Here is a 57,523-nt window from a genome sequence, read left to right on the forward strand (position 1 = left end):
GTCGATAACCCGCACATCGAGCCGCTGCCCGATGGCCGTTACGTGGTGGACGGCGCGGCATCGATTCGCGAATTGAACAAAAGCCTGGGCTGGCAACTGCCGTGCGACGGGCCCAAAACCCTGAACGGACTGGTCACCGAGGCCCTGGAAACCATCCCGGAAACCACGGTATGCCTGAAAATTGGCCGCTACCGACTGGAAATCCTCGACACCGAAGATAACCGTGTCAGCCGCGTGCTGATCTGGCACAACAGCGTCAAGCCCGCGGCCTGATGGCCGCGACGGGCCTTGTTCGATTCCGGCAGGGCTTCCTATAATCACTCCCGCTTACCCAAGCCCCGCCAACAGGCGTGCTACCCGCGCGCCGCGTCCCCGGCGGGTTGTTGTTCGCAGTACCTGCGTGCGTTCCCATCCCGAACGGCGCTTGCACCCTGATATCCCTCGGGGCCAACGACCATAACAATCGCTCAGCCTCGCCTCGCTCCCCGCGCAGGCCAGCCATGAGCACATAACTGTCAGGGATATGCACATGACCTCCAGCACCACTTACAGCGAAGCCTCATCCGAAAAACCGGCCAACTCAGCCGCCCGCGTGGCCACCGCCAGCTTTATCGGAACCGCCATCGAGTTTTACGACTTTTATGTGTACGCGACGGCCGCCGCGCTCGTCATCGGGCCGGTGTTCTTTCCGCAGACATCCGGCACCGCACAAATGCTCTCGGCTTTTCTGACCTTCGGCATCGCCTTTCTCGCACGCCCGCTGGGTTCATTTCTGTTTGGCCATTACGGTGACCGCATCGGCCGCAAGTCGACACTGGTGGCCTCGCTGCTGCTGATGGGCGTATGCACCACGCTGATTGGCGTGCTGCCGGGTTATGCCACGATCGGTGCCTGGGCGCCCATCCTGTTGTGTGTGCTACGTTTTGGCCAAGGCCTGGGTCTGGGCGGGGAATGGGGTGGCGCTGCCCTGCTGGCCACTGAAAATGCGCCAAAAGGCAAACGCGCCTGGTTCGGCATGTTCCCGCAGTTGGGCCCCTCAATTGGCTTTCTGGCGGCCAATGGTTTGTTTTTGACGCTGGCCATGACCCTGAGCGATGAGCAGTTCCGCGCCTGGGGCTGGCGAATTCCATTCCTGCTGAGCGCGGCGCTGGTGATGGTGGGGCTGTATGTGCGCCTCAAACTTGAAGAAACCCCCGTATTCGCCAAAGCCGTGGCGCAACACGAACGGGTGAAGATGCCAATCATCGAGCTTTTGAGCCAGTACTGGGCGCCGATGCTGTTGGGCGCAGCGTCGATGGTGGTGTGTTACGCGCTGTTTTACATCTCGACGGTGTTCTCCCTGAGTTACGGGGTGTCGACCCTGGGCTACACCCGCGAAACCTTCCTCGGCCTGCTGTGCTTTGCCGTGCTGTTCATGGCGGCCGCCACGCCGCTCGCGGCCTGGGCCAGCGACCGCTGGGGACGCAAACCGGTGCTCATCGTCGGTGGCGTACTGGCGTTGCTGTCAGGTTTTTTGATGGAGCCATTGCTCACCCACGGCACCACGTGGGGCGTGGCGCTGTTTTTGTGTATTGAACTGTTTTTGATGGGCGTGACCTTTGCGCCGATGGGCGCCCTGCTGCCCGAGCTGTTCCCGACCCGCGTGCGCTATACCGGCGCGTCGGCCGCGTACAACCTGGGCGGGATTGTCGGCGCGTCTGCCGCACCGTTCTTCGCGCAAAAGCTGGTCAGCATGGGTGGTTTGAGCTGGGTTGGCGGGTACGTATCAGGTGCGGCGCTGCTCAGCCTGATCGCCGTGCTGTGCCTGAAGGAAACGAGGGAAGCTGACCTGAACAAGGTCGCGTGAAGCGGCTTGGGAGCTTGGGGTCGCTGCCGCCCGGTGCGGCAGCGACCCCAACGATTTACAGCTCGACGACCACGGCCTTGGCGGCACGTGTGGCTTTGGCGCGTGCGGCCTCGATCGATTCGTCACGGGCCAGGGCTACGCCCATACGGCGCTGACCGTTGACTTCTGGCTTGCCGAACAGGCGCAACGCGGTATCAGGCTCGCTCAGGGCGGCGCCCAGGTTGGCAAAAGCCGTCTGGGTGGATTGCCCTTCCACCAGAATCACAGCCGACGCTGACGGCCCGAACTGACGAATCAGTGGAATCGGCAGACCGAGGATGGCGCGCGCGTGCAGCGCAAACTGCGACAGGTCCTGAGAAATCAGCGTGACCAGCCCTGTGTCATGCGGGCGCGGCGACACTTCGCTGAACCAGACCTGATCGCCCTTGATGAACAGCTCGACGCCGAACAAGCCGCGTCCGCCCAGCGCCTCTGTCACCGCTTTGGCCACACGCTCGGATTCAGCCAGCGCAATCGGGCTCATGGCCTGTGGCTGCCACGACTCCTGATAATCGCCGTTCTCCTGACGATGCCCCACTGGCGCACAGAATGTGGTGCCGCCGACGTGGCGCACGGTGAGCAAGGTGATTTCGTAATCAAAGTCGATAAAGCCTTCGATAATGACCCGACCTTTCCCCGCGCGGCCGCCTTCCTGCGCGTAATCCCAGGCTTTTTGCACATCATCCGCACTGCGTAGCAGGCTCTGGCCTTTGCCCGACGAACTCATGACCGGCTTGACCACACACGGGAAGCCGAGGTCTTGCACGGCACGGCTGTAGTCTTCAAATGTGTCTGCAAAGTGATAAGGCGAGGTCGGCAGGTCCAGTTCTTCAGCGGCCAGACGCCGGATGCCTTCACGGTTCATGGTCAACGCCGTGGCGCGGGCAGTCGGGATGACGGTAAAGCCTTGCGCTTCCAGCTCGACCAACGTGGCGGTCGCGATGGCTTCGATTTCCGGCACGATGAAGTGCGGCCTCTCTGCTTCGATCACGGCCCGCAAGGCTGCACCATCGAGCATGTTGACCACGTGACTGCGATGCGCCACCTGCATGGCCGGGGCATGGGCGTAGCGATCAACGGCAATCACTTCGACACCCAAACGCTGCAATTCGATGACGACTTCTTTACCCAGCTCGCCGCAGCCACACAGCAATACGCGGGTCGCGGTCGGCGACAGTGGAGTTCCGATACGGGTCATTTCAGGTCCTCAAGGAAACAAATCATCGAAGGCGCTCGCCAGGCCAGCGCCTGCTGGGGGAGAAAGGCCGGCATTTTACATGATCCGGGCCGCGTGACCTTATCGGGCCGCTGCTTTGCGCATTCGCCAAGCCATGGCCAGCCACACGCAGGTCACGCCCGCGAACTTGGAGCCCATGGCGGTCAGGATCACGCCGGGGGTAAACGCATCGATCATGCCGAAGAAAATGAAGGTATCGATCGGGATACTCAGCGCGGAGCTGATCCATAGCCGGTCGTGCAACGGGCGCCTGGTGAGGCTGAACACCAGCCAGTCAATGCACTCGGACACGGCAAACGCGGTGGCGCTGGCCAGGGCAATGGAAGGGTCTGAAGTGACGTACGACAGCACCAGTGCCGCCAGCATGGCCGCAATGGCGCCATGACCAAAGCGGGTTTGCACCATGTCGCGCAGGACAAATACCAGCCCGCCCCAGGCCGACCAGATGATGTCCAGGTGCGGCGCCGTGGAAAACGCGTAGTTGATGAGCACAACGCTGGCGATATAAGCGACGAGAAACAACATGGTAACGGGAGACACCTGTGGGCAAGGCGCACAGGGTACTTGAGTCATGCCTGTATTTGTAGTCGCTGGCGCAGCGACTACGCCGCTCAGACCGGGCCGTTCAGCATCCACATCACGCCACGGGAGGTGGCCCGCTCATGGCACAACACCAGCACGTCGCGACGCTCAGCGTTGGTCATGCGGCTCCAACGGGTGATTTCAGCCACGGTGCGCTGGCAGCCCGTGCACACGTCATCGTCGTCCAGTGCGCAAATGTTCACGCAGGGAGACGCCACCGGGCGCTGTGGATCATTCACGATGACTGCTCTTCAAGGTCGCGGGCGTACCGCTGGCCATTTTTCACATAATGGGCCGCACTGGCTTGCAGCAACGCTTTCTGCTCGTCAGTGAGGTCGCGGACCACTTTGCCGGGCGACCCCATGACCAGCGAACCGTCGGGTATGACCTTGCCTTCGCCAATCAGGGAATTGGCTCCGATGATGCAGTGCTTACCAATCTTGGCGCCGTTGAGGATCACGGCGTTGATCCCGATCAGGCTGTAGTCGCCGACCGTGCAGCCATGCAGCATGGCGTTATGACCAATGGTCACGCCCGTGCCCAGGGTCAGCGGGTAGCCCATGTCGGTGTGCATCACGGCGCCGTCCTGCACGTTGCTGTCCTTGCCGATGAGAATCAGCTCGTTATCGCCGCGTAAAACGGCGTTGAACCACACGCTGGCGCCCTCTTCGAGCCGGACGCGACCGATCAACGTGGCAGTGGGCGCGGTCCAGCTGTCAGGGTGAGTGTCGACGCACGCGTCGCCCAAACGGTATTTCATGGCAAAGTCCTCAAGGCAGGCATGACCCTGTGAGCAGGGTTCTAGAAGGTGATAAAGCGCTCTGGCGGGGTGTGCAGGTTGATATTCACGTCGTCATAGAGCAGGTTCATTAACTCAACGATCATGATCGCGGTCAGCCCCCAGATTTTGTACACACCGAAGCGGTAACTCGGCACATACCAACTGCGGCCCTGATAGTCGATACGGTGCGTGTGTTCGCGCGGGTCCTGGCGAAAGAAATCCAGGGGCACGCTGAACACGGCCGCGATTTCCGCATCGTTGGCCAGGTATTCCACATAGTCCGGCACAACCCCGACGAAGGGCGTCACTCGAATGCCGTGCAGGGAGATCAACGGGCTCAGCGGACCAATGACTTCGACCAGCCCCGGCGGCAGGCCGATTTCTTCTTCAGCTTCGCGCAGGGCCGTGAACACAAGGTCCGGATCCTCGGGGTCACGTCGACCTCCGGGGAATGCCACCTCGCCACCATGGGTTGAGAGGCCGCTGGCGCGCAGGGTCAAAATCAATTCAGGCTCATCACTGCGGGTCACGGGCAGCAACACCGCAGCCTCGGGGAAATTGCGCTCTGTCACCAGCGTTCGCGGGGTATAGCGGCTCACGCGGCCAAGCAGCTCGTCCAGCATAGGTCATCTCGATCCGTCACTTATCGGGCATCATGCACCAAATCACCCAAAGCACCCAAGCCCCACACTGTCGCAGCACGCCATGCGGCACTTGCCCAAGGCCCGCCAGAACCGCCAAGATAGGCGCCACACCAGAGAGCTCAGCATGAAATTTTGCAGCCAGTGCGGCCATTCCGTCAGCCAACATATCCCGCAGGGTGATTCGCGCCTGCGCTACGTGTGCGACCACTGCCAGACCATTCATTACCAAAACCCGAACATCGTTGCCGGGTGCGTTCCGACGTGGGGCACTCAAGTCTTGCTGTGCAGGCGTGCGATCGAACCGCGCAAAGGGTTCTGGACGCTGCCCGCCGGTTTTATGGAAAACGGAGAAACCGTTGAGCAGGCCGCGCAACGCGAAACCCGCGAAGAAGCCTGTGCCGAAGTCGCGAACCTGAGCATCTATACCTTGATCGATGTACCGCACATCAATCAGGTGCATATTTTCTACCGTGCCGAACTGCTCAACCGCGACTTTGCGGCCGGTGAAGAGAGCCTTGAAGTGCGCCTGTTCGACGAAGCCGACATCCCTTGGTCAGAGCTGGCTTTTCGCACGGTCAGCCGTACCTTAGAATGCTTTTTCGCTGACCGGCCGGGGCAGGTCTATCCGGTGCGCAGCGAAGCCGTGCCGCCCTTGGCAGGCCTGATCAAACCTCAACAATAAATACAGTGCCCGTCACCCCCACTGCACCTCTAGGGATACCGCTCCATGCGTTGGTTGTTTACCGCACTCTGCCTGTCATTTGCTGTTACGTGCCAAGCCGCCGTTGTCGTCACCATCAACGGCAAACCCGTCGATAAAAATGAAGTGATCCAGCCCCATCGTTCGTCGCAGCCCGCCCGCGCGTCTGCCCCGGTGGAAAAAATCCTGGTGCTCAAGTCGGCTCGCCAGCTGCAGTTGATCAGCAACGGCAAACCGATTCGCACGTACCGCATTTCATTGGGCAAGCAACCCAAGGGGCCGAAAACCCGTGAAGGTGACAAGCGCACCCCGGAAGGCCTGTATTGGGTCGACTGGCGCAAGAAAAGCGAGAAGTTCAACCTCGCCATGCACATCTCCTACCCCAACATCAGCGATGCCGCACAGGCCCGCCGCGAAGGGGTGAGCCCGGGGTCAATGATCATGATTCACGGCACGCCCGACACCGAAGAAAACCCGGAGAACCTGTTTCATACGCTGGACTGGACCGATGGCTGCATCGCCATGAAGAACTATGAAATGCGTGAAGTGTGGAACCTGACCAAAGACGGCACGATGGTCGAAATTCGCCCCTAAGCACCAGGCTCTACGCAACAAAAAGCCCGCTGACCGTTACCGGTTCAGCGGGCTTTTTGTTGCAGTGCCAAGCTAGATGTCCGCCAGGCGCCACACTTCATAGGCAGGCGTTTCGTACGGGTGGCTGAGCTTGAGCGCAGCCACCACCGCCTTGATCAGATCATCGGCCACTACCAGCTCAACCTTCCATTCCCCGACATACTCGACCGCGCCGGTTTGCCCGATGAACGGCTGACTGCCGTCCAGCGCACGAAACTGGCCCTGGCCCATGGTCTGCCAGGCGCAGTGGTCGTAGTTGCCGATGCGACCGCCACCGGCAGCGAACACGGCATCCTTGACCCCATCCACATGGCTGGGAGGCACGAAAAAGCTGAGCTTGTACATCGCGCTTAATCCACCCAGACGCGAGCGTTACGGAACATGCGCAACCAAGGCGCATCTTCGTTCCACTCTTCAGGGCGCCACGAGTTTTGTACGGCGCGGAATACACGCTCCGGGTGCGGCATCATGATAGTCACACGACCGTCACGGCTGGTCAGACCGGTAATCCCGCGCGGCGAACCGTTCGGGTTGGCCGGGTAGCTTTCAGTGACTTTACCGTGGTTATCGACGAAACGCAGTGCCACGGCACCAGACAGGTCCGCTTGCAACATGGCTTCTTCGCTGGCGAATTCAGCATGACCTTCGCCGTGGGCAATGGCGATTGGCATGCGCGATCCGGCCATGCCTTGCAGGAAGATCGAGTTCGACTCCTGCACCTGCACCATGGCGACACGGGCTTCGAACTGCTCGGAGCGGTTGCGCACAAAGTGCGGCCACAACTCGCTGCCCGGGATCAGTTCGCTGAGGTTGGACATCATCTGGCAACCGTTGCACACGCCCAGCGAGAAGCTGTCGGAACGCTCGAAGAAGCTCTGGAACGCATCCCGCGCACGGGTGTTGAACAGTGCCGACTTGGCCCAGCCTTCACCGGCGCCCAGTACGTCACCGTAAGAGAAGCCACCGCAAGCCACCATGCCTTTGAATTCGTTCAGGTCGACACGGCCGGCCAGAATGTCGCTCATGTGCACGTCAATGGCGTTGAAACCGGCACGGTCAAACGCTGCGGCCATTTCAACCTGGCCGTTGACGCCCTGCTCACGCAGTACCGCCACTTGCGGGCGAATGCCCTTCTTGATGTAAGGCGCGCTGATGTTGTGGTTGACGTCAAAGCCGAGCTTGACCGTCAGGCCCGGATTGTCTTCTTCCAACAGCACGTCGAATTCCTGATCGGCGCACTCGGCGTTATCACGCAGGCGCTGGATCTGGTAGCTGGTTTGTGCCCACTGACGCTGCAGGGAACCGCGCTGACCTTCGAACACCGTCTCGCCCTTAAGGCTGATGGTGACTTCGCTGTTGTTCAGCGGCTGGCCGATCACGGCCACGCACTCACCCAGGCCTGCAACGCTGAACTGAGCCAGCACTTCGGCCGTCGCATCCTGACGCACCTGAATCACCGCGCCCAATTCTTCGTTGAACAGGATGGCCGGGATTTCACTGGCGTTTTGCGTCAGGCAATCGAGGGTCAGGTTCAAGCCGCAATGACCGGCGAAGGCCATTTCCAGCACGCTGGTCATCAGGCCACCGTCGGAACGGTCGTGGTAAGCCAGCAAATGGCCGTCGGCATTGAGGCCCTGGATCACAGCGAAGAAGGCTTTGAGGTCTTCGGCGTCGTCGACGTCTGGCGCCTGCTTGCCCAGCTTGCCGTAGGTTTGCGCCAGGATGGACGCCCCCATGCGGTTCTGGCCACGGCCCAGGTCGATCAGGATCAGGTCCGTCAGGCCTTTGTCCATGCGCAATTCGGGGGTCAGGGTCTGGCGAATATCCACCACCGGAGCAAAACCGGTGACCACCAGCGACAGCGGCGAGGTCACGCTCTTCTCGGTCCCCTCTTCGTTCCAGCGGGTTTGCATCGACATCGAGTCTTTGCCGACCGGGATGGTAATCCCCAGCTCAGGGCACAACTCCATGCCGACCGCTTTCACGGTGTCGAACAGACGGGCGTCTTCACCCGGATGACCGGCAGCGGACATCCAGTTGGCCGACATTTTGATGTCGGACAGCTTGCCAATGCGCGACGCTGCAATGTTGGTCAGGGTCTCGCCGATGGCCATGCGGCCCGAGGCCGGCGCATCCAGCAGGGCCAGCGGTGTACGCTCGCCCATGGCCATGGCTTCGCCGGTGTAGACGTCAAAACTGGTGGCGGTGACGGCCACGTCAGCCACCGGCACTTGCCAAGGGCCAACCATTTGATCGCGCGCGACCAGACCGGTAATGGTGCGGTCGCCAATGGTGATCAGGAAACTTTTGCTGGCCACCGCCGGGTGATGCAGAACGCGCTCGACGCACTCGCCAATGCTCAAGGTCGCCGGGTCGAAATCATCGCCCAGTTCCTGCTCGCGCACGGCAGAACGGTGCATGCGGGGCGCCTTGCCGAGCAGTACTTCCAGCGGCATGTCCACCGGGTTGTTACCGAAGTGGCTGTCGGTGACGGTCAGTTGCGGCTCGGCCGTGGCCTCACCGACCACAGCAAACGGGCAACGCTCGCGTTCACAGATGGCCTGGAAACGCTCGAAGTCCTCAACGCCCACAGCCAGTACGTAACGTTCCTGAGACTCGTTGCTCCAGATTTCGTGCGGGGCCATGCCCGGCTCGTCGTTCGGAATGTTGCGCAGTTCGAAACGGCCACCCCGGTCGCCATCGTTCACCAGCTCGGGGAACGCATTGGACAGGCCGCCCGCACCCACGTCATGGATGAAACTGATCGGGTTCTTGTCACCCAGCTGCCAGCAGCGGTCGATCACTTCTTGGCAACGGCGTTCCATTTCCGGGTTTTCGCGCTGCACCGATGCGAAGTCCAGGTCCGCCGAGCTTGCGCCGGTGGCCATAGAAGACGCAGCACCGCCGCCCAGACCGATAAGCATGGCCGGGCCGCCCAGCACGATCAGTTTGGAACCGACCGTGATTTCGCCTTTTTGAACGTGTTCGGCGCGGATGTTGCCCATGCCGCCCGCCAGCATGATCGGCTTGTGATAACCGCGTACTTCGTCGCCATGGGGCGTGCTGATCGATTGCTCGAACGTGCGGAAGTAGCCGGTCAGTGCCGGACGGCCGAATTCGTTGTTGAACGCGGCGCCGCCCAATGGGCCTTCAATCATGATGTCCAGCGCGTTGACGATGCGCTCCGGCTTGCCGTACGGCACTTCCCACGGCTGTTCAAAGCCCGGGATTTGCAGGTTGGATACGGTGAAACCGGTGAGCCCGGCCTTTGGCTTGGCGCCACGACCGGTGGCACCTTCGTCGCGAATTTCGCCGCCCGAGCCGGTGGCCGCCCCGGGGAACGGTGCAATGGCGGTCGGGTGGTTGTGGGTCTCGACTTTCATCAAGATGTGCACCGGCTCCTGCACCGCACCGTACTGGCGGGTATCAGGGTTCGGGAAGAAGCGGCCAGCCACGCTGCCGACAATGACCGACGCGTTGTCTTTATAAGCCGACAGAACACCTTCGCTGTGCATCACGTAGGTGTTTTTGATCATGCCAAACAGGCTTTTTTCCTGATTTTGGCCGTCGATGTCCCAACTGGCGTTGAAAATCTTGTGGCGGCAATGCTCGGAGTTGGCCTGGGCAAACATCATCAGTTCGATGTCATGCGGGTTGCGGCCCAGACCGTTGAAGGCATTGACCAGATAGTCGATTTCGTCTTCTGCCAGCGCCAGGCCCAGCTCGACGTTGGCTTTCTCCAGCGCAGCACGCCCGCCACCCAGCACGTCAATCGCCGTCAGCGGCTTGGGTTCGGCATGGCTGAACAGACCGGCAGCCTGCTCCAGGTTGCCCAACACGATTTGCGTCATGCGGTCATGCAAGGCGTCGGCAATCAGTTGCGCCTGGGCGTCACTGAATTGACCGGCCACATAGAAAGCAATGCCGCGTTCCAGGCGCTGGATCTTGGCCAGGCCACAGTTACGGGCAATGTCGCTGGCCTTGCTCGACCAGGGCGAGATGGTGCCAAACCGCGGCAACACCAGGAACAGTCGGCCACTCGGCTCTTGAACCGGCACACTTGGACCGTACTTGAGGAGACGAGCCAGTACCAGTTGCTCGTCGCTGGTCAATTCGCCTTTAACATCGGCGAAGTGGGCGAATTCAGCGTACAAACCGCTGACAGCTGGAACCTTTTGGCTCAGTTGTGCGAGAAGTTTGTTGTGGCGAAAGGCAGAAAGGGCAGGAGCGCCGCGCAGGATCAACATCTTCGGGACAGCCTCGGGAGGGGTGTGCTTTGAGGCCCGGCATTCTAACGTAAACCGTTGGCCTCGGCACCCGAAACGGCACACCAAGCGCACGCCAAACGTCGTTAATCGATCAGGGCCTTATTCTTTGTGGCTATCAGCGCGCGTGCGGCTGGTCGATTCAGCTCTTTAAAGCCCCCTCAACCCCCCATTTCACAGGGGTTTGAGCGGTTTTGAGGGTTGTTATCAGAATGGCTACATATTGTCGAGATATGGCACCCGCCCTGCTTTGCGTATACTGCGCGCATGTTTTCTCTATCAGCAATCCGCCCGCGCTGCGCCAAATGGCTCCTCGCAACCGGACTCTTCCTGATGCTCGGTGCCTGCGTTGAAAAACCCAGCACTCTGGAGCGTGTAAAGGAGGACGGGGTACTGCGGGTCATTACTCGTAACAGCCCGGCCACTTACTTTGAAGACCGCAACGGTGAAACCGGCTTCGAATACGAGCTGGTCAAACGCTTTGCCGATGACTTGGGTGTCGAACTCAAAATCGAGACCGCTGACAACCTGGATGACATGTTTACCCAGTTGGGCCAGCCTGACGGCCCTGTGCTGGCTGCTGCCGGACTGGTCAGCAGCGAGAATCGACTCAAACAAGCCAAGTTTTCCCACCCTTACCTCGAAGTCACGCCCCAGATCATCTACCGCAATGGGCAGTCGCGCCCTACCTCTGCCGCTGATCTGGTAGGCAAACGTATTACCGTCCTTAAAGGCAGTTCCCACGCAGAACAGCTTGCCGAACTGAAGAAACAATACCCTGGCATTGAATACGACGAATCCGACGCCGTGGAAGTGGTCGACCTGTTGCGCATGGTCGATGAGGGGCAAATCGACCTGACCCTGGTGGACTCCAACGAAGTGGCCATGAACCAGGTGTATTTTCCCAATGTGCGCGTAGCGTTTGATCTGGGTGACGCCCGCAGCCAGCGCTGGGCGGTGATGGCAGGCGAAGACAACAGCCTGCTGAACGAGATCAATGCTTATCTGGACAAGGTCGAAAAGAACGGCACGCTGCAGCGCCTCAAGGACCGTTACTACGGCCACGTGGACGTACTGGGTTATGTGGGCGCCTACACCTTCGCCCAGCACTTGCAGCAGCGCTTGCCCAAGTACGAAAAATTCTTCAAGGATGCCGCCAAGAAAGAAGGCATCGACTGGCGCCTGCTGGCGGCGATGGGCTACCAGGAGTCGCTGTGGCAACCGACTGTCACCTCAAAAACCGGTGTTCGCGGGCTGATGATGCTGACGCAGAATACGGCGCAGGCCATGGGTGTGGCCAATCGGCTGGATGCCAAGCAAAGCATTCAGGGCGGCGCTAAGTACCTGGCGCTGATCAAAAGCGAGCTGGACGACGACATCCAGGAGCCGGATCGTACCTGGTTTGCCCTGGCAGCCTACAACGTCGGCGGCGGGCATCTGGAAGACGCACGCAAACTGGCCAAGAAAGAAGGCCTGAACCCGAACAAGTGGCTGGACGTCAAAAAGATGCTGCCCCGCCTTGCGCAGAAGCAGTGGTACAGCAAAACCCGTTATGGCTACGCCCGCGGCGGCGAGCCTGTGCATTTTGTGGCCAACATCCGTCGTTACTACGACATCCTGACATGGGCCACGCAGCCGCAGCTTGAAGGCGACCAGGCGGCTGACAGCAAGCTGCACATTCCCGGCATCGACAAGACCAAGCCCAAAGAAGAACCCCAGCTGTAGCTGCGGCTCTTCATTGCTGCTGCGGTTCGAGGCGGCTTATCCGGCGATCAAGTGCCTGTCGCACCCGCACCGCGCGGTTTGCGCTGCTTGAAAGCGTAAATGCCCTCAGTGCCTGGCGGCTGCCACAATCAACGCTTTCATTTCCGAGACGGCCGACTTGAAGCCTACGAACAGGGCATGTGCCACCAACGCATGACCGATGTTCAGCTCATTGATGCCTTTGATGGCGGCCACAGCCTCAACGTTGTGGTAATGCAGGCCATGCCCGGCATTGACGATCAGCCCTTGAGCCAGACCACAGGCCACGCCTTGCGCTACCCGTTGCAGTTCTTGCGCCACCTCGGCGGGGGTTTGCGCATCGGCATACCGACCGGTGTGCAATTCAATCGCCGGCGCACCGACTCGCTTCGATGCCTCGATCTGACGCTCATCGGCATCGATGAACAGCGACACTTCACAGCCAATCCGGCTCAAGCGCTCAACCGCTGCTTTAATCCGGGCTTCCTGCCCCGCCACGTCCAATCCACCCTCCGTGGTCAGTTCCTGACGGGTTTCAGGCACCAGACAGATGTGCGCCGGACGAATGCGCTCGGCAAACGCCATCATTTCTTCGGTCACGCCCATCTCGAAATTCATGCGGGTTTGCAGCACATCCTTGAGCAACAACACGTCGCGCTCTTGAATGTGACGGCGGTCTTCACGCAAGTGCACGGTGATGCCATCGGCGCCCGCCTCTTCAGCGTCCAGCGCGGCCTTGACCGGATCAGGGTAACGCGTGCCCCGAGCCTGACGCAGCGTGGCTACGTGGTCGATATTCACGCCGAGAAGGATGCGATTGCTTTGGGTCACGAGGGCTCTCCTGAAGAGTTGAAGATTCGGCGCACAGCATACCGGTCTATTCAGGGCTTGCGAAACAACTCACGACTGGCCAGGGGCTTGCCCGCCAAGTGAACCGCCAATGCCTGGCGCATCAAACGCTTGGCCGCCGACAACGCACCCGCTGTGGTCCAGTCAGCCTCGGCCATGGCCTGTAGCTCAGCGCCGTGAAACAACCCCGGCTGTACCAGATAAATGCGCTCCAGCCCGGCATCCACCTGCAAACGGTACATGCCGTCACTGGCTATCGGCTCACCCTGAATGTCCCGAGAAAGCGAAAACCCGTACCCCAAATCATCCAGCAAGCGCCATTCGAAGGCCCGTAGCAGAGGTTCCAGCGGTCGACCTTCGGCCAACGCCAGGAGGGTGGCTGCGTAGTGATCAAAGACCGCAGGGTGCGGGTCTTCAGCCGGTAGCAAGCGCACTAACAATTCATTGAGATAAAGACCGCTGAATAACGCTTCGCCATTGAGCCAGGTGGACACCCCGGCGCTCTCCATGCGCCCGACGTTTTTCAGCTCGCCGCGCCCGCGAAACTCGATTTCCAGAGGGACAAAAGGCCGCGCCAGCGAACCGGCCTTGCCCCGCGCACTGCGCAGCACTGCCCGCAAACGCCCCTGCGGCGTGATGAAATCCACCAGCGCACTGGTTTCACGGTAGGGGCGGCTGTGCAGGACGTAGGCAAGTTGCGCGGTGGGGGGGGAACTGGACATGGCAGGCACGCCTCTGTGAAAACGAAAAGCGCCCTCACCTTGCCTCTTGAGCAAGAGGGACTGGAAGTAAAAGCACATCTGCGCAGCACTGCTGCTCCCCCCCGTTCCTGCAGGAACGGGGGGAATGAAAAGCTGCCGTTACAGGTCGCCGTAGCCCAACGAACGCAGGGCGCGCTCGTCGTCGGACCAGCCACCCTTCACCTTCACCCACAGGTTAAGCATGATTTTGGAGTCGAACAGCAGCTCCATGTCCTTGCGCGCTTCAGTGCCAATACGCTTGATGCGCTCACCTTTGTCGCCAATGATGATTTTTTTCTGGCCGTCACGCTCCACCAGAATCAAGGCATGGATATGCAGGGTTTTGCCCTGCTGCTTGAACTCTTCGATCTCGACGGTGATCTGGTACGGCAGTTCTGCACCCATCTGGCGCATGATCTTTTCGCGGACCAGCTCGGCGGCCAAGAAGCGGCTGCTGCGGTCGGTGATTTGGTCTTCAGGGAAGAAATGCTCGTTTTCCGGCAGGTGATCGGCAATCACACGCTCAAGCGCGTCCAGGTTATGGCCGTGCTGAGCCGAGATCGGGATGATCTGCGCGTTCGGCAGTTGCGCCTGCAGCCAGCTCAGGTGCGGCATCATCTCGGCTTTGTCTTCGATGCGATCGGTCTTGTTCAACGCCACGATCAGCGGGCCGGTCACGTACTGCACGCGCTCCAGTACCATCTGGTCTTCGTCGGTCCATTTGGTGCGGTCCACGACAAAGATCACCACGTCGACGTCTTTCAACGCTGCCGAAGCGGTTTTGTTCATGTAGCGGTTCAGGGCTTTCTCGCCACCCTTGTGCATGCCCGGGGTGTCGACGTAAACCGCCTGCACACTGCCTTCGGTTTTAATGCCGAGCATGTTGTGACGAGTGGTTTGCGGCTTGCGCGAAGTGATCGCCAGCTTTTGACCGAGGATATGGTTCAGCAGCGTGGACTTACCCACGTTTGGTCGGCCAACAATGGCGACATAGCCACAGCGTGTTGCAGTTGAATCAGTCATGGCCATTCTCCACGCCAAGGGCAATCAGTGCTGCAGCGGCCGCTACCTGTTCGGCAATGCGACGGCTCACACCCTGACCCCGGCTTTTTTCATTCAATAAGGCAATTTCGCACTCTACAAAGAAGGTGCGGCAATGCGGTTCGCCCTGGATATCCACCACTTCATAACGCGGCAGCTCACAGGCACGCGACTGCAGGAACTCTTGCAGTCGGGTTTTCGGATCTTTGTTGGTGTCGACCAGGGTCAACGTCTCGAACTCGCTGGCCAGCCAGGCCAGTACGCGGTCGCGGGCCACTTCCATGCCCGCATCCAGGTAGATGGCGCCGATCAGCGCTTCAAGGGCATCGGCCAGAATCGACTCGCGACGGAACCCGCCGCTTTTCAGCTCGCCCGAGCCCAGGCGCAGGTACTCGCCCAACTCGAAACCACGGGCCAGTACGGCGAGGGTTTCCCCCTTGACCAGACGGGCACGTAAACGCGACAGCTGGCCTTCGCGAGCCAGCGGGAAGCGATCAAACAGCGCTTCACCGGCTACAAAATTGAGGATCGCATCACCGAGAAACTCAAGACGCTCATTATTGCGCCCCGCGAAGCTGCGGTGTGTGAGGGCCAGAACCATCAGTTCCTGGTCCTTGAAGGTGTAACCGAGCTGCTGCTCTAAACGACTTAATGAAAAACTCACGATTTACCCACGTTGAGTTCGTGGCCGAATGTCACCACCGGACCGATATTAGGGATCAGTGATGCTCGTTTATCGCATAGCAAATGGACGGGGAACAGGCTGTTCGCCGCCGTCGCACTTAACGCTTTGTTCAAATCCACATCCTGAATACTGTTGCCGCCGTGCCTGACGCTGCACGGCGGTTGTAAGAACCGTCAGGCCGCCGATTTATACGGCCACCTGAAAAGCATTCGGCGCTGTTATTAACAGCGCCGTTTTGGCTACTTGATCAGACCCACTCGCGAGAAGTTCGGCAAATGGCTCATTTTCGGTTCGGGCCAGCTCATCCAAACAGCGAAGGCCTTGCCGACGATATTCTTGTCGGGGACCATGCCCAGCTCGTCTTTGGGAATGTTCGGATCATCCCAATAACGGCTGTCGTTCGAATTGTCGCGGTTGTCACCCATCATGAAGTAATGCCCGGCCGGAACCGTCCATTCATGATCAGGCGGTGTGCGGTAGCGGCTCATTTCCTTGCGGATCATGTGCTCCACTTCGCCCAGCTTTTCTTTGTACAGTTGGGCGCTGCCCAGCGTGCCGGGCTCGGCCCCCACCAGCGTCTCGGCAACCAATTGATCGTTGACGTAGAGCTTCTTGTCGCTGGTGTAACGGATTTTGTCGCCCGGCAGGCCCACTACACGCTTGATGTAGTTGACGGTCGGATCGCTCGGGTAGCGGAACACCATCACATCGCCCCGCTGCGGATCACCCACTTCGATGACTTTCTTGTCGATCACCGGCAGGCGGATCCCGTAAGAAAACTTGTTCACCAAAATGAAGTCGCCTACGTCCAGCGTCGGCTTCATCGAGCCGGACGGAATCTGGAACGGCTCAACCAGAAACGAACGCAGCACCAGCACGATGAACAACACCGGGAAAAACGACTTGCCGTATTCAACCAGCAGCGGTTCCTTGTTGAGCTTCTCGACCACCTGCATATCGGCCGGCTGGACGCTGGCCTGATAGTTGGCAACAGCCTTGCGCCGGCGAGGCGCCAGGAAGACCAGATCGAGCAGCGCCAGCAAACCGCAGACGGCTACAGCAATGACCAGCAACAGCGGGAAATTTAGTGACATAGGACCTAACTATCCAACCTGAGCACTGCAAGGAAGGCTTCTTGTGGAATTTCCACGTTACCCACTTGCTTCATGCGTTTTTTACCGGCCTTTTGCTTTTCCAACAGCTTGCGCTTACGGCTAACGTCACCACCGTAGCATTTGGCCAGTACGTTCTTTCTGAGTGCCTTGACAGTGGTTCGCGCCACAATCTGCCCGCCAATGGCGGCCTGAATGGCGACATCGAACATCTGACGCGGAATCAGTTCTTTCATTTTTTCGGTCAGTGCACGCCCTTTGTAGTGAGCGTTGTCACGGTGAACGATCAAGGCCAGTGCATCGACCTTCTCACCGTTGATCAGCACGTCGAGCTTCACCAGGTTGGCAGACTGGTAACGGTCAAAGTGGTAATCGAGCGAAGCATAGCCGCGACTGGTGGATTTGAGACGGTCGAAGAAGTCCAGAACCACTTCGTTCATCGGCAAATCGTAGGTCACTTGTACCTGTGTGCCCAGGAACAGCATGTCGTGTTGAACGCCACGCTTCTCAATGCACAGGGTAATGACGTTGCCCAGGTGCTCTTGAGGCACAAGAATGTTGGCACGCACGATAGGCTCGCGCATGTCTTCAATCATGGAAAGGTCCGGCAGCTTGGACGGGTTGTCGACGTAAATCGTTTCACCGGTCTTGAGCAGCAACTCGAAAATAACGGTTGGCGCGGTGGTGATCAGGTCCAGGTCGTACTCGCGCTCCAGGCGCTCCTGAATGATCTCCATGTGCAGCATGCCGAGGAAGCCGCAACGGAAGCCGAAGCCCAGTGCGTCGGAGCTTTCCGGGGTGTATTGCAGCGACGAGTCGTTCAGCGTGAGCTTTTGCAGTGCATCGCGGAAGTCTTCGAAGTCGTCGGAGCTGACCGGGAACAGACCGGCGTACACCTGCGGCTGAATGCGTTTGAAGCCGGGCAGGACGTCCACATCCGGGGTGGAACTCAAGGTCAGGGTGTCGCCCACTGGCGCGCCGTGAATGTCCTTGATACCCGCGATGATGAAACCTACTTCACCGGCTTTGAGGTCGGCGGTCGCCGTGTGCTTGGGGTTGAATACACCGACGCTGTCCACCAGGTGGATCTTGCCGGTGGACTTGACCAGAATCTTGTCGCCCTTTTTCACACGGCCGTGGCGCACGCGAACCAGGGACACAACGCCCAGGTAGTTGTCGAACCAGGAGTCGATGATCAACGCTTGCAGCGGATCTTCGATGTTGCCGGTCGGTGCAGGAATGGTGTGCACCAGACGCTCGAGCACTTCATCGACGCCCAGGCCGGTCTTGGCGCTGCACGTTACGGCGTCGGTGGCATCGATACCGATGATCTTCTCGATTTCTTCCTTCACCCGATCAGGATCGGCTTGCGGCAGGTCGATCTTGTTCAGAACCGGCATGACCTCAAGGCCCTGCTCGATAGCGGTGTAGCAGTTGGCGACGGACTGGGCCTCTACGCCCTGCCCCGCATCGACCACCAGCAAGGCACCTTCACAGGCCGCCAGCGAACGGCTGACTTCATAGGTGAAGTCAACGTGGCCGGGGGTATCAATGAAGTTCAACTGGTAGGTATTACCGTCTTGCGCCTTGTAATACAGAGTAACGCTGTGGGCCTTGATGGTGATCCCGCGCTCACGCTCGAGGTCCATGGAGTCCAGCACCTGGGCTTCCATTTCACGGGCAGTCAGGCCGCCGCACATCTGGATGAAACGATCGGCCAGCGTCGACTTGCCATGGTCAATGTGGGCGATGATGGAGAAATTGCGGATATGACTCAAATCACTCACGGGTCAACACTCAAAAAAGTCGCAGGCAGACTGCCCGCCGAAAAATAGCCGGGAATTGTACCTGTGATCGCGACGAGCGTCACGTTTACAGGCCAATGCTCCCCCACAAAAAAGCCCCTGTCGCGGGACAGAGGCTTTTGGTTCGAGCTTTACAGGTCGATCAACCCGCCCGTCGCAACAGCCAGACGCCCGCCAGGGCGCAAATGAGGGCTGGCAATATCACCGCAAACAGCGGGGAGAAGCCAAACACCAGACTGGACGGCCCCAGCAGGTCTTGCGCGATCTTGAACGTGAAGCCCACCAGCACGCCGGTAAACACCCGCTGCCCCAGGGTCACCGAGCGCAACGGGCCGAAAATGAAGGAGATCGCCATCAACACCAGCGCGGCAGTGACCAGCGGCTGCAACACCTTGACCCAAAATGCCAGCCAGTAACGACCGTTGTTCAAACCCTGGTCTTTCAGGTAATGGATGTAATTCCACAGACCGCTGATTGACAGCGACTCAGGGGCCATCACCACGGTGTTGAGCAACTGCGGGCTCAAGGCCACGTCCCAACGCTCGACCGGTGCGCTGACCACTTCAGTGCTGCGGTCGTGGAACAGCGTGGTACTCACATCCGTGAGCTGCCAGTGATCTTGGTCAAACTCTGCTTTTTTGGCAAAGCTCGACGACAGCATGTGGCGCTCTTCATCAAAGCGGTAGCGGGTTACGCCAAACAGCGTACCGTTCGGCTGAACGGCGTTGATGTGGATGAACTCTTCACCCTGACGGTGCCACAAACCGTGCTTGGAGCTTTGCGCATCACCGCTGCCCAGCGCCAGCGCCCGATTGGCCTGCGCCATGGTTTCAGTGGCAGGCGCCACGTACTCGCCTACCAGCACACCGGCAACCATCAGCACCAGCATGGGCTTCATGACCGACCACACGATACGGCCGATGGACACCCCGGCCGCACGCATGATGGTCAGCTCGCTGTTGCTGGCCAGACTGCCCAGCCCGATCAGGCAGCCGATCAGCGCCGCCATTGGCAACATGTCATACATACGCCGCGGTGCTGTCAGCAGTACATAGCTGAGAACATCCATCACGGTATAGCTGTCGCTGATGCTGCCCGTCTCGTCGATGAACGCGAACAGCGACGCCAACCCCAAAATAATGCCCAGCACAGCCAGGATCGCCAAAAAGACGCTGCTACCGATGTAGCGGTCGAGCTTACCCACGCGTCATCTCCTTCACGCTACGGCGACTAGCCAGCTTCAAGCGCAGCGGCTCCCAGTACAGCAACAACAGGCCAATGGCCAGGAACAGCGCATGCACCCACCACAACCCCAGGGTGGGCGACAGCTTGCCTTTTTCCAGGGCGCCGCGGGCCGAAATCAGAATGGTCAGGTAACCCATATAAAGAAGAATCGCCGGCAACAGCTTGAGGAAGCGGCCCTGACGCGGGTTGACGCGTGACAGCGGCACGGCAATGAGGGTCACGATAAACACCAGCAGTGGCAATGAAATACGCCATTGCAACTCGGCAATGGCCCGCGGCTCGGGGTTGCCAATCAGGTCGAGGGTCGGGATGGCGTCGCGGTCGGTCACTTCATCACTGGCATCGGGCTTGGGCAACAGCACGCCATAGGTGTCGTACTTGATCGCGCGGTAATCGGCCAGACCCGGGTTACCGTCATAGCGGTAGCCGTTATTGAGAATCAGCCAGCGACTGCCATCGGGACGGACTTCCTGATGGCCTGTTTCGGCCACCAGCACCGAGATGCTACGGTCCTTGGCGTCCTGACCCAGGCTTTTTTGCGAGATGAACACGCCCGAAAGGTTGGTCCGGTCGTTGGTCAGCTCTTCGGTGTAGGTCACGCGCGAACCGTCGCTCAACGCCTGGAAGCGGCCAGGCACCAGCGTGTCGAACTCGGTCAGTGCATCTTGCTTGTTCAGCAACAGCTGAAACTGGTTCGCACCCTGCGGCGCCAGGCTCAGGCTCAGCCAGGCCACGATCAGGGCCACGAACGCCGCCGGAATCATGGTCAGGCCCAGCAGGCGCTGCTGGCTCATGCCCGTGGCCGAAAGCACGGTCATTTCGCTTTCGAGGTACAGACGGCCATAGGCCAGCAAAATACCGAGAAACAGCCCCAACGGCAGAATCAGCTGCATGAAGCCCGGCAGACGGAAGCCCATGATCAGGAACAGGGAACCCGGGTCCAGAGCGCCAGAGGCAGCCTGTGCCAGGTACTTGATGAAGCGACCGCTCATGATGATGACCAGCAGCACAGCGCTGACAGCGCTCAATGTAAGCAGGACTTCGCGGGACAAATAACGGAAGACGATCAAACCAGACACTCCAGGGTCGTCAGGCTAAGGCGGCCAAACAAGCGGCGTTACCAGTGGGTCAGGCATTCATCATAGATGAGCCGGGCCGACTAAAAAGATGGCGCATTATCCTGTGAATGACCTCGCCTGTCACTGCGCTTGCTTACCCAAGGTTACAAAGCAGCCATTGCAGGCCACGCAAGGGTTGTCAGCCGCGACCGACGGGGTTCAAACTGCCCGACTAGACGCAGCCCAGCTTAGGCAGGTGAAGCGTTTCATCCATAAGCACTCAAACCCACGCGTTTGTGCGCACGTTGACCATTTGATTCAGGGACCCGGACATGGAACTGGTTGTAAAAAGCGTTAGCCCAGAAACGTTGAAAACGGCCACTCTCGTGGTCGCCGTCGGCGAAGGCCGCAAGCTCGGCCCGACCGCCAAGGCCCTCGACGAACTCACCGGCGGCGCGATCAGCGCAGTCCTCAAGCGCGGCGACCTCGCCGGTAAGACCGGCCAAAGCCTGTTGCTGCATACCCTGCCCAACATCAAAGCCGAGCGCGTGTTGCTAGTGGGCACGGGTAAAGACGAAGAATTGGGCGACCGCCCGTTCCGGAAAATCATCAGCGGCGCCCTGAGCGTCCTTAAAGGCCTGGGTGGCAGCGAGGCGGTCTTTGCCCTCGACGAACTGGTGGTCAAGGGCCGCGACAGCTACGGCAAAACGCGCCTGCTGGCCGAAACCCTGGCAGACGGCGACTACACGTTCGACCGATTCAAAAGCCAGAAAGCTGAACCCCGCGCCTTGAAAAAAATCACCCTGCTGACCATCAAGGCCGCGCAGGCTGAAGTGCAACTGGCCGTGACCCACGCCCAAGCCATTGCTGCTGGCATGTCCTTCACCCGCGACCTGGGCAACCTGCCGCCGAACATCTGCCACCCGACGTTCCTGGCCGAACAGGCCAAAACCTTGGGCAAGACGTTCAAGGGCCTGAAGGTCGAGATTCTCGACGAAAAGAAAATCAAGGACCTGGGCATGGGCGCGTTCTACGCCGTTGGCCAGGGCAGCGACCAACCGCCCCGCCTGATCGTGATGAACTATGCGGGCGGCAAGAAATCCGAAAAACCGTTTGTCTTGGTGGGCAAAGGCATCACCTTCGACACCGGCGGCATCAGCCTCAAGCCGGGCGCGGGCATGGATGAAATGAAGTACGACATGGGCGGCGCTGCCAGCGTTTTCGGCACCCTGCGCGCCGTGCTCGAACTGAAACTGCCGATCAATCTGGTGTGCATTCTGGCCTGCGCCGAAAACATGCCCAGTGGCGGCGCGGCCCGTCCGGGCGACATCGTGACCACCATGAGCGGTCAAACCGTTGAAATCCTCAACACCGATGCCGAAGGCCGTCTGGTGCTGTGCGATGCCCTGACCTACGCCGAACGTTTCAAGCCACAAGCGGTGATCGACATCGCCACCCTGACTGGCGCCTGCATGGTCGCACTCGGGGCGCACACCTCCGGCCTGATGGGCAACAACGACGAACTGATCGAGCAACTGCTGGACGCGGGCAAGCAAGCCGATGACCGCGCATGGCCATTGCCGCTGTTCGACGAATACCAGGAGCAACTGGACAGCCCGTTTGCCGACATGGCCAACATCGGTGGCCCGAAAGCCGGCGCCATCACCGCGGGCTGCTTCCTGTCGCGGTTTGCCAAGGCCTACCACTGGGCTCACCTGGACATCGCGGGCACGGCCTGGGTCAGTGGCGGCAAGGACAAAGGCGCCAGCGGCCGTCCCGTGCCATTGCTGACGCAATACCTGCTCGATCGCGCCAACGCTTGACACTGTTGATCGCAGGCTGCGCCGCTTGAGGGCGGCGCAGCCCCGATTCAGGAACCGCAATGACCTCTGAAAAAACCAAAGTCGACTTTTATATCCTGCCCAGCGCAGACCCGGCAGCGCGGCTGGATTTCGCCTGCAAACTCACCGAAAAAGCCTGGCGTCTCGGGCATCGGGTGTACCTGCACTGCAGCGACGCGGCTCAGCGCGACGACCTCGATCAACGCCTGTGGCGCTTCAAGGGCGAGAGTTTTGTGCCCCATAGCCACGCCGAAGACGAACCCGATGGCGTGATCGTCATGGGCATAGCCGATGCGCCTGCCAGCCATCAGGACCTGCTGATCAATCTGGACCTGAAAGTCCCCGAATCCTTCAAGCGTTTCGCCCGCGTGGCGGAAGTCGTGGTCGAAGACCCCGCCGTTCGACTGGCGGCACGGGAGAGTTTCCGTTTCTACCGTGAACAGGGCTATCCTCTGCAAGACCACAAGTTACAACGACTCTGAGCACACGATGGACACCCCCAATTCGCCGAAAAAAGCTGCACACCTGCTCGATGATCTTGAGTCCATTCGCCAACTGCTGGACGACGAAGGCCTGCAACCGCCGCTGCTGACCGAGATGGTCGGCGAACAAGGCACGCAGATCCCCTTGCTGGACGAGGTCTTTGAACCCACACCCGCGCCCGTGCCAGCCGCGCAACCACCGCTCGCCAGTGCGCCTGCCGCCGACAAGGCCCCCGACGCCTTGCTGGTCCATCTGGACAGAGAGCTGCGCACGGCCGCGCAAGCGATCATGCAAGACGTCATCAACGACTACGCCCCGCACATCGAATCCGAAATCAAACGCCGCCTCGACGCACACATGGAGCGCCTGATCAGCCAGCATCAAAACTGATGCCCGATCCCTGAGCGCCCGAGGGCCTGTAATCGCCGCGCACAACTCGCCCTATGCGTCCCGCCCCGCTATACTTGCCGGCTTTCCTGAATTAATGCCAATAGGGTCCCGCCGCGCATGGATAAGACCTACCAGCCGCACGCCATTGAAACTTCCTGGTACAAAACCTGGGAAGAAGAAAACTATTTTGCCCCGCAAGGCGCGGGCGACCCGTACACCATCATGATCCCGCCGCCTAACGTTACCGGCAGCCTGCACATGGGGCACGGTTTCAACAACGCGATCATGGACGCCTTGATCCGTTTCCGCCGCATGCAGGGCCGTAACACCCTGTGGCAGCCGGGCACCGACCACGCCGGTATCGCGACGCAAATGCTGGTTGAACGCCAAATCGAAGCCCAGGGCCTGAACCGCCACGACCTGGGTCGCGAGAAATTCCTCGATAAGATCTGGGAATGGAAAGACCAGTCCGGCGGCAACATCAGCCGTCAGATCCGTCGCCTGGGCTCGTCCGTCGACTGGAGCCGCGAGCGCTTCACCATGGACGACGGCTTGTCCGAAGCCGTGAAAGAAGCGTTCGTTCGCCTGCACGAAGACGGCCTGATCTACCGTGGCAAGCGCCTGGTCAACTGGGACACCAAATTGCACACGGCGATTTCCGACCTTGAAGTGGAAAACCACGACGAGAAAGGTTTCCTGTGGAACCTCAAGTACCCGCTGGCCGACGGCGCCAAGACCGCTGAAGGCAACGACTACCTGATCGTGGCGACCACGCGTCCCGAAACCATGCTCGGTGACGCCGCCGTTGCGGTGAACCCGAACGATGAGCGCTACCAGGCCCTGATCGGCAAGTTCGTCGAACTGCCGCTGGTTGGCCGCCGCATTCCGATCATCGCTGACGATTACTGCGACCCTGAATTCGGCACCGGCTGCGTGAAAATCACCCCGGCCCACGATTTCAACGACTACGAAGTCGGCAAGCGCCACAACCTGCCGCTGCTAAACATCTTCGACAAAAACGCCAAGGTCTTGCCTGCCGCTCAAGTGTTCAACCTTGACGGCACGCTGAACGAGACCATTGACGGCACCCTGCCGGCCAAATACGCCGGTCTGGACCGCTTCGAAGCGCGCAAGCAGATCGTCGCGGACTTTGACGAAGCCGGCCTGCTGGTCAGCGTTGACGACCACGCCCTGAAAGTACCGAAGGGCGACCGTTCCGGCACGATCATCGAGCCGTGGCTGACCGACCAGTGGTACGTGTCCACCAAACCGCTGGCCGAACCGGCCATCGCCGCGGTTGAAGACGGTCGCATCGCGTTCGTGCCCAAGCAATACGAAAACATGTACTTCTCGTGGATGCGTGACATCCAGGACTGGTGCATCAGCCGTCAGCTGTGGTGGGGCCACCGGATCCCGGCCTGGTACGACGAGTCGGGCAAGGTGTATGTCGGTCGCGACGAAGCCGAAGTCCGTGCCAAAAACAACCTGGGCCCGGACGTTGCGCTGCAACAGGACAACGACGTGCTCGACACCTGGTTCAGCTCGGGCCTGTGGACGTTCTCCACCCTTGGCTGGCCGGAAAAAACCGACGCGCTGAAAACCTTCCACTCGACCGACGTGCTGGTCACCGGCTTCGACATCATTTTCTTCTGGGTAGCCCGGATGATCATGCTCACCATGCATTTGGTGAAAAACGAAGACGGCACCCCGCAAGTGCCGTTCAAGACCGTGTACGTTCACGGCCTGGTGCGTGACGGCCAGGGCCAGAAGATGTCCAAGTCCAAAGGCAACGTACTGGACCCGCTGGACATCATCGACGGTATCGAACTCGAAGACCTGGTGGCCAAACGCACCACGGGCCTGATGCAGCCCAAGCTGCTGAAGAAAATCGAGAAGCAGACCCGCGACGAATTTGCGGACGGCATCGCCAGCTACGGCACCGACGCCCTGCGCTTCACCTTCTGCTCGCTGGCCTCCACCGGGCGTGACATCAAGTTCGACATGGGTCGCGTCGAAGGCTACCGCAACTTCTGCAACAAGATCTGGAACGCCGCCCGTTACGTGCTGGACAAGGGCGAAGACTGCGGCCAGAACGGCGAAGCCTACGAATTGTCGCTGGCCGATCGCTGGATCATTTCGCAGTTGCAGCGCACAGAAGCCGAAGTGACCCGTCACCTCGACCAGTTCCGTTTCGACCTCGCGGCACAAGCCCTGTACGAGTTCATCTGGAACCAGTACTGCGACTGGTACCTCGAACTGTCCAAGCCGGTACTGTGGGACGAAAACGCGCCGGTAGAACGTCAGCGCGGTACCCGTCGCACACTGGTGCGCGTGCTGGAAGTCGCGTTGCGCCTGGCGCATCCGTTCATGCCGTTCATCACCGAAGAAATCTGGCAGCGCATCGCGCCGCTGGCGGGCGTTGAAGGCAAGACCATCATGCTGCAACCGTGGCCGGTGGCGAACGAAGCACGCATCGATCAGGCTGCCGAAGATGACATCGAATGGCTCAAGGGCCTGATGCTCGGCGTGCGTAACATCCGCGGCGAAATGAACATCGGTCCCGGCAAGCCGTTGCAGTTGTACGTGAAAAACGTCAACGCCGAAGACCAGCGCCGTCTGGCCGAGAACGATGCCTTGCTGAAAAAGCTGGCTAAACTCGAATCGATCACCGTGCTGCAAGACGGCGCCGAAGCCCCTCTGTCAGCCACCGCTCTGGTGGGCGAGATGGAAGTGCTGGTGCCGATGGCCGGCTTGATCGACAAAGATGCAGAACTGGCGCGCCTGGACAAGGAAATCCAGCGTTTGCACGGCGAAGTGGCCCGCGTAGGCGGGAAACTCTCCAACGCCGCGTTCGTTGACAAGGCCCCGGCCGAAGTCATCGACAAGGAACGCGCCAAATTGGCCGAAGCCGAACAGGCTTTGAGCAAGTTGGCAGAACAGCACGCGCGGATTTCCAGCCTGTAAACACGCTGCGCACCTGATCGCGGGCAAGGCCTGATGCTCCTGAGGGAGCCTCGGGGCTTGCCCGCGATTGCTTTTGTGGAATGAATTGAACATGACAACCCCACGCACTTCCAAAGCCACACGCCACAAACCCAAGGCGCCCGGCGAAGCCAAGCCGGCCGCACCGCGGGTCAAACCGAGCCTGCACCCGCGCAATCGCCATCAGGGCCGTTACGACTTCCCGCAGCTGATCTCGGTGTGCCCCGAACTGGGCCAGTTCGTGATCATCAACCCGTACGGCAAAGAGAGCATCGACTTCGCCAACCCGGACGCCGTGCGCGTGTTCAACCGCGCCCTGCTCAAGGCCTTCTACGGCATTGCCCACTGGGACATCCCGGCCGACTACCTGTGCCCGCCAGTCCCGGGGCGCGCCGATTACGTGCACTTTCTGGCGGACCTGCTGGCCACCCTCAATGACGGCGTGATTCCGCGTGGCCCGAGCGTGCGCGTGCTGGACATCGGCATGGGCGCCAACTGCGTGTACCCGTTGATCGGCCATAGCGATTACCGCTGGCAGTTCCTCGGCACGGAAGTTGACACCGTCGCCCTGAAAGCGGCCAAGGCCATCGTGCAATCCAATGGCCTGAACAAAGCCATCAGCCTGCGCCAGCAGCCCAACCCGCAGAAGATCCTGCTGGATGTGCTGGAAAGCAGCGAACGCTTTGACCTGAGCATGTGCAACCCGCCGTTCCACGCCTCACTGGACGAAGCACAGCGCGGCAGCGAGCGTAAATGGCGCGCACTGGGCAAGGCAGACCCGAAACGCAAGTTGCCGGTCCTGAACTTTGGCGGCCAGGCCGCCGAGTTGTGGTGTGAAGGCGGCGAGCAGCGCTTTGTCACGCAGCTGATCCGCGAAAGCGTGCAAGTGGGCCGTCAGGTGCTGTGGTTCAGCACACTGGTGTCCAAGGCGTCCAACCTGCCCGCCATCCAGACCGCCCTGAAAAAAGCCGGTGTGCGCGAGAGCCAGGTGGTGGACATGTCTCAGGGCAACAAGCAAAGCCGCTTTGTGGCCTGGACCTTCCACGACAAAGAACAGCAGCAACTGTGGCGCGAAAAGAACTGGAAATAACCCCCCAACTTGCGCGCACAAAAAAGCCGCGCTCCGGATCACTCCGGGGCGCGGCTTTTTAACAAGTGTCTTACTTGTTTACAGCGTCAGTCAGGCCTTTGGCCACAACGAGCTTGATCACTTTCTTGGCAGCGATTTCGATGGCTGCGCCAGTCGAAGGGTTACGGCCAGTACGGGCAGGACGCTCGGTCACTTTCAGTTTGCCAATACCTGGCAGAGTGATTTCGCCGCCATTTTCCAATTGATCAGCAACGATCTGAGCCAGTTGGTCCAGAGCGTTACGCGCGGTAGTTTTCGGCGCGTCGATAGCTTCAGCGATATCGGCGATCAGTTGGTCTTTAGTAATAGCCATTGAGATGTTCCTTCCCTATCAAATTCATTTGGTTTGCAGAGTGCAAAGTCAGCTATCGAGCCAGATAGTTAGGGTCTGGCACGCCCGTTTGCTTTCACGACGAATCGCGGATGTAGAGTGCTGAAACGGGGTTTGGTTCGACCTGACACATGCTGAATCCGCGCTTTGCGCCGTTACCCGGCGCAAGACGGGGCAAAACTAGCACAGAGACGGCCAAATATCCGCCTCTACCTGCCCATTTGGTCAGCTTTATCGCGTTAAAACCGTAAAAAAACGCCTCCCGGCCGACAGAAGCCCCCTAAACCCCGGTGCGAAGGCCGTCCAAAGGCTCAGGTGCGTTACACTTGCCGCTTTTGCGGGGCCTGCCCCCTGCCTTCTGATAACTCGCCGAGAAGCCCATGCCGATCCGTCATTGCATCGTCCATCTGATTGAGAAAAAACCCGACGGTACGCCCGCTGTTCTCCACGCCCGCGACAGCGAACTGGCCGAGTCGCAGGCCATCGAGAACATGCTGGCGGACCTCAACGAAAGCTATAACGCCAAACAAGGCAAGGCCTGGGGCTTTTTCCATGCCGAATCCGGCGCGCATCCGTTCAGCGGCTGGCTCAAGGAGTATCTGGACGGCGGCACCGACTTCACGGCCTTCAGCCGCGTGGCGGTCGAGCACCTGCAAAAACTGATGGAAGAGTCCAACCTGTCGGTGGGCGGGCATGTGTTGTTCGCCCACTACCAACAGGGCATGACCGACTATCTGGCCATCGCCCTGCTGCACCACAGCGAAGGCGTGGCGGTGAACGCGGAACTGGACGTGACCCCGTCGCGCCATCTGGACCTGGGCCAGTTGCACCTGGCGGCGCGGATCAACCTGTCCGAGTGGCAGAACAACAAACAGTCCAAGCAGTACATCTCGTTCATCAAAGGCAAGAACGGCAAAAAGGTGTCCGAGTATTTCCGCGACTTCATCGGCTGCCAGGAAGGCGTCGACGGGCCGGGCGAAACCCGCACCCTGCTTAAAGCCTTCAGCGATTTCGTGGAAAGCGAAGACCTGCCCGAAGAGTCGGCACGCGAAAAAACCAAAACCCTGGTCGATTACGCCAGCAGCCAGGCCAAAATCGGTGAACCGATGGGCCTGGAAGAACTCTCCGAACTGATCGACGAAGAACGCCCAAAAGCGTTTTACGACCACATCCGGAACAAGGACTATGGCCTCTCGCCTGAAATCCCGGCCGACAAACGCACCCTTAACCAGTTCCGCCGCTTCACTGGCCGCGCCGAGGGCCTGTCGATCAGTTTTGAAGCGCACTTGCTGGGCTCCAAGGTGGAGTTCGACGAAGAGGCTGGCACGCTGATCCTCAAGGGCTTGCCGACCCAACTGCTCGACCAGCTCAAGCGCAACAAATAATGTTCAACGGGATCCTGAAAAAAGTCCTGTTCGTGCTGGTGGTCGTGGTGATCTTTCAGAACTGGGGCAAGATTGAGCGCGTGCTCAATCCCTCGGGCGTTGTGGCCGAGCAGACCCGGGCCAACGCCCGGGTCGTGCTCTACGCCACCGAGTGGTGCGGATACTGCAAAGCCACCCGCCGCTTTCTCGACGAAAAAGGCATCCCCTACACCGAATTCGATATCGACAAGGACCCCGTCGCCCGCAAAGCCTATGAAGCATTGGGCGGACGCGGGATTCCGATCCTCGACGTGAATGGCACGCTGATCCGTGACTTCAAGCCCGAGGCGATCCTCGACGCATTGAAACCGTGATCGGCGTCATGGTGGTCAGGGCCGGCACTGGCTCGACACCAGGCACTCTTTGGCGCTCTTTCTGAGCTTTTTGATCAGCCGCTCCTGACGCAGCGCCTCGCCCTTGTCGGGCCAGGATTCGACATACACCAGTGCCACCGCCGGGCTGGATGCAAAGAAGCGCGCGCCCTTGCCGCTTTGATGCTTGGCAAACCGCTTATGCGGGTCATCGCTGATACCGCAATACAACGCCCCGTTGGCGGCCCGCACCAGGTACACAAACCAGGGCTTGCTCGTCGCTATCGCTTCGCAAGATTGCGTTATTGCCATCACGGTTACAGCCCTTGAGCGCGCGCCTGAAAAGCCTTGAGGCCCTTTCTCGCCTGGGCGCGGATCGCATTTTTCACCAGCGGCGTCCATCCCAACAGCGTGCCTTTGATGCCCAGCGCCTGACGCGACCACCGCCACAAGTCGAAATGGTCATGGTGCTCGCAGATTTTGCCGTCGCGAAACACAAAGCGTGCCTGGATGTCATTGATCACAATCGCCCCGGTCTGGCTGAACACATAGGTGGCCACCCAGTGCGCACTGCCCTGCTGATCGTCAGCCTGCACGGTGTTGAAACTGAGGGTGAAGTCCTTGGCCCGAGACGTGAGCATGCGCCACATGTCGCGCGCATCCTGCCCCCTCAGTTCACCGAACACCGGATCGCTGAACAGCACGTCTTCGGTGTAACACTGCGCCATGGTTTCAGCATCCAATTGCTGGAATGCTTGATAAAAGCGCGTGATCAACGCGTGGTGGGCTTGGCTCATGTCGGGGTCCGTGCAGGTGGAATTCGTGCACGATAATCCGACATGAGCAGAAACACTATGGCTTCAGACCTTCTCGCTGACGACATTGACGAATTTCGCACGCCCTGCCCCCAGCCCGGCAATGATTGCACCGATGCCCACAACGCCGAAAATCCAGCCCAGGGCCTCCCAGCCACCGGTCAATTCGTGAACCAGCCCCACGGCAAACGGGCCCATCGACGCCACGGTATAGCCGATACCTTGCGCCATGCCCGACAGGTTGGCCGCCACGTGAGCGTCTCGCGAACGCAACACGATCAGGGTCAGCGCCAGGCTGAAGGTGCCGCCCTGCCCCAGGCCCAGCACGATGGCCCAGCCCCACAATCCGTCCAAGGGGGCGTACAGGCAGCCAAACAGCCCGGCCAGGGTCATGCCCATCACCAGCACAATGGCGAGGCGTTGATCCTTACCCCGGGTGGCCAGCCAGGGCGCCGTCAAGGCGGTGGCCAGTTGCACGATCACCGAACCGGACATCACCAGCCCCGCCTGTGTCGGCGTCAGCCCGCGGCCGATCAGGATCGACGGCAGCCAGCCAAACACGATGTAGGACAAAGACGATTGCAAGCCCATATAAAGCGTGACCTGCCACGCCAGCGGGTCGCGCAATAACCCGCGCACCCGGTACGCCACGTTGTGCGCGCCCTGTCGCTTGCCGACTTGCGGCAGCCAGAAGACGGCGGCAAGCACCGCCGGCAGCGCCCAAAAACCCAGTCCCAACGCCCAGCTGTTGCCGAAGTAATGGCTCAGGGGGACCGTCGCCCCGGCCGCCAGCGCGGCGCCGAGACAGAGTGCCATGGTGTAGACCCCCGTCATGGTGCCCGCATGCCCGGCGAAATCCCGCTTGATGATGCCCGGCAACAGCACACCGATCACCCCGATGCTGGCACCGGCCAGAATGCTTCCGGCGAACAGCCCGACCTCACCCACGCAACTGCGCAACACAATACCGCCGCCCAGGGTCAGCAAGATGCCCAGCACCACCCGCTCGGTGCCGAATCGCCGCGCCAGGATCGGCGCCAGGGGCGCAAAAATGCCGAGGCACAACACCGGCAACGTGGTCAGCAAGCCTGCTTGCGCGGCCGACAACCCCAACTGATCAGACACCTCCCCCAACAGCGGCGCCATGCTCGACAACGCCGGGCGCAGGTTCAACGCCACCAACACCAACCCCAGCAACAACAGCCAGGGGCGCAGCACCACGGGTGGCGCTTGCTGGACCCCCTCGTCGTCCGCCTCGGCATCAATCAGCAGTTGATCCAGATCTTCCAGATGGCGTACGGGTTCGAGGCGGTCGTTAGGGTGTGGCGGATTGCTCGTCATGGCCTGCTCCGGTTCAAGGTTCTTTGATCAACGTCCGGCTAAGTGCCATCGCCCGTTGAGGGTCTTGTTGTTTGACAGCGGCCAGCCGTTCGATGTGCCGATCGAACACCGACGGGCGGCGCGGGTGAATATTCACTGTGTGACGCAACGGGCTGCTGAGGCCACTGACGATGCAGGCACACCGCTTGCTGGGCGCAGGCGTGTGCGCGGCATTCATCAGGCGCAGGGGCAATCACAGGTCGCAGCCGATGTCGGTATTGAGATCGCCACAAGGGTACGTGGCGCGGACCTCAACAGATTCGGGACATCTTAGCCAGACGAAGACGCCGGGGGCAAACCGGGAGTGCGGGGCATGAGGCTGCACGCTTTTGAGGAGGTAAAAGCGCGCAGCCTGCGGGCAGTGCTACAGGCTTAGTGCAGGATCTGGTTCAGGAACAGCTTGGTCCGGTCATTTTGCGGGTTGTCGAAGAAATCATTGGGGGCGGCTTGCTCAACGATTTCGCCTTTATCCATGAAGATCACCCGATTCGCCACGGTCCGGGCAAAGCCCATTTCATGGGTCACGCAGAGCATCGTCATGCCGTCTTGCGCCAGGCCGATCATGGTGTCGAGCACCTCCTTGACCATTTCCGGGTCCAGTGCTGACGTCGGCTCGTCAAACAACATGATCTTGGGCTTCATGCACAAGGCCCGGGCAATCGCTACGCGCTGCTGCTGACCACCGGACAATTGCCCTGGGTACTTGTGCGCCTGCTCGGGGATGCGCACCCGTTCCAGATAATGCATAGCTATTTCTTCGGCTTCACGCTTGGGCATCTTGCGCACCCACATCGGGGCCAGCGTGCAGTTTTGCAGGATGCTCAGGTGCGGGAACAGGTTGAAGTGCTGAAACACCATGCCCACCTCGCGGCGCACACTTTCGATCTGTTTGAGGTCATTGGTCAGCTCGACGCCATCCACCACGATGCGCCCCTGTTGGTGCTCTTCAAGGCGATTAAGGCAACGGATGGTGGTGGATTTGCCGGAGCCCGACGGGCCGCACAGCACGATCCGCTCCCCCGGCTGAACCGTGAGGTTGATGTCTTTAAGCACATGGAACTGGCCGTACCATTTGTTCACCCCGAGCATCTGGATGATGCCTTGCGGCTCGGCAGTCTGTTTGATGGCTTCACTCATGATGCGCGTCTCCTAATGCTTGTGGCCGGTATCCAGCTTGCGCTCCAGGTGCATGGAGTAGCGGGACATGCCGAAACAGAAAATCCAGAACACCAGGGCGGCGAACACATACCCTTCGGTCGCCATGCCTAGCCATTTGGGGTCCGCAGCCGCTTGCTTGACGCTGTTGAGCAGGTCAAACAGGCCAATGATGATGACCAGGCTGGTGTCCTTGAACAGGGCAATAAAGGTGTTGACGATGCCGGGGATCACCAGCTTCAAGGCTTGCGGCAGAATCACCAGCCCGGTACTGCGCCAGTAACCCAGGCCCATGGCCGCCGCGGCCTCGTACTGACCCTTGGGGATCGCTTGCAACCCGCCGCGCACCACTTCAGCCACGTAAGCCGACTGGAACAGAATCACCCCGATCAACGCCCGCAGCAGCTTGTCGAAGTTCATGCCTTCGGGCAGAAACAGCGGCAGCATCACTGACGACATGAACAACACGGTGATCAGCGGCACCCCGCGCCAGAACTCGATGAAGGTCACGCACAGCACGCGGATGGCGGGCATGTCGGAGCGGCGCCCCAGCGCCAGCAAAATCCCCAGCGGCAGCGCGCCCGCAATGCCCACCGTGGCAATCACCAGGGTCAGCATCAGGCCGCCCCACTGGCTGGTGGCCACCGGGCTCAAGCCCCAATAACCACCGTGCAGCAAGGCGTAGGCCAGCAGCGGGTACACCACCAAAAAGACCACGCCGTAGACAGCCTTGTGCCGGAAGCGCGAAACGAACAGCGGCGCAGCCCCCAGCACCGCCAGCCAGACGCTGAGGTCCACGCGCCAGCGCAAGGCCTGCGGGTAGTAGCCGTACATGAATTGACCGAAGCGTTGCTGGATAAACACCCAACATGCGCCGTCTTTGGTGCAGTCCTCACGGGTGGTGCCCACCCAGTTGGCATCGACAATCGCCCAGCTCAGCAATGGCGGTACGATCAGCCACACCAGATAACACGCAAGCAGTGTCAGCACGGTGTTGAACGCACTGGAAAACAAATTGGCCCGTGCCCATGCCAGCAGGCCGATGCGTGTGCCTGGTGGAGGCAAGTCCGGTTTGAAAACATGCGTCGTCATGGTCGCGCCCTCACCGTTCGATTAGCGCAATGCGCGTGTTGTACAGGTTCATCAGCAGCGAAATGCTGAGACTGATGGCCAGGTACACGCTCATGGTGATGGCAATGACCTCGATCGCCTGACCGGTCTGATTGAGCACCGTCCCTGCGAACAGCGACACCATCTCCGGATAACCGATACCCGCCGCCAGTGACGAGTTTTTCACCAGGTTCAGGTATTGGCTGCTCAGGGGCGGAATAATCACCCGCAATGCTTGGGGGATAATCACCTTGCGCAGCGTCGGCCCCGACTTCAGGCCCAGCGAATGCGCCGCCTCGGTCTGGCCGTGGCTGACTGACTGGATGCCCGAGCGCACGATTTCAGCGATAAACGCAGCGGTGTACACCGTGAGCGCGAGGGTCAGGGCCAGCAGCTCCGGGATCAGCACCCAGCCACCGACGAAATTGAAGCCCTTGAGCTGCGGCATTTCCCAGTGCACCGGACTGCCGGTCAGCCACACGCAGATGCCCGGAATCACCACCAACAGCGCCACGGCCGCCCAGAATTTATGAAACGGCACCCCGGTGTCTTCGAAGCGCTTGTTGGCCCAACGCACCATCAGCACCACCGCCGCGATTGCCAGCACGACACTGATGACAAACGGCCAGAACGCCTCGGTGCCAATCGCTGCAGGCATATTCAGCCCGCGGCTGCTCATGTAGAAGGTGTCTGCGATGGTGTGACTGTTGCGCGGCAGCGGCATGGTCAGGAACACCGCGAAATACCAGAACAGGATTTGCAGCAGTGGCGGAATGTTGCGAAACACCTCGACATAGACCGTGGCCAGCTTGTTGATCATCCAGTTGGGTGACAGCCGCGCGATGCCAATGATGAAACCCAGTATCGTCGCCAAGACCACGCCAATGGCCGAAACCAGCAAGGTATTGAGCAGGCCGATGACAAATACACGGGCATAACTGTCGGACTCGGTGTAATCGATCAAATGTTGCGCGATGCCGAAGCCTGCACTGCGCTCCAGAAAATCAAACCCCGATGTAATGCCCCGGTGCTGCAAATTGGTCTGGGTATTGTCGAACAGATACCCGCCCAGCCAGACCACCAGCACCACGGTGACGATCTGAAATACCCACCCACGCACACGTGGATCGCTCAGGCTGAGCCTGGGCTTGAGTGCGCCGACTTTAGTCTGCATGTTGAACCCCTGAAAAAAATGGACAGAACATCACCCGGCCAGGTGGCGGCCGGGTGACAGCGCTATCAGCGCACAGGGGGTGCGTATTGGATGCCACCGTTGTTCCACAAGGCATTGAGCCCGCGGTCGATGGCCAGAGGGGTGCTTTTGCCGAGGTTGCGCTCAAACACTTCGCCGTAGTTGCCGACCTGACTGACAATCTGCACGACCCAATCTTTGGGCAGCTTCAAGTCTTTGCCGTATTCACCGTCGGCACCCAACAGCCGCGCGACATCCGGGTTTTTCGTCGATTTGGCTTCGGCGACCACGTTCTGGGAGGTGATGCCCGCTTCTTCAGCATTGAGCATGGCGTAAAGGGTCCATTTGACGATGCTGAACCAGTCCTCATCGCCTTTGCGCACCACTGGTCCCAAGGGCTCCTTGGATATGGTTTCCGGCAGCACTACGTAATCGTTCGGCGTCGCCAGTTTGCTGCGCTGTGCGTACAGCTGCGATTTGTCGGAGGTCAACACATCACAGCGCCCGCTCTCCAGCGACTTGGCGCTTTCGTCAGAAGTGTCAAACGTGATGGGGGTGTACTTGAGGTTATTGGCGCGGAAGTAATCCGAGACATTGAGCTCCGTGGTGGTGCCCGCCTGAATGCAAATGGTGGCGCCGTCCAGTTCCTTGGCACTGTTGACGCCCAGTTTTTTATTCACCAAAAAACCCACGCCGTCGTAGTACGTCACGCCGGCGAACACCATGCCCATGCCCGCGTCTCGGGAGCTGGTCCAGGTGGTGTTGCGCGACAGTACATCCACCTCGCCCGATTGCAGCGCCGTAAACCGCTCTTTGGCATTCAACTGGCTGAACTTGACCTTGGTCGCATCGCCAAACACAGCAGCGGCCACGGCGCGGCAAATGTCCGCGTCAATCCCGAGAATTTTCCCGGACGCATCCGGCACCGAAAAACCGGGCAGCCCATCACTCACACCGCATTGCACAAAGCCTTTTTTCTTCACGCTGTCCAGCGTTGCGCCCGCCTGGGCAAAACCGCTCATGCCGAGGACAACGACTGCTGTGGCCAGGGCCAAAGTGGATTTCAACTGCTTCATTCAAACCTCCAAGTGTTGCTTTTATTGTGTTTGAACAAGACCCGCCGCCCCCTTGTGAGGCACTGTTGACCCGTGTTGGCTTTAAATGAGGTCAAGCGGCATAAGTCTTGAGCGATGGGTGCATCGCACAAACCTTCAAACTGAAGCGCTCACGTGAGCTGCTGAACTCCTTGTCTCGCTTCACCTTCAGGCTTTTTGCTATCCCCCCGACGGCCGTTGCCTGTTAGTGTTACCGCCGGAAATACGCAGTGGCGCCCACAGCTCATAGCAAAGCGCGTACCACTCATACGCTCTGAACAAATACGCGCTTATTTTCAGAAAAATCGTTCAAGCAATAGACATTTTCGCCAAACGTTACACGAACTCGCACTTCAGCCGCGCACCGTGATGGCGCGCCTGCACACCGATGGAGCAACCATGACCGAGCCTCTTATCCTCGACCCTAAAAAGCCCGCAGACGCCTGTGTTATCTGGCTTCATGGCTTGGGCGCGGACCGCAATGACTTCTTGCCGGTAGCCGAAGCGCTGCAAGAAAGCCTCCTGACTACACGTTTTGTTTTGCCGCAGGCACCGACCCGGCCAGTCACCATCAATGGCGGCTATGCCATGCCCAGTTGGTACGACATCAAGGCCATGAGCCCGGCCCGGTCGATCTGTGAAGACGAGCTCAATGAGTCCGCCTGTACCGTCATTGCGTTGATCGAAAAGCAGAAAGAACAAGGGGTAGACGCCAGCCGTATTTTTCTGGCCGGGTTTTCCCAGGGTGGCGCGGTGGTGTTTCACACCGCGTACCTGAAATGGCAGGGCGCATTGGGTGGCGTAATCGCCCTCTCCACCTACGCGCCAACCTTCAGCGATGAGATGGAACTGTCCGCCAGCCAGCAACGGATTCCAGCCTTGTGCCTACACGGTCAGTACGACGATGTAGTCCAAAACTCCATGGGACGTACGGCGTATGAACATTTAAAAAGCCGCGGCGTGAGCGTTACCTGGCAGGAATACCCAATGAGCCATGAAGTGTTACCTGAGGAAATCCGGGACATAGGCGTCTGGCTCAAGGCACGCCTGGGTTAAAACCGAAACATCCTGTCGTTCACTACGCCGAGCACGCGACTTGCATTACACTGCCCGGCGTACACTCCTTAACCAACTGATGAGATGACCGTGCTCAAAGCACTCAAAAAAATATTCGGTAAAAGCGAGGCTGAGCCGCTCGCGCCAGCTTGCACAGCACCTTCCAGCAGCCCCGGCCCGCGAACCGACGCGCCACAAAGCGCCCAGCCTGCTCCCGCTTCTGCCTCGGTGACCACGCCCGACGCACAGCCTGTTGCCTCTTCTGCACGCAACGAAAAACCGAAACCGGCCAAACCGCGCCGGGAAGCGGCACCCAAACCGCCGGTTATCCCCTGGACACTCGAAGACTTCGTGGTCGAGCCGCAAGCAGGCAAAACCCGCTTTCACGACTTCAAGCTTGCGCCCGAGCTGATGCACGCCATCCAGGACCTGGGCTTTCCTTATTGCACGCCGATTCAGGCGGGCGTTTTGGGTTACACCCTCTCAGGCCGCGATGCGATTGGACGCGCACAGACCGGCACCGGCAAAACGGCGGCGTTCCTGATTTCGATCATCAGCCAGCTGACCCAAACGCCACCGCCCAAAGAACGCTACATGGGCGAGCCACGCGCCTTGATCATCGCGCCGACCCGCGAGCTGGTGGTGCAAATTGCCAAAGACGCGGCCGACCTGACCAAATACACCGACCTCAACGTCATGACGTTCGTGGGCGGCATGGACTTCGACAAGCAACTCAAGCAACTGGAAGCCCGTCACTGCGACATTCTGGTGGCCACTCCGGGTCGCCTGCTGGACTTCAACCAGCGCGGCGAAGTGCATTTGGACATGGTTGAAGTGATGGTCCTCGATGAAGCCGACCGCATGCTGGACATGGGCTTTATCCCGCAGGTGCGCCAGATCATCCGCCAGACCCCGCCCAAAGCCGAACGCCAGACCTTGCTGTTCTCTGCGACCTTCACCGAAGACGTGATGAACCTCGCCAAGCAATGGACCACCGACCCGGCCATCGTGGAGATTGAATCCGAAAACGTGGCCAGCGACCGTGTCGAACAACACGTCTACGCCGTCGCCGGGGCCGACAAGTACAAGTTGTTGTTCAACCTGGTGAATGACAACGGCTGGGAACGCGTCATCGTCTTTGCCAACCGCAAGGACGAAGTGCGTCGCATCGAAGAACGCCTGGTACGTGACGGCATCAACGCCGCGCAACTGTCGGGCGACGTGCCCCAGCACAAACGCATCAAAACCCTGGAAGGCTTCCGCGAAGGCAAAATCCGCGTGTTGGTCGCCACCGACGTGGCGGGCCGCGGGATTCACATCGACGGCATCAGCCACGTGATCAACTTCACCCTGCCGGAAGTGCCGGACGACTACGTACACCGCATTGGCCGTACAGGCCGAGCGGGTGCGGACGGCGTATCCATCAGCTTTGCCGGTGAAGACGACTCGTATCAGCTGCCCGCCATCGAAACCAAACTGGGCCGCAAAATCAGCTGCGAAACCCCGCCAACCGAACTGCTGCGCCCTGTGGTACGTGCCGTGCGCAAACCCCACGACCCGACCGAAACGGCCTGATCGATCCGGCCAGCCCCTTGCTCGCGATAGCAGTTCGACTGCTTCGCGAGCCGGACTGGCACTTCTTGCACTGACTAATCGCGCAATGCCAGCTCCGCTTCGCGCTGCGCAATGGCCGCCTCCAGCTCGGGCGAGCGCTTGGCCCACTGCTCGGGAGGTATCGGTTTAGACCACTCAACAATCTCCGGCCAGGTTAATTCTGGAGGGGGGTTTAGTTTTAGCCGCTCCAACGCAATAACCAACAAGACATTAAAAATAAAGATTCCAAAAAAACCATCCCACACGATTGCCAGCGGCCATCCTTTCTGGCCTGCAGCTTTGATAAGGTTGCGCCAGTAAGTCGCCAATATACCTTTGGGATGATGCGCATTATCAGGAGGATCTTCGACTGCGTCGGGGCCTATTTCCATGTAGCTACGCATGCATTCCCATAGTTTCATCGCAGAAATACCGCCCCCACAATTGAAACCTATCGTGAAGTTTTTATTCATTGCATTGCCATGCGGGTCGGGATACGTAAACCCTATCAGCAATAAACCCTGAGTCTGCTTACCCGCTTGATTAATCGTCGAACTTTCAGTGCCCATTGCTGTGACAGTTTCCCAAGGCACTACCCAATATTCACCCTTCGCAACGGATACACAGACCTCTCTGCGCTGACGATTAAACCGAATAGGTAAGGGTACCGGGACGAATAAGCTCCGTAGCATTAACGCGATAGGGACAGAAAAAATGGCGCCCCCTAACAGAAGAACATCTGGATCATTAGTGGCATAGGCAATCCACAGACAGAGCATCATCGAAGGCCACATCACCATTACGCCGGAGGCAATGCAGTAATACCCAACATCCATAAATACATTATTCTTCCGCCAAATAATATTTAAGGAGTCCGCAGGCAACTCACCTGTAGGCAGCGGTAATGGTGAGAGATAGTCTTCCTTTAGAAGTGGTCCCACCTTACTTTTTCGTGCCACTTTATTATTCATTCCGTTGTTCTTAAGGGTTGAAAGTACTGGGCATTTTGCTCGGCGCTCAGCACATAAGCCTTAGCTTTATCCAGCTCGGGGGTTGGAGCACTTTTAACCGCAATAAGTCCCTCGCTGACTGTATAGGTAAAGACCAAACCTTGTTTGCCACCCACGTATCCAATCCCGCTAAATAAGTCGGCTATTGGATTTTTAAACCTCACACGAACAGAAACTGAGCTCGGCTCAGACTCAAAGACACCTGGAATGATGTGAAAGAGCCCTGTCAAACGGAGCCCCTGCCCTTCACGATAAGGAATCCATTCACACTGACTGGTTTCAATCCAATACTTACCTATATCTTGTAGCGGTCGTGGTGGATGAACGCGCACACTTGAATTATTACTTTTAACGCGCGCAATCCATTGTTGCGTATCAATTGGATCTCCTACTATTGATAGCTCTAAATAAGCGTTTGAGGGGGTTGCCCCTGGCAAGTCGATAGTCAAGGCACTCACGGCAGGTACAAAAATAAAACCCATGCGATTATCAGCAGACCTTCTTCGTTCAGCACCGACAAAGCTAATTCTAGGGGCGTAAAGTATATCGTAAAGACGTGTTAACTCATGCACTTGGACACTTGAAGGAATAGCTGACACATCCCCTGCTTTCCCTTTTGACCAGCAGCAATTATCAAGAAAATTTTGTAACGGTGTCTGCCGCATCAACCAAGCGACTATGTACAGCACACCCAACATTGCAAGCAAGTAATTTAACGGCACCATGAGTCGTAAATATCGAATATTCGATAAGGCCACATCCAAGCCAGCAACAATATTTTTATACGTATAGGTAAATCCAAGTAAAGCTTGTGCCCCAGAGGTTAAAGCCTGCGCCCCAACTATTATTTTTTGACCCCGCATCCATGGGTCAATTTGCCCACCAGCATTGTCGAGCTGCAATTGAAGTGACTTGTACTCTTTCAACGCTGCGACTGCCGATAGCAGGCCGAATACCCCACCAAACATCGTCAACACCGACGCAAATTTTGCTCCAACTTTGAGCCTTTCGACGCCACCTCCTCCCCAAAACCCCTTCCTGACCTGCGCATCAATCACCGCCACCAACGCGGCTGCGGCATATAACGTCGCGGACGCTGTCTCGTACTGACGCTGTTGATCCACCCCTTCCAGCACCTGCGCCTGGCTCAGATAACGCCCCGCATTCCAGCTATTGAGCAGCAATGCCGCCAATGCAATCACGCCGCCACTTTTTTGTACCGCAGGAGAGTTAACGATATGGGCGACGTGCCCTGTGCCGATGGCTTTGCCTGTAATTTTTGCCCACTGGATAAGGTCTTCGGCCGCTTTACCGACCAGTTGCAACACCTGCCGTGCGCCCTGATTGATCAGGCGCAAGCCGGTCTCACTGCCCACGCGCGCGGCAACCATGATGCTCAACCACGCCCCGCTTAACGGCGCGCCGGGCTCACCGCCCAGTAACAGCAATGCAGCCCCCAAGCGTTTGATCAGGCTATTCCACGCACTGTCAGCCTCGCGAGCGAGTTCGGCGAGGTTGGCAAGGATCGGCGCACCCAGCGGGCCGAGTATTTTGATCAATGCCTGTTCGGCGTTGGCCTGGTTTTCCAGACTCAATGCCGCCATCAACTCTGCGGACCGGCTAATGCCGATGACAGCCGCTTCCAGGGTCGGGCTCCAGCCGTAGAACAACTGACGCAAGGCGCCTTCATCGGCACTGCGCACGTAGTCGGCGTATTGCTCGGCACCTTGTTTGCGCAGGCATTGCGCGCTTAGGCAGGCCATGGCCAAGTGGCCAAGCCATGTCTGGTGAGCGGGGTTGTGGAAATCGACAAACCACGTGCCGCTATGGTGCCGAAGCAAATACACACCCCGGTCGGCATAGAGCCGGGTGTGGCGCTGTTGAACCTGAGCGAAATGGTTGGGGGCCGTGTGGTCCAGCCAGGTGTTCATGGCCGGCAAGTCAATGTACTGCTCAACCTTTTCACTGACGAAATGGTTTTCCAGGTTGGCCACTTTTGACGCTCGGTAATCGCGCACCAACGCTTCAACTTCGGTGTGCAATTGAGCCGGAATGAATTCACGTACCGAGGCTACCGTGCGTTTTATTTGATCATGCACTTCTGCCAGCCTGGCAGCACCTGCCCAATATTTTGAAATACGCCCGCGCCGTTGATTCAACCGTGCTTCTTCGCGAAACAGTTCGTGCAGATCGCGATCCGCTTTGAGCAGTTGCTCACCCTGCTCCGGGGTCAGCTCAAGCTCATGCTCGCGGTAGCGATAACTCACCTGCCCCGCCACTTCAGCGCCGTCCTCGGTGATCAGGCTGCGTATGAAGCCGCCAATGCTCAACCGAAGTTGGTGGTCCTGCTGCCATTGTTCATGGCGGCTTTCGACTTGTTCCTGTTCGTGATTAATGTCACGCAGTACGCCCAGATCATCATCCAGGCATGCCAGTACGGCATACAGGCCTTGAGCCTGTTGATGCGCGCCCTCCAGCACTTGTTGCACAGTGAAAGGCGCCCACTGCACCGCACTCCACTCACCAGGCACGGTGTGCTCGGCGGTCATCTCAGGGTGGCTCGCCGCCACACGGATGCGCTCGTTATTCCAACGCTGAGCGTCCAGCCATTGGGTGATGTTGTGCGTAAGGTTGTCCGTCGGACGGTTTTTGAACACTCGTTGAGCCCATTGCTGTTCGTGGGCTTTATGCGCTTTACCGTTGTGCAGATGGTCAAGGGTCACGGCTCGCGCATAGGTTTCAGGGATTAATTCGCCCATGAGCTGATCCGCCTCATTCAGCGGCACGCAATGGGGGGTCCGAAGTTCATTGGCGAGCTGGCGCAAATCAAAAACGCGCATGTGTTGGGCGCGTGCCTGTGGATCCGCTAACTGCTGGCATGCCTCAGGGGTAAGCGGGTATTCGCTGTAGAGCATCCAGGCAGGCTCATGTTTGCTGAGCGTCAGTCCAAACAGTTTGCCACGCTCGACCCGCGTGTCATCGGCCTCCAACGGTTGTTCATGGAGGCAGCGGTTGATTGCCACGGCATAGCGTTTTAGCCCTGCACTGCCTTGCCACACATACACAAACCCTTCGCGTAGCAGTCGTGCGGCCATGGGGTGGCTCTGAGGCGTAACACCCGCTTGAGCCGCCGCGTGTGTGGACGCCTCTTCGCTCAACGCATACCGAACGGGCAGCACAAAAACATAAGGTTGGTAGGCGGGGCATTGGCCCGCGACGCTGTTGACATCGATAGATTCATGACCACAAGCGGCCCGCTCAGCCGCCTCCAGACGTGAGAGTGTGGCGAGTAATTGTTCGTGGCTCATGAGGCAATCCCTGCGCATACAAGCTGGCGTTTAAATTCAGCCAGAAGCTTATCCAGGCGCTCTTTGGGTGAACCATCACGAGAGGCCAATAACTGGCGATACACCGTGTGATCAGGTCCATCAGGAAAGGTGTCACCGAAATGGCCGTACACACTGACCCAGCGCATCACGTCATCCACTGCGCTGTACCCTTGACGCTCGGCACTGCAACAGCAAGCGCTGGCCCATTGCTTCTGCGCGGCTGAATCCAGGCCGTCTAAATAGGCCGGAAAAAACTGCTGACAGTGCGCCTGTACGCGCTGCAGAACAGCCTCTCGCCCTGCTTGGCCAAGGTGCTCAAGCTGTTGCGCATCCAGGGTTAGCCAAGGGACATGCGCATACTCGCCCCCCACCCGGGCAGGGCCCTTACGGTGTAAATCACCCTCTGGCAAACGAATCAGGCTCACGGGGCCCATCAACCTGTCACGCTCACCGACGGCCAGGTCTTGCAACCATAAACGGGCAATTCGTGGGTCGTAGTAACGAAAAAAAACGCTGACATCGCCCTCCACCCGGACATGAATCAGGCTGCGCAAGTGCTTGATCAAGCGTTCTTCGTCTGCATCACTTTCAAGCCAGATGCCGGCTGTGGCTTGCCAATGCGCGTCGAAGGCCTGCGCCAACGGGCTATGGGCCTGCACGGCAACTAACAAAGGGCCGCAAAATGCCAGCTCGGCGTATTGGGTCATCAGGTACAAAAAATGAGGCCTTGATCCGGGGGCCAATTCACACACTCGGGCTTGAAGGTTGTCGATCTGGCAACTGTCGAGTAACAAGTAAGCGCGGCTCATGCGGGTGTGCTCCGCATTTTTTCGCAGACAGGGCAAATGGGTTTGGCGCCCCGCGCGGCCGCCATCAGTGCTTCGATTTGCGGGCCTGGTGCCAGCGCGATCAAAGGCTCGACAGGGTTCGGTATGGCTGGCATCGCCGGCGTGCCCGGTATCGGCACGCCTCCCAGTTGAATGGGCGAACTGCAATAAATCCCCGCCGCACTGATGACGATATGCTGCCCGCCCGCGTTCAGCGTCAGTGCTGCGCCCGCCTCCAGCCCCACCAGGGCGCCCGCCTTGAGGTGGATTTCTTGCCCGGCTTCGACCAGTACGCTCTGTCCGGCACGGGTATGGGCGCTGGTTGCAATGTGCAGATGATCGCTGCCCAGGATCTGCACTTTGCGGTCCGCGCTGACGGTGCGCTGTTCTTCGGCCTGGAGCACGCTGATGCTGTTGCCGGTCACGGTTTCGCTGCGCTGACCGTCGACCTGCAAGCGGCTGTCGTGTTTGATGTGTTGCTCAAGGTCACGCTGCGCATGCAGGTAGATCAGCTCCTGGCCTTGGCGGTCTTCGATGCGCAGTTCGTTGTAACCGTTGCCGCCGGGGGTGCTGCGGCTGCGGAACACGCTTTGGCTCTTGTTGGCCGGCAAGTCCAGCGGTAACGGGTTGAGGCTGTTGGCCAGGCACCCGGAAATGATCGGGCAGTCCGGGTCGCCGTTGACGAAGTCCACCAGCACTTCCATGCCGACCCGCGGCACGCTGACGCCGCCATAGCGCGCCCCGGCCCAGCTCGACGAAACCCGTAGCCAGCAACTGCTGCGTTCATCGGTGACGGGGCTGCGGTCCCAATGGAATTTGACCCGCACCCGGCCATACGGGTCGCAATGGATTTCTTCGCCAGCCGGGCCGGTGACGCGGGCGGTCTGACTGCCGAAAATGCGCGGCTTTTCGTACACCGTCGGGGCACGAAAGGTGCCGATCTCCGGCGTTCCTTCAAAGGTGTTGCGATAGCCCTGAAACCCTTCGTCGGCGGCGGGCGCCGCTTCTTCCAGCACTTGCGGCTGGTGGCCTTCATGCCGCACGCGGCTCAGCAGCCACTGTGCGTTGTTTGCAGGGGTCGGGTGCTCGCTGAGGGTCAGAAAATGCCCGCTGAGCAAGGCGGGCTGACCGCTCTGGCCGCTGACCACGCAGTGTTGGGCCTGATGGCGCTCCAGCGTGCGCAGGCTATGACGCTGGCCTTCTTGATCACGGGTGAAGCGGCCGGGGTAGGTGTAGCGTTCCAGCGGGCGCATGCTGGAGGGCGAATGGCTGTCTGCCTCAAGGGTGCGCCCGGCTTTGTCGAAGTCGTAATCGCGGGTAAACGTGCGGTTGGTGCAGGCTTGCAGGCTCATCTGAAAGTCATGGACGACAGGGCCTTGCGCAACCAGGCCATTGCCCGGCACGTAAGGTGTCGGCGTTTTGAGCGGGGTAAAGGCCTGTTGTTTATCGCCGAATACCAGCTCATGCCTGTCAGGCGAATGCCTGAAGTAATAGTGAAAACCCTCCTCAAAACACAGCCGCTGGATGAAGTGCAGGTCCGACTCGCCGTATTGCACGCAATAGTCGCGAGGCGGGTACTCCGAGAACCCGGCAAAGCTATAGACGTCACTGAGCAGGCCGTGCTCTTCAAGCACCTGCTGGATGATCTGCTGCACGCTCAGCTGCTGGAAAATCCGCTGGTTGGTGCGATGCGCGAGGTACGCAAGGCTTGGGACCAGGGTCAGGCGGTAATGGGTCAGGCGCTTGCCGGTACTGGCGCGGGTGATGCGCTCAATCTGACCATGAATGCCGTGACCGGGGCCAAACGAGAGCCAGGCGGGCTGGTGCAAGAGGGTTTCGAGGTCAAGACTGGCCTGCTCACTGACCAGTTGAATGTCAAAGGAAAACGGCTCGCTGATGGCCTCTTCGCCTTTGAATGCCAGCACCGAAAAGGGCTGGTCGCTGCCCATGAGGGTCAGCTGGAAGCGGGTTTGGCGGCTAACGGTGGACATCCTTGGTTCCTCAGAAACTGAGGACGGGACGCTACAGGATTAGCTTAGGAATCACGTGTCAGACGATTCGGAATGTTTTAAAAGAAACGGGATCGGCCGGTGAATGACCGCCCCCCTACGCTACGTCCAGCGATCAGCCGCTGCGTGATCGCTGGCGCGTCCCTCCACCCAGCGCGGGCCGTCGGGAGTGTGTTCTTTTTTCCAGAACGGCGCCCGGGTTTTCAGGTAGTCCATCACAAAGGCACACGCGTCGAACGCCGCTTGCCGATGGGCGCTGGCAACGCCCACAAAGACGATGGGCTCTCCCGGTTGCAAGGCGCCCACGCGGTGCAGCACTTCAAGTTTGAGCAACGGCCAACGCTGCTCGGCCTCGATGACGATCTTGCCCAGCGCTTTTTCAGTCATGCCAGGGTAATGCTCCAGAAACATGCCCGCCACGTCGCGACCGTCGTTGAAGTCGCGCACATAGCCAACAAAGCTGACCACGGCGCCCACGCCTGCGTTGGCGGCATGCAGGGCGTTGACCTCAACGCCAGGGTCGAACGCCTCTGTCTGGACGCGAATGGCCATGTTCAGCCTCCCGTAACCGGCGGAAAGAACGCAACGTCGTCGCCGTCTGCCAAGGGTTCATCGAGTTTGCACAGGTCTTGGTTACGCGCACACATCAGGTTGGACTCAGCCAGTACGTCCCACGCGTTGCCACGTTGCAACAGGTGCGAGCGCAGCTCTGCAATGGACGAAAAAACGCCTTCGACCTGCTCGCTGTCCCGCCCCAAGGCTTCACGGTAACGGGCGAAATACATGACGTTGAGCTTCATGACGCATCGGCCTTGAAATGCCCGCTCTTGCCGCCACGCTTCTCCAGCACGCGCACGCTTTCGATGGTCATGCCGCGGTCGACGGCCTTGCACATGTCATACACGGTCAGTGCCGCAACGCTGGCGGCGGTCAAGGCTTCCATCTCGACGCCGGTCTGCCCGCAAAGCTTGCAGCGCGCCACGATCAACACGGCATCGGAGCCCTGCGCGCTGAGTTCGACCTTGACCCCGGTCAGCATCAACGGGTGGCACAGGGGAATCAGGTCAGAGGTTTTCTTGGCCGCTTGAATGCCAGCAATGCGCGCCACGGCGAAAACGTCGCCCTTGGGGTGGCCGCCACTGACGATCATGTCCAGCGTTTCGGGGCGCATGCGCACCACGGCCTGGGCCGCCGCCTCGCGAAAGGTCACGGCTTTGTCGGTGACATCCACCATGTGGGCACGGCCTTGTGAATCCAAATGAGTCAGCACTGGGTTACTCCCTTCAAGTGCGGCGATTGTAAACCCGCCTCTGCTGCCTGCGCACCCTCGATCGCCCAGCAGCCTCTATGCCTTATGGCTCAAGGCCTGTAGCCAGGCGATCCACCTCGCGAATATCGCGCATTAGAACAAAGAATTGGCCCTGTTTTTATATTCGCCGTACAAGATTAAAAAAAAGGACGGCACGCACCATGAGTTTATTTGTATCCATTGTCTTGAGTTTACTGGCGGGTTTTGCAGTGCCCTTGCAAGCAGGCACTAACGCCAAACTGGGCGTGTTATTAGGTCATCCCTTATGGGCCACTGCCGTGTCTTTGGTGGTCAGTTGTATTGCCGTGATGGTGGTCATGCTGATTTTTAAAGTACCTCGTCCCAATATTGCCGCCCTGCAAGCAGGTCCCTGGTGGATCTGGTGTGGCGGCATTGCCGGTGTGTTGTATATCACCGCCGCCCTGATATTGGTGCCGCGACTGGGTGCACTCAACTTCATCATGGCCGTGATTATCGGCCAACTGACCATCTCGATAATGATTGATTACTTCGGGTTAGTGGGCTTACCCAAACAACCCCTCAATCTGCAAAAGATCATTGGCGTCAGTGTGGTACTGGCCGGTTTTTTAATTGCGGTACGCAGTTAATCCGCGAAGCGTTTAAAGGCAACAACTTCACCCACCGGCCTTTATCAGGGGTCGGCATTTAATAACAGCAATCACACTTAATAGGTGAGCAATGAGTTCTTTTACCGCTTATGACGCCATTGGCGATCGCTTTGAAGTCTTCACCGACACCGCATCGCAACGTTCCGTTGAAACCGAAACGTTCTTTCACATGGTGGGTGATGTGAAAGGCAAGTCCGTTTTGGACCTGGCCTGCGGTTATGGGTATTTCGGCCGCGAGCTGTACCGTCAGGGCGCGTCGCGGGTGGTGGGGGTTGATATCTCGCCGTCGATGATCGAGCTGGCGCGCAAGGAGTCGGCCCGCAACAACGAGGCCATTGAGTTTCACGTGGCCAACGTCTGCGAGATGCCGGTGATGGGCCAATTTGAACGCGTGACCGCTGCCTGGCTGTTCAACTACGCCCAGTCGCCCGCCGAATTGGAAGCGATGTTCTACGCCGTTGCGCAAAACCTGCAGCCCGGTGGCAAGCTGATTGCCTACACCGTCGACCCCAGTTTCCGCCTTGAAGACGGCAACTTCACCAAGTACGGCGTACACGTCAAAAGCGAAAACCCTCACGAAGGCGGATTCCGCTGCCCTTCAGAATTTGTCACCACGCCACCCAGCGAATTCACTTTTTACCGCTGGAGCCACGAAGACTACGAACGGGCCATCCGCAAGGCGGGGTTCAGCGACTATCACTGGCAACGCCCGTTGATCTCCAAAACCAATCGCCAGAAATTCCCGGAAGGCTATTGGGGTGACTTTGAGCGCAACTGTTTGCAAACCGGCTTGGTCTGCACCCTCTGACACCTTTTGCATCTGTAGTGGAGTTCGACGTGTCAAACACATCCAAGGCGTTTCCCCACTGGCCGGTATTTGACGGCCCGCTGACCGCGCAAATGACTGACCGCCAATTAATGGGGCTCGAAGAGCACTTCCAGCCGGGGCTCAACCTGGCCTTGCCGCTGGCTGAGTGGCAGCAATTGACTCAAGCGCCAGTCAGCCTGCTGACGCGGCGCGTAGAAGACCCGCACGCCGCGCTGCCGATCCGCCTGGCGGCAGGCCGCTACCTGGCCGAGACCCTGGACCCGCGTCTGGATGTGCTTAACCCGCCGATGATCCGCATCGAAGGCGGCCAGATAGAAATCGGGCTGGATCAAGCCAAGGTCGACAGCGTCATGGACAGGATGCAAGGGCTGGGGTTGGACCGAAGCTGGATCGAAAAGGAAGTACCGCGCCACACGGTGCAGCTTCAACCCTATGCCATCGGCAAATACCCGGTCACTAACCTGGAATACAAAGCCTTTCTTGAAGATTCGCTGGAACCGCGTATTCCGACCAACTGGGCATTTGGGCAATTCCCGGTGGAACGTTCGAACCATCCGGTCTACGGCCTCACCGCAGAAGACGCCGATGCTTACGTGGCCTGGCTGAGCCTGCGCTCGGGGCGCGCCTTTCGCCTGCCGACTGAAGCGCAATGGGAATACGCGGCCGCGGGGCCGGAGAACCTTGAGTTTCCGTGGGGTGAGCGCTTTTTGCCGGAACACGCCAATACCGCCGAAATGGGCATTTTCAACACCACCCCGGTGGGCATGTTCCCCCTGGGCGCCTCGCCCTTCGGCTGCATGGACATGGCGGGCAACGTTGAAGAATACGTCGCCGACGACTATGCCCCCTACCCCGGCGGACACGCCATCAGCGATGACCTGGTCACCGTGGTAGGCAACCACCGCATCGCACGGGGCGGCAGCTTTACACGGTTTCGCGACCTGGCCCGCAACTGCCGTCGGCATGGCAAATACCCGCGCGAAATTTATGTCATGGGCTTCAGGCTCGCTGAAACGCTGTAACCCAAACTAATAAAAATCCGTTAATAGGAAAGGAATTCTATGAACCCGCTGCGCGTTAGAAACCAGGTTGATATCCACCTGAATGAATCGGGTATCCCCGGTACGTTTTACAGCTTTACGGGGCTGGAAGCCGACAAGGAACATATCGTTATCAAACTGGGTCCGGCGTCGATCAATAGTCCTTTGGTGCGTTTGCACTCTGAATGCCTGACCGGAGATGTCTTCAGTTCCCAACGCTGTGATTGCGGCCCGCAATTGTCCGAGTCCATCGAGCGCATGCACGAAGAAGGCGGTTATTTGATTTACCTGCGCCAGGAAGGCCGCGGGATTGGCTTATATGCCAAGTTGGACGCCTATCGCCTGCAAGACACGGGCATGGATACCTTTGAAGCCAATCAACATTTGAACTTTGGTGAAGATGATCGCGACTTCACGGAAGCCGCCCATATGTTGAAAGCACTGGGGGTGCAACATTGCCGGGTCATTACCAATAACCCGGACAAAGTAATCGCCCTGCAAAACAACGGCGTGCAGGTGGACGACGTGATCCCGACCGGGGTGTTTTTGACCCGGCACAACCGGCCTTATTTACAAGCCAAGATCAATAAAAAGAATCACCACATCAACTTGTTCAAATAAGTCCGTCCGTTAAATACCCGCCGGTTCTTTGCAGGGGCCCCGTTATTTATCGTCTGTGGCAGCCCTTGCAAACAATCGGTTTTTAACGGCACGGCATGACGCACTTTTACCTATTCAGGATGAATACACATGAAGCACTTCGGCCCGATCAGCGGTATTGCCACGTTTAAAGATTTCTATGTCGCCACTGCCGGTTATGACAATCAGGTCATTTTGTGGGATGCCACCACCAAAACCCCGATTCAGCGCGTGGTGCATGACCACCTGGCCAACCAGTGCGCGTTCAACCCCACCGGCACCCTGCTGGTCAGCGCCAGCAGTGACTACACCGCGCGCGTCTGGGAAGTCCCGAGCCTGCGCATGAAAGCAGTGCTGATCGGCCACGATGACGACATCGAAATGGCTGCGTTCTCGCCTGACGGACAAACCATCGCCACCTGCTCACGCGACCATACGCTGCGTCTGTTCGACCTCAATGGCCGCACCCTGCGCATCCTCCAAGGCCACACCGCCGATGTTATTTCAGTGTGCTGGGCCGCTGACGGCGCTACGCTGGTTTCAAGCAGCGACGACGGTTCGATCCGCCGCTGGGATGCCATGACTGGCGCACAACTGGAAATCATTGACCTGGGCGGGGTTGAAACCGACACCGTGGCCCTGTCGCGCGACGGCATCATTTTCGCCGGTGACGACGAAGGCAAAATCTCGCTGATCAGCGCCCAGGGCACGTTCCTGCAACCGGCTCACACCGCGGGTATCAAGCGCATCATCTGGGACGACGCCCAGCGTCTGTTGATCAGCCTCAGCTATGACCGCTCCGTGATGCTCTGGCACCTGAACAGCCAGAACCGTCTGGAAAAAACCGCCGAAACCTCACTGCCCAGCATCATCTGGCCACGCAGCTGCGCCCTGCTCGGCACAGACCGTATTGCGTTCGTGACCTTCGGCTCATGCTATGCCACCTGGAACTTCCGCACCCAGATCTGGGACCTGGACGGCATCGAACCAGCCATCAGCCTCAACGCCGTGGCCTTGGTCAACGATGACATTTTCAGCATCGGGGATGCGGGCATCCTGCACGTCAACGGCGTGGCCAACACCCAGGCCGGCAGCCTGTGCAACTTCCTGCTGCCGTTCGGCGACAGCGTACTCACCGGCGGCCAGATGGGCACGGTGTTCGACGCCCGCACCGGACAGGCCCTCTACCAGCACCGCTCGCCCCTGAACTGCGGCACCACGTTCATCAAAGACGGTCAGTTGCACGCGGCCATCGGCACGTACACCGGTGAAGCGCTGATATTCAAACTGGACCATCAGCAGCCCGTCTTCCTCACGGAAGTGGCCATGCACGACAACGCCATCAAAGGCATTGCCGCTGACGAAACCTTCATCTTCAGCGTGTGTGCCACCGCAGCAGCGGCGTTCTTCACCATTGACGACTTCACCGAACACACCTATCTGGACAAGGCGCACGACCGCATCTCCAACGGCTGCACGCAAATTGAGGGCGGATTCGCCAGCATCGGCCGCGACCTCAAACTGCGCCTGTGGCGCAATGGTGAAAGTGAAGTCTTCGAAACCCCGCACAACCATTCCATCAAGTGCATCGCGGTGTCCAAGGACCAAAACCTGATCGCCACCGGCAGCTATGGCGGCACTGTTGCCCTGTTCGATGTGCGCACCGGCCTTTGGGAGAAGTTCGAGAAACCGACCGCCAGCGGCATCTCCTGCCTGACCCAGGCAGCCAACGGCAACGGTTTTCTGGCCAGCGCCTACGACGGTCGCATTTACCCGATCACGGCGCGTGCAGGCAGGCCACTGCTGTCATGACCTATTTCACCGAAGTCGACTTTCAGCACATGCAACACGCGCTGTCGTTGGCTGAGCGTGGCAGCCACTCCACCTGGCCCAACCCTCGGGTGGGCTGTGTGATCGCTCACGGCAATTGCGTCGTGGGCGAGGGTTGGCACCGGCGGGCGGGCGGGCCGCATGCCGAGGTGTTCGCCTTGCGTCAGGCAGGCGCCCTGGCCAAGGGCGCCACCGCCTACGTGACGCTGGAACCGTGCAGCCACATCGGCCGCACGGGGGCTTGTCATCAGGCCTTGATCGAAAGCGGTGTCAGCCGAGTGATCGTAGCCCTTGAGGACCCGTTCAAACAGGTCAATGGTCAAGGGATTGCCGCACTGAGGGCCGCGGGGATCGAGGTCAAGGTGGGGCTGATGCGCGAAGCGGCGAGTGAGTTGAATCGCGGTTTTCTGTCGAGCATTCAGCGCCAGCGCCCTTGGGTGCAACTGAAAATGGGCATGAGCCTGGACGGACGCACGGCGCTGAGCAATGGCCGCTCGCAATGGATCACCGGGCCCAAGGCGCGTGCCGATGTGCAGCAATGGCGGGCCCGCAGTGCCGCCATCATCACGGGCAGCGGCACCGTGCTGGGGGATGACCCACTGCTCACGGTGCGCCAGCTCTCCTCGCCCGAAGCCGTCGCGCCGCTGCGCGTGGTGCTGGACAGCGCCGCCCGAGTCCCGGCCAGTGCGCAGGTGTTTAACAGCAGCGCCCCGAGCCTGCACGTGGTGCGCCACGACACGCCTCTGCCTGCGAATCAGACCACCGAAGTGCTGCGCGTCGACGGCGATATCTACGGGCTCGACCTGCATGAACTGTTGAGCCAGCTCAGCCAGCGCGGGTTGCACGACGTGATGGTCGAGGCCGGTCCGACCCTGGCCGGGGCATTTCTCAAAGCCGGCCTGGTGGACGAAGTGTTGGTCTACATCGCACCCAAACTGCTGGGCGATCTGGCCCGGCCGCTGGTGCACATGCCGGAGCTGGTGCACCTCAAGCAAGCGCTGGACTTCACCCTGTTCGATGTCACGCAACTGGGTCAGGACTTGCGTTTACGCCTGCGCCCGGCTCAGGTCGCGGGGGCCGCATGACCGACCACCTGCCGCACTTGCTCGCGCAGCCACAAATGCGCCGGGTCTTCGCCGAAACGGTTGTGCCAGATCTGCACAAACGGGAACGGCGGAATCAGCAACGGCGGGCTGAGGCTGACCAGTTCTTCATCGAGCAACGCGTTATCCAACGTGCGGGTGGCCACGGTGAGGATCAGGTCGGTGTTGCTGATCATGCTCGGGGCGGTCCGCCAGTGCGGGACACTGACTGCGATGCGGCGCTGCAAGCCTTCGTCGCGCAGCAGGCGGTCGATTTCACCGTTCGAACAACCGTCCACCGACACCGAAATGTGCGGGCGCAACAGGTAATTGTCCAAATCCAGTTGGCCGTTGGCCGGCAAGGTGCTGCGATCCAGCAGACAGGAGAAGGTTTCTTCAAACAGCACCTCGCTGGAGATGTCCGCGCTGAGGTTGGGAAACACCCCCAACGCCAGGTCGATCTTGCCTTGGGCAATCTGTTCGAGCATGCCGTGGCGGCTGTCCTGGGTTACGACCAGCGTGGTGTTCGGCGCCTCGGCGCGCAGTTGCCGCAACAGCTTGGGCAACACGATCGCCGCGCCGTAATCAGACATCGCCAGGCGGAAGGTGCGGTGAGAATTGGCGGGCACAAAGTCAATCGACTTACCGAGCAGGATTTCAATCTGGCTGAGGATTTCCTTGAGCGGCGCCTGCAGGTTTTGCGCCAGGGCACTGAGCACCACTTCGCTGCCCTGACGGATCAGGATCGGGTCGTCGAGCAACACCCGCAGTTTGCTCAGAGAGTGACTGATGGCCGGCTGGCTCAAATGCAGCCGGGCCCCGGTGCGCGTGACGTGCTTTTCGGTCAGCAGCGCGTCGAGCACCACTAACAGGTTCAAATCAATATTGCGCAGTAAAACCATGACCATCCTGTCATTCACAAATCCGGGATTACCTTCCCGATACGGAGCGCCCCATGCTTCAACTCAAACGGATAATTGAAACCGCTCTTTACGTGAAAGATCTTACAGCAGCAAAAGATTTTTACTACAAAACCCTTCATTTGGAGGTCATGGTCGAAAGCGATGTGCTGATCGCGTTTAACGTCGGCGACCTCAACACGCTTCTGTTGTTTAAGCGCGGGGCGTCCCTTGAAACCAAATACCTGAGCGGCGGCGAAATCCCGCCGCACGATGCCCACGGCCGGATTCACGTGTGCTTCGCCATCGACGCCGACGACCTGCCCGCCTGGCAGCAAAAACTGGACGACAGCGGGGTGGCCATCGAAGGCCGCACGCAATGGCCCAAGGGCGGTTCGAGTGTGTATTTCCGCGACCCCGACCATAACCTCGTCGAACTGCTCACGCCGGGCTGTTGGCCGATTTACTGATTGCCTCTTTAAGGAACAAGATCATGCCTCACGTCGCTGCAAGCACTCGTCCGCTGATCCGGCGCACAGCCCTTTGGGCCCTGATTGCTCTCGTACTTGCCGGCGTGGCCTGGGGCGTCTGGCGCTGGCAACAGCCTGCCCCGGCCGGGTATGTGGCGGCCCCGCTCAAGGTGGCCGTGGCGCCGGTCAGTCGCCAGCCCTTCACCCGTTACCTGGAGGCCATCGGCGAGCTCGAAGCGGTGGAAGAAGTCAGCGTGCCGGCCGAAATCGGCGGGCGTATCGTCGAGCTACCCATCGAATCCGGGCAACGGGTCGAGCGTGGTCAAGTGCTGGTGCGTCTCAACGATGCCCCCGAGCGCGGGCAACGGGTGCGCTTGCAAGGTCAGGTGGACAACGCCCGCGTACGCCTCGAACGCCTGCAAAAACTTATTACCTCCAACGCCGTGTCGCGCGAGGCCCTGGACGATGCCCAGGCCGAATACACCACCGCACGCGGGGCCTTGCAGGAACTGATGGCACAGATCGAGCAGCGCACCATTCGTGCGCCATTTGCCGGCACGCTGGGTATTCGCAAAGTGCACATGGGCCAATACGTGAACCCTGGCGACACCCTGATCAACCTGATCGGCAATAAAGGCCTGTTCGTCAATTTCAGCGTGCCCGAACAAGCCCTGGCGCACTTTAAGACCGGCAGCCCCTTGCTGATTGAACTCGATGCCCTGCCCGGCCAACCGGTCACGGCGGTGGTCAGCAGCGTCGACCCGTTTCTGGACCGCACCCGCACGTTGAGCGTTCAGGCACGTCTGCAAGACCCGCCTGGCGCAGCACTGCCGCGCATGTTTGCCCGTGTGCGCCTGCCACAGGCCATGCCGGAAAACACCCTGAGCCTGCCAGAAACCGCCGTCACCTACAGCGCCTATGGCGAAGACGTGTACGTGGTGCAACCGGCCCGTGATGAAAAAAGCGCGCCCACGGTACGCCGTGTGTCGGTCAAGACCGGCGAGCGGCGCGATGGCCGAGTGGTGATCGACAAGGGCCTGTCGGCCGACGATCAGGTCGTGATCTCGGGCCAGATCAAGCTCAGTGATGGCGTGAGCATCGAACCGGTGACCAGCGCCGCGCTGGCCGTCGAAGCAGGAGCGCAAAAGTGAAATTCACTGACATTTTCGTCCACCGCCCGGTGCTCGCGCTGGTGGTCAGCCTGATGATCCTGCTGGCCGGGCTAAAAGCCTGGATGGGCCTGCCCGTGCGCCAGTACCCGCTACTGGAAAGCTCGGTGATTACCGTCAGCACCGATTACCCCGGCGCCCCCGCCGAGTTGATGCAAGGCTTCATCACCCAGCCGATCAACCAGTCGCTGGCATCGGTGGAAGGCGTCGATTACGTCAGTTCATCGTCGGTGCAGGGCCACAGTGTGATTACCCTGCGCATGGCGCTTAACGAAGATTCGGCCAAGGCGCTGAGTGAAGTGATTGCCAAGGTCAATCAGGTCAAATACCGCCTGCCCGAGCAGGCCTATGACCCGGTCATCGAGCGTTCGGCGGGGGACTCCACGGCCGTCGCCTACGTCGGCTTTTCCAGCGACACCCTGTCCGCCGCCGCCCTGACCGACTACCTAAGCCGCGTGGTGCAACCGTTGTTTTCCACCCTTGAAGGGGTGGCCAAGGTCGACACGTTTGGTGGCCAGCGCCTGGCCATGCGCGTGTGGCTCGACCCGCAGCGCATGGCGGGCCACGGCATCAATGCCGATCAGGTGGAACAGGCGATTCGCGCCAACAACTTTCAGGCCGCCCCGGGGCAGATCAAAGGCCACTACGTGGTGTCCTCGATCCAGGTCAACAGCGACCTCAACACCCTCGATGAATTTCGCGACATGGTGATCAGCAACCGTGGCGACCACCTGTTGCGCCTGCGCGACATTGCCGAGATCGAACTGGGCTCGGCCGCCTATGAAACCAGCGCCCTGATGGACGCCAAACCTGCGGTTCACTTGGGCCTGTACGCCACGCCCAAGGGCAACCCGCTGCTGATCGTCGAGGGCATCAAGCGCCTGCTCCCCGACATCCAGAAGACCCTGCCGCCCGGTGTCGAGGTGGCGCTGGCGTTCGAGACCGCGCACTTTATCGAAGCCTCGATTCTGGAAGTGCTCGAAACCCTGCTCGAAGCGATCCTGATCGTGGTGGTCATTATCTTCCTGTGCCTGGGCTCGTGGCGCACCGTGCTGATCCCGATCCTCAGCATCCCGCTGTCGATGCTCGGGGCGCTGGCGCTGATGGCGATGTTCGGGTTCAGCATTAACCTGCTCACCTTGCTGGCCATGGTGCTGGCCA

The 57,523-nt window shown here is 59.5% G+C and carries 54 protein-coding genes and 1 pseudogene (2 of these 55 running past the window's edge); 23 read left to right on the plus strand and 32 right to left on the minus strand.

The annotated features are described in order from the left end of the window. Positions 1-273: pseudogene (locus tag V6F78_RS14490) on the plus strand (transporter associated domain-containing protein) (its annotated part extends 582 nt beyond the left edge of the window); the annotation flags it as partial. Positions 274-529: 256 nt separating this feature from the next. Then, positions 530-1,846 (plus strand): MFS transporter, encoded by a 1,317-nt coding sequence (locus V6F78_RS14495; RefSeq protein WP_047295241.1) that lies wholly within the window; start codon positions 530-532, stop codon positions 1,844-1,846. Between the two features lie 55 nt (positions 1,847-1,901). Here the strand turns inward: V6F78_RS14495 and purT are convergent, their stop codons facing one another. The 5 genes from purT to V6F78_RS14520 form a co-directional block, all read right to left on the minus strand. Next, positions 1,902-3,083, minus strand: coding sequence for a formate-dependent phosphoribosylglycinamide formyltransferase (gene purT / locus V6F78_RS14500; protein WP_094990355.1), 1,182 nt, complete (start codon positions 3,081-3,083; stop codon positions 1,902-1,904). A 99-nt stretch (positions 3,084-3,182) separates the two neighbouring features. Next, a complete protein-coding gene (locus V6F78_RS14505) occupies positions 3,183-3,647 on the minus strand; it encodes a VUT family protein (RefSeq protein WP_047277372.1) in 465 nt (154 codons plus the stop codon). 86 nt (positions 3,648-3,733) lie between these two features. Next, the gene (locus tag V6F78_RS14510; RefSeq protein ID WP_070412518.1) at positions 3,734-3,943 is read right to left on the minus strand and encodes a DUF1289 domain-containing protein; all 210 of its coding nucleotides are present in this window, start codon (positions 3,941-3,943) and stop codon (positions 3,734-3,736) included. Next, on the minus strand, positions 3,940-4,464 hold the full coding sequence (locus tag V6F78_RS14515; protein WP_047277376.1) for a gamma carbonic anhydrase family protein: 525 nt from the start codon (positions 4,462-4,464) through the stop codon (positions 3,940-3,942). Before V6F78_RS14515 ends, V6F78_RS14510 begins: the two co-directional genes overlap by 4 nt. A gap of 41 nt (positions 4,465-4,505) precedes the next feature. Beyond that, complete coding sequence (locus V6F78_RS14520; RefSeq protein WP_047277378.1) at positions 4,506-5,108, minus strand: CoA pyrophosphatase; 603 nt, start codon at positions 5,106-5,108, stop codon at positions 4,506-4,508. A 145-nt stretch (positions 5,109-5,253) separates the two neighbouring features. Here V6F78_RS14520 and V6F78_RS14525 point away from each other — a divergent pair, with 145 nt between their 5' ends. Both V6F78_RS14525 and V6F78_RS14530 read left to right on the plus strand, forming a co-directional pair. Continuing rightward, a complete protein-coding gene (locus tag V6F78_RS14525) occupies positions 5,254-5,811 on the plus strand; it encodes an NUDIX hydrolase (RefSeq protein WP_047277380.1) in 558 nt (185 codons plus the stop codon). 45 nt (positions 5,812-5,856) lie between these two features. After that, on the plus strand, positions 5,857-6,423 hold the full coding sequence (locus tag V6F78_RS14530) for a L,D-transpeptidase family protein (protein ID WP_047277381.1): 567 nt from the start codon (positions 5,857-5,859) through the stop codon (positions 6,421-6,423). A 72-nt stretch (positions 6,424-6,495) separates the two neighbouring features. On the opposite strand, the gene V6F78_RS14535 is transcribed toward V6F78_RS14530, so the two are convergent. Next, the gene (locus tag V6F78_RS14535; RefSeq protein ID WP_047295195.1) at positions 6,496-6,807 is read right to left on the minus strand and encodes a Nif3-like dinuclear metal center hexameric protein; all 312 of its coding nucleotides are present in this window, start codon (positions 6,805-6,807) and stop codon (positions 6,496-6,498) included. Between the two features lie 5 nt (positions 6,808-6,812). Beyond that, positions 6,813-10,709 carry a phosphoribosylformylglycinamidine synthase gene (gene purL / locus V6F78_RS14540; protein ID WP_047278344.1) on the minus strand — a complete coding sequence of 1,299 codons (3,897 nt, stop codon included), beginning with the start codon at positions 10,707-10,709 and terminating at the stop codon, positions 6,813-6,815. Positions 10,710-10,994: 285 nt separating this feature from the next. Here purL and mltF point away from each other — a divergent pair, with 285 nt between their 5' ends. Beyond that, on the plus strand, positions 10,995-12,452 hold the full coding sequence (gene mltF / locus V6F78_RS14545) for a membrane-bound lytic murein transglycosylase MltF (RefSeq protein WP_047277387.1): 1,458 nt from the start codon (positions 10,995-10,997) through the stop codon (positions 12,450-12,452). Between the two features lie 105 nt (positions 12,453-12,557). Here mltF and pdxJ read toward each other — a convergent pair whose 3' ends face one another. The 8 genes from pdxJ to lptF form a co-directional block, all read right to left on the minus strand. Beyond that, positions 12,558-13,301 carry a pyridoxine 5'-phosphate synthase gene (gene pdxJ / locus V6F78_RS14550; protein ID WP_047278346.1) on the minus strand — a complete coding sequence of 248 codons (744 nt, stop codon included), beginning with the start codon at positions 13,299-13,301 and terminating at the stop codon, positions 12,558-12,560. Positions 13,302-13,351: 50 nt separating this feature from the next. Next, complete coding sequence (recO, locus tag V6F78_RS14555) at positions 13,352-14,041, minus strand: DNA repair protein RecO (protein WP_047295201.1); 690 nt, start codon at positions 14,039-14,041, stop codon at positions 13,352-13,354. 138 nt (positions 14,042-14,179) lie between these two features. Next, on the minus strand, positions 14,180-15,082 hold the full coding sequence (era, locus tag V6F78_RS14560; RefSeq protein ID WP_047277393.1) for a GTPase Era: 903 nt from the start codon (positions 15,080-15,082) through the stop codon (positions 14,180-14,182). Continuing rightward, positions 15,075-15,764 carry a ribonuclease III gene (rnc, locus tag V6F78_RS14565; RefSeq protein ID WP_047278350.1) on the minus strand — a complete coding sequence of 230 codons (690 nt, stop codon included), beginning with the start codon at positions 15,762-15,764 and terminating at the stop codon, positions 15,075-15,077. The genes era and rnc overlap by 8 nt, the downstream gene beginning before the upstream one ends. 260 nt (positions 15,765-16,024) lie before the next feature. Continuing rightward, positions 16,025-16,879, minus strand: a complete 855-nt coding sequence (gene lepB / locus V6F78_RS14570; protein WP_047277397.1) for a signal peptidase I — start codon at positions 16,877-16,879, stop codon at positions 16,025-16,027. Between the two features lie 5 nt (positions 16,880-16,884). After that, entirely contained in the window at positions 16,885-18,684 is a 1,800-nt protein-coding gene (gene lepA / locus V6F78_RS14575; protein WP_047277399.1) for a translation elongation factor 4, read from the minus strand. A gap of 160 nt (positions 18,685-18,844) precedes the next feature. Continuing rightward, positions 18,845-19,906 (minus strand): LPS export ABC transporter permease LptG, encoded by a 1,062-nt coding sequence (gene lptG / locus V6F78_RS14580; protein WP_094990352.1) that lies wholly within the window; start codon positions 19,904-19,906, stop codon positions 18,845-18,847. After that, a complete protein-coding gene (lptF, locus tag V6F78_RS14585) occupies positions 19,899-21,017 on the minus strand; it encodes an LPS export ABC transporter permease LptF (protein ID WP_047277403.1) in 1,119 nt (372 codons plus the stop codon). Before lptF ends, lptG begins: the two co-directional genes overlap by 8 nt. 320 nt (positions 21,018-21,337) lie before the next feature. On the opposite strand from lptF, the gene V6F78_RS14590 reads away from it, so the two are divergent. The 5 genes from V6F78_RS14590 to rlmF all read left to right on the plus strand — a co-directional run bounded on the left by V6F78_RS14590 (position 21,338) and on the right by rlmF (position 27,791). Further along, the gene (locus V6F78_RS14590) at positions 21,338-22,828 is read left to right on the plus strand and encodes a leucyl aminopeptidase (RefSeq protein ID WP_047278353.1); all 1,491 of its coding nucleotides are present in this window, start codon (positions 21,338-21,340) and stop codon (positions 22,826-22,828) included. Between the two features lie 59 nt (positions 22,829-22,887). Next, positions 22,888-23,328, plus strand: coding sequence for a DNA polymerase III subunit chi (locus V6F78_RS14595; RefSeq protein WP_047277408.1), 441 nt, complete (start codon positions 22,888-22,890; stop codon positions 23,326-23,328). 7 nt (positions 23,329-23,335) lie between these two features. Then, positions 23,336-23,719: a hypothetical protein gene (locus V6F78_RS14600; protein ID WP_047277409.1), complete on the plus strand. Its 384-nt coding sequence runs from the start codon at positions 23,336-23,338 to the stop codon at positions 23,717-23,719. A gap of 117 nt (positions 23,720-23,836) precedes the next feature. Next, on the plus strand, positions 23,837-26,683 hold the full coding sequence (locus V6F78_RS14605) for a valine--tRNA ligase (protein ID WP_047277411.1): 2,847 nt from the start codon (positions 23,837-23,839) through the stop codon (positions 26,681-26,683). Positions 26,684-26,774: 91 nt separating this feature from the next. Continuing rightward, positions 26,775-27,791 carry a 23S rRNA (adenine(1618)-N(6))-methyltransferase RlmF gene (gene rlmF / locus V6F78_RS14610; RefSeq protein WP_314398401.1) on the plus strand — a complete coding sequence of 339 codons (1,017 nt, stop codon included), beginning with the start codon at positions 26,775-26,777 and terminating at the stop codon, positions 27,789-27,791. A gap of 70 nt (positions 27,792-27,861) precedes the next feature. Here the strand turns inward: rlmF and V6F78_RS14615 are convergent, their stop codons facing one another. After that, complete coding sequence (locus V6F78_RS14615) at positions 27,862-28,143, minus strand: HU family DNA-binding protein (protein ID WP_003440137.1); 282 nt, start codon at positions 28,141-28,143, stop codon at positions 27,862-27,864. A 398-nt stretch (positions 28,144-28,541) separates the two neighbouring features. On the opposite strand from V6F78_RS14615, the gene yejK reads away from it, so the two are divergent. Both yejK and V6F78_RS14625 read left to right on the plus strand, forming a co-directional pair. Continuing rightward, complete coding sequence (gene yejK, locus V6F78_RS14620) at positions 28,542-29,546, plus strand: nucleoid-associated protein YejK (RefSeq protein WP_047277415.1); 1,005 nt, start codon at positions 28,542-28,544, stop codon at positions 29,544-29,546. After that, positions 29,546-29,899, plus strand: coding sequence for a glutaredoxin family protein (locus V6F78_RS14625; protein WP_047278356.1), 354 nt, complete (start codon positions 29,546-29,548; stop codon positions 29,897-29,899). Before yejK ends, V6F78_RS14625 begins: the two co-directional genes overlap by 1 nt. Positions 29,900-29,914: 15 nt before the next feature. On the opposite strand, the gene V6F78_RS14630 is transcribed toward V6F78_RS14625, so the two are convergent. From V6F78_RS14630 to V6F78_RS14665, 8 genes are all read right to left on the minus strand, one after another. After that, entirely contained in the window at positions 29,915-30,208 is a 294-nt protein-coding gene (locus tag V6F78_RS14630; RefSeq protein ID WP_047295210.1) for a GIY-YIG nuclease family protein, read from the minus strand. A 5-nt stretch (positions 30,209-30,213) separates the two neighbouring features. Further along, positions 30,214-30,693 (minus strand): nuclear transport factor 2 family protein, encoded by a 480-nt coding sequence (locus V6F78_RS14635; protein WP_047278358.1) that lies wholly within the window; start codon positions 30,691-30,693, stop codon positions 30,214-30,216. Positions 30,694-30,756: 63 nt separating this feature from the next. Beyond that, the gene (locus tag V6F78_RS14640) at positions 30,757-32,052 is read right to left on the minus strand and encodes a CynX/NimT family MFS transporter (protein WP_095008149.1); all 1,296 of its coding nucleotides are present in this window, start codon (positions 32,050-32,052) and stop codon (positions 30,757-30,759) included. Between the two features lie 13 nt (positions 32,053-32,065). Further along, positions 32,066-32,284: a hypothetical protein gene (locus V6F78_RS14645; RefSeq protein ID WP_139145762.1), complete on the minus strand. Its 219-nt coding sequence runs from the start codon at positions 32,282-32,284 to the stop codon at positions 32,066-32,068. A 179-nt stretch (positions 32,285-32,463) separates the two neighbouring features. Then, entirely contained in the window at positions 32,464-33,228 is a 765-nt protein-coding gene (locus tag V6F78_RS14650) for an amino acid ABC transporter ATP-binding protein (protein ID WP_047281174.1), read from the minus strand. Positions 33,229-33,240: 12 nt separating this feature from the next. Next, the gene (locus V6F78_RS14655) at positions 33,241-34,338 is read right to left on the minus strand and encodes an amino acid ABC transporter permease (protein ID WP_047295214.1); all 1,098 of its coding nucleotides are present in this window, start codon (positions 34,336-34,338) and stop codon (positions 33,241-33,243) included. A 10-nt stretch (positions 34,339-34,348) separates the two neighbouring features. Next, positions 34,349-35,530: an amino acid ABC transporter permease gene (locus tag V6F78_RS14660; RefSeq protein ID WP_332727626.1), complete on the minus strand. Its 1,182-nt coding sequence runs from the start codon at positions 35,528-35,530 to the stop codon at positions 34,349-34,351. Positions 35,531-35,595: 65 nt separating this feature from the next. Further along, a complete protein-coding gene (locus V6F78_RS14665; RefSeq protein WP_047281175.1) occupies positions 35,596-36,624 on the minus strand; it encodes an amino acid ABC transporter substrate-binding protein in 1,029 nt (342 codons plus the stop codon). A gap of 417 nt (positions 36,625-37,041) precedes the next feature. Between V6F78_RS14665 and V6F78_RS14670 the strand changes: the two genes are divergently transcribed. Both V6F78_RS14670 and rhlB read left to right on the plus strand, forming a co-directional pair. Next, positions 37,042-37,698: an alpha/beta hydrolase gene (locus tag V6F78_RS14670; RefSeq protein WP_047278366.1), complete on the plus strand. Its 657-nt coding sequence runs from the start codon at positions 37,042-37,044 to the stop codon at positions 37,696-37,698. 84 nt (positions 37,699-37,782) lie between these two features. After that, positions 37,783-39,273: an ATP-dependent RNA helicase RhlB gene (rhlB, locus tag V6F78_RS14675; protein WP_332727628.1), complete on the plus strand. Its 1,491-nt coding sequence runs from the start codon at positions 37,783-37,785 to the stop codon at positions 39,271-39,273. Positions 39,274-39,347: 74 nt separating this feature from the next. Here the strand turns inward: rhlB and V6F78_RS14680 are convergent, their stop codons facing one another. The 7 genes from V6F78_RS14680 to moaC form a co-directional block, all read right to left on the minus strand. Then, positions 39,348-40,262, minus strand: a complete 915-nt coding sequence (locus V6F78_RS14680) for a DUF6708 domain-containing protein (protein ID WP_047295216.1) — start codon at positions 40,260-40,262, stop codon at positions 39,348-39,350. Then, positions 40,259-43,609, minus strand: coding sequence for a toxin VasX (locus V6F78_RS14685; RefSeq protein WP_332727629.1), 3,351 nt, complete (start codon positions 43,607-43,609; stop codon positions 40,259-40,261). The genes V6F78_RS14680 and V6F78_RS14685 overlap by 4 nt, the downstream gene beginning before the upstream one ends. Further along, positions 43,606-44,439 carry a DUF4123 domain-containing protein gene (locus V6F78_RS14690; protein ID WP_094990344.1) on the minus strand — a complete coding sequence of 278 codons (834 nt, stop codon included), beginning with the start codon at positions 44,437-44,439 and terminating at the stop codon, positions 43,606-43,608. Before V6F78_RS14690 ends, V6F78_RS14685 begins: the two co-directional genes overlap by 4 nt. Beyond that, positions 44,436-46,448, minus strand: a complete 2,013-nt coding sequence (locus V6F78_RS14695) for a type VI secretion system Vgr family protein (protein WP_332727631.1) — start codon at positions 46,446-46,448, stop codon at positions 44,436-44,438. Before V6F78_RS14695 ends, V6F78_RS14690 begins: the two co-directional genes overlap by 4 nt. A gap of 120 nt (positions 46,449-46,568) precedes the next feature. Then, positions 46,569-47,018 carry a molybdopterin synthase catalytic subunit MoaE gene (moaE, locus tag V6F78_RS14700; RefSeq protein ID WP_047273475.1) on the minus strand — a complete coding sequence of 150 codons (450 nt, stop codon included), beginning with the start codon at positions 47,016-47,018 and terminating at the stop codon, positions 46,569-46,571. Between the two features lie 2 nt (positions 47,019-47,020). Continuing rightward, on the minus strand, positions 47,021-47,266 hold the full coding sequence (locus V6F78_RS14705; protein ID WP_095007995.1) for a MoaD/ThiS family protein: 246 nt from the start codon (positions 47,264-47,266) through the stop codon (positions 47,021-47,023). Beyond that, positions 47,263-47,736 (minus strand): cyclic pyranopterin monophosphate synthase MoaC, encoded by a 474-nt coding sequence (moaC, locus tag V6F78_RS14710; RefSeq protein WP_047292412.1) that lies wholly within the window; start codon positions 47,734-47,736, stop codon positions 47,263-47,265. The genes V6F78_RS14705 and moaC overlap by 4 nt, the downstream gene beginning before the upstream one ends. A gap of 200 nt (positions 47,737-47,936) precedes the next feature. On the opposite strand from moaC, the gene V6F78_RS14715 reads away from it, so the two are divergent. The 6 genes from V6F78_RS14715 (at position 47,937) to ribD (ending at position 53,827) form a co-directional block, all read left to right on the plus strand. Beyond that, positions 47,937-48,383 (plus strand): DMT family transporter, encoded by a 447-nt coding sequence (locus tag V6F78_RS14715; protein WP_047292410.1) that lies wholly within the window; start codon positions 47,937-47,939, stop codon positions 48,381-48,383. A 91-nt stretch (positions 48,384-48,474) separates the two neighbouring features. Further along, the gene (locus V6F78_RS14720; protein ID WP_047279847.1) at positions 48,475-49,212 is read left to right on the plus strand and encodes a class I SAM-dependent methyltransferase; all 738 of its coding nucleotides are present in this window, start codon (positions 48,475-48,477) and stop codon (positions 49,210-49,212) included. A 92-nt stretch (positions 49,213-49,304) separates the two neighbouring features. Continuing rightward, positions 49,305-50,255 carry a formylglycine-generating enzyme family protein gene (locus V6F78_RS14725; protein WP_095008056.1) on the plus strand — a complete coding sequence of 317 codons (951 nt, stop codon included), beginning with the start codon at positions 49,305-49,307 and terminating at the stop codon, positions 50,253-50,255. 39 nt (positions 50,256-50,294) lie between these two features. Further along, the gene (locus V6F78_RS14730; RefSeq protein ID WP_047273470.1) at positions 50,295-50,894 is read left to right on the plus strand and encodes a GTP cyclohydrolase II; all 600 of its coding nucleotides are present in this window, start codon (positions 50,295-50,297) and stop codon (positions 50,892-50,894) included. 129 nt (positions 50,895-51,023) lie between these two features. Beyond that, the gene (locus V6F78_RS14735) at positions 51,024-52,724 is read left to right on the plus strand and encodes a WD40 repeat domain-containing protein (protein WP_048375639.1); all 1,701 of its coding nucleotides are present in this window, start codon (positions 51,024-51,026) and stop codon (positions 52,722-52,724) included. Further along, entirely contained in the window at positions 52,721-53,827 is a 1,107-nt protein-coding gene (ribD, locus tag V6F78_RS14740; protein ID WP_047292406.1) for a bifunctional diaminohydroxyphosphoribosylaminopyrimidine deaminase/5-amino-6-(5-phosphoribosylamino)uracil reductase RibD, read from the plus strand. The genes V6F78_RS14735 and ribD overlap by 4 nt, the downstream gene beginning before the upstream one ends. Here ribD and V6F78_RS14745 read toward each other — a convergent pair. Continuing rightward, positions 53,806-54,732, minus strand: a complete 927-nt coding sequence (locus V6F78_RS14745; protein WP_047292405.1) for a LysR family transcriptional regulator — start codon at positions 54,730-54,732, stop codon at positions 53,806-53,808. The genes ribD and V6F78_RS14745 overlap by 22 nt on opposite strands. A 47-nt stretch (positions 54,733-54,779) precedes the next feature. Between V6F78_RS14745 and V6F78_RS14750 the strand changes: the two genes are divergently transcribed. The 3 genes in view from V6F78_RS14750 to V6F78_RS14760 are tightly spaced (at most 23 nt apart) and all read left to right on the plus strand, a layout consistent with a single transcriptional unit that may run on beyond the window. Beyond that, on the plus strand, positions 54,780-55,193 hold the full coding sequence (locus tag V6F78_RS14750) for a VOC family protein (RefSeq protein ID WP_047292403.1): 414 nt from the start codon (positions 54,780-54,782) through the stop codon (positions 55,191-55,193). A gap of 23 nt (positions 55,194-55,216) precedes the next feature. After that, positions 55,217-56,344: an efflux RND transporter periplasmic adaptor subunit gene (locus V6F78_RS14755; protein WP_332727635.1), complete on the plus strand. Its 1,128-nt coding sequence runs from the start codon at positions 55,217-55,219 to the stop codon at positions 56,342-56,344. Beyond that, a protein-coding gene (locus V6F78_RS14760) for a MexW/MexI family multidrug efflux RND transporter permease subunit (protein WP_047292399.1) crosses the window boundary here: on the plus strand, positions 56,341-57,523 show its beginning. The gene runs 1,904 nt beyond the window's last position; 1,183 of the gene's 3,087 nt are visible here — the first part of the coding sequence; the start codon lies at positions 56,341-56,343; its stop codon lies beyond the right edge, outside the window. Before V6F78_RS14755 ends, V6F78_RS14760 begins: the two co-directional genes overlap by 4 nt.

It is taken from the genome of Pseudomonas sp. ESBL9, assembly GCF_036668715.1.
GTDB classification, from domain to species: Bacteria; Pseudomonadota; Gammaproteobacteria; order Pseudomonadales; family Pseudomonadaceae; genus Aquipseudomonas; species Aquipseudomonas lundensis.

Bases quoted from the DNA above. Each gene is read 5' to 3' on its own strand.
- rhlB (WP_332727628.1), top strand. From the start codon at position 37,783: ATGACCGTGCTCAAAGCACTCAAAAAAATATTCGGTAAAAGCGAGGCT.
- V6F78_RS14505 (WP_047277372.1), bottom strand. From the start codon at position 3,647: ATGTTGTTTCTCGTCGCTTATATCGCCAGCGTTGTGCTCATCAACTAC.
- V6F78_RS14735 (WP_048375639.1), top strand. From the start codon at position 51,024: ATGAAGCACTTCGGCCCGATCAGCGGTATTGCCACGTTTAAAGATTTC.
- mltF (WP_047277387.1), top strand. From the start codon at position 10,995: ATGTTTTCTCTATCAGCAATCCGCCCGCGCTGCGCCAAATGGCTCCTC.
- recO (WP_047295201.1), bottom strand. From the start codon at position 14,041: ATGTCCAGTTCCCCCCCCACCGCGCAACTTGCCTACGTCCTGCACAGC.
- V6F78_RS14730 (WP_047273470.1), top strand. From the start codon at position 50,295: ATGAACCCGCTGCGCGTTAGAAACCAGGTTGATATCCACCTGAATGAA.
- V6F78_RS14695 (WP_332727631.1), bottom strand. From the start codon at position 46,448: ATGTCCACCGTTAGCCGCCAAACCCGCTTCCAGCTGACCCTCATGGGC.
- V6F78_RS14640 (WP_095008149.1), bottom strand. From the start codon at position 32,052: ATGACGAGCAATCCGCCACACCCTAACGACCGCCTCGAACCCGTACGC.
- V6F78_RS14650 (WP_047281174.1), bottom strand. From the start codon at position 33,228: ATGAGTGAAGCCATCAAACAGACTGCCGAGCCGCAAGGCATCATCCAG.
- lepB (WP_047277397.1), bottom strand. From the start codon at position 16,879: ATGTCACTAAATTTCCCGCTGTTGCTGGTCATTGCTGTAGCCGTCTGC.
- V6F78_RS14625 (WP_047278356.1), top strand. From the start codon at position 29,546: ATGTTCAACGGGATCCTGAAAAAAGTCCTGTTCGTGCTGGTGGTCGTG.
- V6F78_RS14530 (WP_047277381.1), top strand. From the start codon at position 5,857: ATGCGTTGGTTGTTTACCGCACTCTGCCTGTCATTTGCTGTTACGTGC.
- V6F78_RS14660 (WP_332727626.1), bottom strand. From the start codon at position 35,530: ATGCAGACTAAAGTCGGCGCACTCAAGCCCAGGCTCAGCCTGAGCGAT.
- V6F78_RS14535 (WP_047295195.1), bottom strand. From the start codon at position 6,807: ATGTACAAGCTCAGCTTTTTCGTGCCTCCCAGCCATGTGGATGGGGTC.
- V6F78_RS14715 (WP_047292410.1), top strand. From the start codon at position 47,937: ATGAGTTTATTTGTATCCATTGTCTTGAGTTTACTGGCGGGTTTTGCA.
- V6F78_RS14495 (WP_047295241.1), top strand. From the start codon at position 530: ATGACCTCCAGCACCACTTACAGCGAAGCCTCATCCGAAAAACCGGCC.
- V6F78_RS14525 (WP_047277380.1), top strand. From the start codon at position 5,254: ATGAAATTTTGCAGCCAGTGCGGCCATTCCGTCAGCCAACATATCCCG.
- moaE (WP_047273475.1), bottom strand. From the start codon at position 47,018: ATGGCCATTCGCGTCCAGACAGAGGCGTTCGACCCTGGCGTTGAGGTC.
- V6F78_RS14705 (WP_095007995.1), bottom strand. From the start codon at position 47,266: ATGAAGCTCAACGTCATGTATTTCGCCCGTTACCGTGAAGCCTTGGGG.
- era (WP_047277393.1), bottom strand. From the start codon at position 15,082: ATGACTGATTCAACTGCAACACGCTGTGGCTATGTCGCCATTGTTGGC.
- V6F78_RS14635 (WP_047278358.1), bottom strand. From the start codon at position 30,693: ATGAGCCAAGCCCACCACGCGTTGATCACGCGCTTTTATCAAGCATTC.
- V6F78_RS14725 (WP_095008056.1), top strand. From the start codon at position 49,305: ATGACTGACCGCCAATTAATGGGGCTCGAAGAGCACTTCCAGCCGGGG.
- V6F78_RS14665 (WP_047281175.1), bottom strand. From the start codon at position 36,624: ATGAAGCAGTTGAAATCCACTTTGGCCCTGGCCACAGCAGTCGTTGTC.
- V6F78_RS14520 (WP_047277378.1), bottom strand. From the start codon at position 5,108: ATGCTGGACGAGCTGCTTGGCCGCGTGAGCCGCTATACCCCGCGAACG.
- V6F78_RS14680 (WP_047295216.1), bottom strand. From the start codon at position 40,262: ATGAATAATAAAGTGGCACGAAAAAGTAAGGTGGGACCACTTCTAAAG.
- V6F78_RS14615 (WP_003440137.1), bottom strand. From the start codon at position 28,143: ATGGCTATTACTAAAGACCAACTGATCGCCGATATCGCTGAAGCTATC.
- yejK (WP_047277415.1), top strand. From the start codon at position 28,542: ATGCCGATCCGTCATTGCATCGTCCATCTGATTGAGAAAAAACCCGAC.
- V6F78_RS14750 (WP_047292403.1), top strand. From the start codon at position 54,780: ATGCTTCAACTCAAACGGATAATTGAAACCGCTCTTTACGTGAAAGAT.
- V6F78_RS14745 (WP_047292405.1), bottom strand. From the start codon at position 54,732: ATGGTCATGGTTTTACTGCGCAATATTGATTTGAACCTGTTAGTGGTG.
- purL (WP_047278344.1), bottom strand. From the start codon at position 10,709: ATGTTGATCCTGCGCGGCGCTCCTGCCCTTTCTGCCTTTCGCCACAAC.
- purT (WP_094990355.1), bottom strand. From the start codon at position 3,083: ATGACCCGTATCGGAACTCCACTGTCGCCGACCGCGACCCGCGTATTG.
- V6F78_RS14630 (WP_047295210.1), bottom strand. From the start codon at position 30,208: ATGGCAATAACGCAATCTTGCGAAGCGATAGCGACGAGCAAGCCCTGG.
- rlmF (WP_314398401.1), top strand. From the start codon at position 26,775: ATGACAACCCCACGCACTTCCAAAGCCACACGCCACAAACCCAAGGCG.
- V6F78_RS14720 (WP_047279847.1), top strand. From the start codon at position 48,475: ATGAGTTCTTTTACCGCTTATGACGCCATTGGCGATCGCTTTGAAGTC.
- V6F78_RS14685 (WP_332727629.1), bottom strand. From the start codon at position 43,609: ATGAGCCACGAACAATTACTCGCCACACTCTCACGTCTGGAGGCGGCT.
- V6F78_RS14605 (WP_047277411.1), top strand. From the start codon at position 23,837: ATGGATAAGACCTACCAGCCGCACGCCATTGAAACTTCCTGGTACAAA.
- V6F78_RS14670 (WP_047278366.1), top strand. From the start codon at position 37,042: ATGACCGAGCCTCTTATCCTCGACCCTAAAAAGCCCGCAGACGCCTGT.
- V6F78_RS14755 (WP_332727635.1), top strand. From the start codon at position 55,217: ATGCCTCACGTCGCTGCAAGCACTCGTCCGCTGATCCGGCGCACAGCC.
- V6F78_RS14690 (WP_094990344.1), bottom strand. From the start codon at position 44,439: ATGAGCCGCGCTTACTTGTTACTCGACAGTTGCCAGATCGACAACCTT.
- V6F78_RS14655 (WP_047295214.1), bottom strand. From the start codon at position 34,338: ATGACGACGCATGTTTTCAAACCGGACTTGCCTCCACCAGGCACACGC.
- V6F78_RS14600 (WP_047277409.1), top strand. From the start codon at position 23,336: ATGGACACCCCCAATTCGCCGAAAAAAGCTGCACACCTGCTCGATGAT.
- ribD (WP_047292406.1), top strand. From the start codon at position 52,721: ATGACCTATTTCACCGAAGTCGACTTTCAGCACATGCAACACGCGCTG.
- V6F78_RS14595 (WP_047277408.1), top strand. From the start codon at position 22,888: ATGACCTCTGAAAAAACCAAAGTCGACTTTTATATCCTGCCCAGCGCA.
- V6F78_RS14590 (WP_047278353.1), top strand. From the start codon at position 21,338: ATGGAACTGGTTGTAAAAAGCGTTAGCCCAGAAACGTTGAAAACGGCC.
- V6F78_RS14515 (WP_047277376.1), bottom strand. From the start codon at position 4,464: ATGAAATACCGTTTGGGCGACGCGTGCGTCGACACTCACCCTGACAGC.